45 protein-coding genes, 2 pseudogenes and 1 riboswitch are annotated in these 51491 nt (G+C 73.9%); of the genes and pseudogenes, 26 read left to right on the forward strand and 21 right to left on the reverse strand.

The features are described 5' to 3' along the window. Positions 1–271 precede the first annotated feature (271 nt). The 3 genes from ACWDNY_RS19140 to ACWDNY_RS19150 all read left to right on the forward strand — a co-directional run bounded on the left by ACWDNY_RS19140 (position 272) and on the right by ACWDNY_RS19150 (position 2700). A complete protein-coding gene (locus ACWDNY_RS19140) occupies positions 272–1297 on the forward strand; it encodes a 6-phosphofructokinase (protein ID WP_451646947.1) in 1026 nt (341 codons plus the stop codon). Positions 1298–1429: 132 nt separating this feature from the next. Beyond that, the gene (locus tag ACWDNY_RS19145) at positions 1430–2380 is read left to right on the forward strand and encodes a cytochrome c oxidase assembly protein (RefSeq protein ID WP_451646948.1); all 951 of its coding nucleotides are present in this window, start codon (positions 1430–1432) and stop codon (positions 2378–2380) included. A 149-nt stretch (positions 2381–2529) separates the two neighbouring features. Next, on the forward strand, positions 2530–2700 hold the full coding sequence (locus ACWDNY_RS19150; protein ID WP_451646949.1) for a hypothetical protein: 171 nt from the start codon (positions 2530–2532) through the stop codon (positions 2698–2700). 10 nt (positions 2701–2710) lie between these two features. On the opposite strand, the gene ACWDNY_RS19155 is transcribed toward ACWDNY_RS19150, so the two are convergent. Genes ACWDNY_RS19155 through ACWDNY_RS19170 form a run of 4 tightly spaced genes read right to left on the reverse strand, consistent with a single transcriptional unit; the run spans position 2711 to position 6753 of the window. Further along, positions 2711–3910 (reverse strand): sensor histidine kinase, encoded by a 1200-nt coding sequence (locus ACWDNY_RS19155; RefSeq protein ID WP_451646951.1) that lies wholly within the window; start codon positions 3908–3910, stop codon positions 2711–2713. Continuing rightward, positions 3907–5619, reverse strand: a complete 1713-nt coding sequence (locus ACWDNY_RS19160) for a sodium/solute symporter (RefSeq protein WP_451646952.1) — start codon at positions 5617–5619, stop codon at positions 3907–3909. The genes ACWDNY_RS19155 and ACWDNY_RS19160 overlap by 4 nt, the downstream gene beginning before the upstream one ends. A gap of 5 nt (positions 5620–5624) precedes the next feature. Next, positions 5625–5984 (reverse strand): hypothetical protein, encoded by a 360-nt coding sequence (locus ACWDNY_RS19165; protein ID WP_451646953.1) that lies wholly within the window; start codon positions 5982–5984, stop codon positions 5625–5627. A gap of 13 nt (positions 5985–5997) precedes the next feature. Beyond that, positions 5998–6753, reverse strand: coding sequence for a LytR/AlgR family response regulator transcription factor (locus tag ACWDNY_RS19170; RefSeq protein WP_451646954.1), 756 nt, complete (start codon positions 6751–6753; stop codon positions 5998–6000). A 77-nt stretch (positions 6754–6830) separates the two neighbouring features. Here ACWDNY_RS19170 and ACWDNY_RS19175 point away from each other — a divergent pair, with 77 nt between their 5' ends. The 3 genes from ACWDNY_RS19175 to rocD all read left to right on the forward strand — a co-directional run bounded on the left by ACWDNY_RS19175 (position 6831) and on the right by rocD (position 9517). Beyond that, on the forward strand, positions 6831–7337 hold the full coding sequence (locus ACWDNY_RS19175) for an Lrp/AsnC family transcriptional regulator (protein WP_451646955.1): 507 nt from the start codon (positions 6831–6833) through the stop codon (positions 7335–7337). Positions 7338–7460: 123 nt separating this feature from the next. Then, positions 7461–8273, forward strand: a complete 813-nt coding sequence (gene ddaH / locus ACWDNY_RS19180; protein WP_451646956.1) for a dimethylargininase — start codon at positions 7461–7463, stop codon at positions 8271–8273. Continuing rightward, the gene (rocD, locus tag ACWDNY_RS19185) at positions 8270–9517 is read left to right on the forward strand and encodes an ornithine--oxo-acid transaminase (protein ID WP_451646957.1); all 1248 of its coding nucleotides are present in this window, start codon (positions 8270–8272) and stop codon (positions 9515–9517) included. Before ddaH ends, rocD begins: the two co-directional genes overlap by 4 nt. Before the next feature lie 224 nt (positions 9518–9741). Here the strand turns inward: rocD and ACWDNY_RS19190 are convergent, their stop codons facing one another. Further along, the gene (locus ACWDNY_RS19190; protein WP_451646958.1) at positions 9742–10293 is read right to left on the reverse strand and encodes a DUF4396 domain-containing protein; all 552 of its coding nucleotides are present in this window, start codon (positions 10291–10293) and stop codon (positions 9742–9744) included. 345 nt (positions 10294–10638) lie between these two features. On the opposite strand from ACWDNY_RS19190, the gene ACWDNY_RS19195 reads away from it, so the two are divergent. Continuing rightward, positions 10639–11373 carry a lysophospholipid acyltransferase family protein gene (locus tag ACWDNY_RS19195; protein WP_451646959.1) on the forward strand — a complete coding sequence of 245 codons (735 nt, stop codon included), beginning with the start codon at positions 10639–10641 and terminating at the stop codon, positions 11371–11373. A 66-nt stretch (positions 11374–11439) separates the two neighbouring features. Here the strand turns inward: ACWDNY_RS19195 and ACWDNY_RS19200 are convergent, their stop codons facing one another. The 4 genes and pseudogenes from ACWDNY_RS19200 to ACWDNY_RS19215 form a co-directional block, all read right to left on the reverse strand. After that, positions 11440–13026 carry an alpha/beta hydrolase gene (locus tag ACWDNY_RS19200; protein WP_451646990.1) on the reverse strand — a complete coding sequence of 529 codons (1587 nt, stop codon included), beginning with the start codon at positions 13024–13026 and terminating at the stop codon, positions 11440–11442. A gap of 147 nt (positions 13027–13173) precedes the next feature. Then, a pseudogene (locus tag ACWDNY_RS19205) lies at positions 13174–13721 on the reverse strand (urease accessory protein UreD); the annotation flags it as partial. A 248-nt stretch (positions 13722–13969) separates the two neighbouring features. After that, on the reverse strand, positions 13970–14329 hold the full coding sequence (locus ACWDNY_RS19210; RefSeq protein WP_451646960.1) for an ANTAR domain-containing protein: 360 nt from the start codon (positions 14327–14329) through the stop codon (positions 13970–13972). A gap of 531 nt (positions 14330–14860) precedes the next feature. Beyond that, the gene (locus tag ACWDNY_RS19215) at positions 14861–16186 is read right to left on the reverse strand and encodes a DUF2243 domain-containing protein (RefSeq protein WP_451646961.1); all 1326 of its coding nucleotides are present in this window, start codon (positions 16184–16186) and stop codon (positions 14861–14863) included. 68 nt (positions 16187–16254) lie between these two features. Between ACWDNY_RS19215 and ACWDNY_RS19220 the strand changes: the two genes are divergently transcribed. After that, positions 16255–17322 carry an RICIN domain-containing protein gene (locus ACWDNY_RS19220; protein ID WP_451646962.1) on the forward strand — a complete coding sequence of 356 codons (1068 nt, stop codon included), beginning with the start codon at positions 16255–16257 and terminating at the stop codon, positions 17320–17322. On the opposite strand, the gene ACWDNY_RS19225 is transcribed toward ACWDNY_RS19220, so the two are convergent. The 5 genes from ACWDNY_RS19225 to ACWDNY_RS19245 all read right to left on the reverse strand — a co-directional run bounded on the left by ACWDNY_RS19225 (position 17205) and on the right by ACWDNY_RS19245 (position 21512). Next, positions 17205–17909, reverse strand: a complete 705-nt coding sequence (locus tag ACWDNY_RS19225) for a S26 family signal peptidase (RefSeq protein WP_451646963.1) — start codon at positions 17907–17909, stop codon at positions 17205–17207. The two genes, ACWDNY_RS19220 and ACWDNY_RS19225, sit on opposite strands and share 118 nt — an antisense overlap. Beyond that, positions 17906–19864, reverse strand: coding sequence for an ABC transporter ATP-binding protein (locus ACWDNY_RS19230; RefSeq protein WP_451646964.1), 1959 nt, complete (start codon positions 19862–19864; stop codon positions 17906–17908). Before ACWDNY_RS19230 ends, ACWDNY_RS19225 begins: the two co-directional genes overlap by 4 nt. A gap of 81 nt (positions 19865–19945) precedes the next feature. Next, positions 19946–20500 carry a hypothetical protein gene (locus tag ACWDNY_RS19235; protein ID WP_451646965.1) on the reverse strand — a complete coding sequence of 185 codons (555 nt, stop codon included), beginning with the start codon at positions 20498–20500 and terminating at the stop codon, positions 19946–19948. Between the two features lie 93 nt (positions 20501–20593). After that, positions 20594–21178: a MauE/DoxX family redox-associated membrane protein gene (locus ACWDNY_RS19240; protein ID WP_451646966.1), complete on the reverse strand. Its 585-nt coding sequence runs from the start codon at positions 21176–21178 to the stop codon at positions 20594–20596. A 148-nt stretch (positions 21179–21326) separates the two neighbouring features. Then, a complete protein-coding gene (locus tag ACWDNY_RS19245; protein ID WP_451646967.1) occupies positions 21327–21512 on the reverse strand; it encodes a hypothetical protein in 186 nt (61 codons plus the stop codon). A 1047-nt stretch (positions 21513–22559) separates the two neighbouring features. After that, positions 22560–22741: riboswitch (cyclic di-AMP (ydaO/yuaA leader) on the forward strand. Between the two features lie 3 nt (positions 22742–22744). On the opposite strand from ACWDNY_RS19245, the gene ACWDNY_RS19250 reads away from it, so the two are divergent. Continuing rightward, the gene (locus ACWDNY_RS19250; RefSeq protein ID WP_451646968.1) at positions 22745–23218 is read left to right on the forward strand and encodes a C40 family peptidase; all 474 of its coding nucleotides are present in this window, start codon (positions 22745–22747) and stop codon (positions 23216–23218) included. A gap of 556 nt (positions 23219–23774) precedes the next feature. Here ACWDNY_RS19250 and ACWDNY_RS19255 read toward each other — a convergent pair. Next, positions 23775–24233: an ATP-binding protein gene (locus tag ACWDNY_RS19255; protein WP_451646969.1), complete on the reverse strand. Its 459-nt coding sequence runs from the start codon at positions 24231–24233 to the stop codon at positions 23775–23777. Between the two features lie 212 nt (positions 24234–24445). Between ACWDNY_RS19255 and ACWDNY_RS19260 the strand changes: the two genes are divergently transcribed. Together ACWDNY_RS19260 and ACWDNY_RS19265 are read left to right on the forward strand one after the other, a co-directional pair. Then, the gene (locus ACWDNY_RS19260; protein WP_451646970.1) at positions 24446–25312 is read left to right on the forward strand and encodes a helix-turn-helix domain-containing protein; all 867 of its coding nucleotides are present in this window, start codon (positions 24446–24448) and stop codon (positions 25310–25312) included. Positions 25313–25321: 9 nt separating this feature from the next. Continuing rightward, the gene (locus tag ACWDNY_RS19265) at positions 25322–25549 is read left to right on the forward strand and encodes a DUF397 domain-containing protein (RefSeq protein ID WP_451646971.1); all 228 of its coding nucleotides are present in this window, start codon (positions 25322–25324) and stop codon (positions 25547–25549) included. A gap of 69 nt (positions 25550–25618) precedes the next feature. On the opposite strand, the gene ACWDNY_RS19270 is transcribed toward ACWDNY_RS19265, so the two are convergent. Further along, on the reverse strand, positions 25619–26746 hold the full coding sequence (locus ACWDNY_RS19270) for an 8-amino-7-oxononanoate synthase (RefSeq protein ID WP_451646972.1): 1128 nt from the start codon (positions 26744–26746) through the stop codon (positions 25619–25621). 147 nt (positions 26747–26893) lie between these two features. Between ACWDNY_RS19270 and bioB the strand changes: the two genes are divergently transcribed. The 9 genes and pseudogenes from bioB to ACWDNY_RS19315 all read left to right on the forward strand — a co-directional run bounded on the left by bioB (position 26894) and on the right by ACWDNY_RS19315 (position 39488). Continuing rightward, positions 26894–28108, forward strand: coding sequence for a biotin synthase BioB (bioB, locus tag ACWDNY_RS19275; protein WP_451646973.1), 1215 nt, complete (start codon positions 26894–26896; stop codon positions 28106–28108). After that, a complete protein-coding gene (locus tag ACWDNY_RS19280) occupies positions 28101–29390 on the forward strand; it encodes an adenosylmethionine--8-amino-7-oxononanoate transaminase (RefSeq protein ID WP_451646974.1) in 1290 nt (429 codons plus the stop codon). The genes bioB and ACWDNY_RS19280 overlap by 8 nt, the downstream gene beginning before the upstream one ends. A gap of 1 nt (position 29391) precedes the next feature. Beyond that, a complete protein-coding gene (gene bioD, locus ACWDNY_RS19285; RefSeq protein WP_451646975.1) occupies positions 29392–30132 on the forward strand; it encodes a dethiobiotin synthase in 741 nt (246 codons plus the stop codon). Between the two features lie 609 nt (positions 30133–30741). Next, complete coding sequence (locus ACWDNY_RS19290; protein WP_451646976.1) at positions 30742–31443, forward strand: class I SAM-dependent methyltransferase; 702 nt, start codon at positions 30742–30744, stop codon at positions 31441–31443. A gap of 607 nt (positions 31444–32050) precedes the next feature. Then, positions 32051–32818 (forward strand): annotated as a pseudogene (locus tag ACWDNY_RS19295) (ABC transporter ATP-binding protein); the annotation flags it as partial. Between the two features lie 295 nt (positions 32819–33113). Continuing rightward, positions 33114–35681, forward strand: coding sequence for an FtsX-like permease family protein (locus ACWDNY_RS19300; protein ID WP_451646977.1), 2568 nt, complete (start codon positions 33114–33116; stop codon positions 35679–35681). 259 nt (positions 35682–35940) lie between these two features. Beyond that, positions 35941–37503 (forward strand): hemolysin family protein, encoded by a 1563-nt coding sequence (locus ACWDNY_RS19305; protein ID WP_451646978.1) that lies wholly within the window; start codon positions 35941–35943, stop codon positions 37501–37503. Next, positions 37500–38513, forward strand: coding sequence for a hemolysin family protein (locus tag ACWDNY_RS19310; protein ID WP_451646979.1), 1014 nt, complete (start codon positions 37500–37502; stop codon positions 38511–38513). The genes ACWDNY_RS19305 and ACWDNY_RS19310 overlap by 4 nt, the downstream gene beginning before the upstream one ends. A gap of 135 nt (positions 38514–38648) precedes the next feature. Continuing rightward, the gene (locus ACWDNY_RS19315) at positions 38649–39488 is read left to right on the forward strand and encodes an SGNH/GDSL hydrolase family protein (RefSeq protein WP_451646980.1); all 840 of its coding nucleotides are present in this window, start codon (positions 38649–38651) and stop codon (positions 39486–39488) included. Positions 39489–39670: 182 nt separating this feature from the next. Here ACWDNY_RS19315 and ACWDNY_RS19320 read toward each other — a convergent pair whose 3' ends face one another. After that, a complete protein-coding gene (locus ACWDNY_RS19320) occupies positions 39671–40594 on the reverse strand; it encodes a TIGR03620 family F420-dependent LLM class oxidoreductase (RefSeq protein WP_451646981.1) in 924 nt (307 codons plus the stop codon). A gap of 49 nt (positions 40595–40643) precedes the next feature. Further along, entirely contained in the window at positions 40644–41081 is a 438-nt protein-coding gene (locus ACWDNY_RS19325; protein ID WP_451646982.1) for a TIGR03618 family F420-dependent PPOX class oxidoreductase, read from the reverse strand. Between the two features lie 502 nt (positions 41082–41583). Between ACWDNY_RS19325 and purB the strand changes: the two genes are divergently transcribed. Further along, entirely contained in the window at positions 41584–43026 is a 1443-nt protein-coding gene (purB, locus tag ACWDNY_RS19330) for an adenylosuccinate lyase (RefSeq protein WP_451646983.1), read from the forward strand. Next, the gene (gene mug, locus ACWDNY_RS19335; RefSeq protein ID WP_451646991.1) at positions 43023–43598 is read left to right on the forward strand and encodes a G/U mismatch-specific DNA glycosylase; all 576 of its coding nucleotides are present in this window, start codon (positions 43023–43025) and stop codon (positions 43596–43598) included. The genes purB and mug overlap by 4 nt, the downstream gene beginning before the upstream one ends. Here mug and ACWDNY_RS19340 read toward each other — a convergent pair. Continuing rightward, complete coding sequence (locus ACWDNY_RS19340; protein WP_451646984.1) at positions 43576–44022, reverse strand: hypothetical protein; 447 nt, start codon at positions 44020–44022, stop codon at positions 43576–43578. The two genes, mug and ACWDNY_RS19340, sit on opposite strands and share 23 nt — an antisense overlap. A gap of 524 nt (positions 44023–44546) precedes the next feature. On the opposite strand from ACWDNY_RS19340, the gene ACWDNY_RS19345 reads away from it, so the two are divergent. Further along, a complete protein-coding gene (locus tag ACWDNY_RS19345) occupies positions 44547–45704 on the forward strand; it encodes an ROK family transcriptional regulator (RefSeq protein WP_451646985.1) in 1158 nt (385 codons plus the stop codon). Between the two features lie 86 nt (positions 45705–45790). Here the strand turns inward: ACWDNY_RS19345 and ACWDNY_RS19350 are convergent, their stop codons facing one another. Further along, positions 45791–46549, reverse strand: a complete 759-nt coding sequence (locus tag ACWDNY_RS19350) for a GntR family transcriptional regulator (protein WP_451646986.1) — start codon at positions 46547–46549, stop codon at positions 45791–45793. Between the two features lie 943 nt (positions 46550–47492). Further along, positions 47493–48377: an RNA polymerase sigma-70 factor gene (locus ACWDNY_RS19355; RefSeq protein WP_451646987.1), complete on the reverse strand. Its 885-nt coding sequence runs from the start codon at positions 48375–48377 to the stop codon at positions 47493–47495. A gap of 154 nt (positions 48378–48531) precedes the next feature. On the opposite strand from ACWDNY_RS19355, the gene ACWDNY_RS19360 reads away from it, so the two are divergent. The 3 genes from ACWDNY_RS19360 to ACWDNY_RS19370 form a co-directional block, all read left to right on the forward strand. Continuing rightward, entirely contained in the window at positions 48532–49362 is an 831-nt protein-coding gene (locus tag ACWDNY_RS19360; protein WP_451646988.1) for an alpha/beta fold hydrolase, read from the forward strand. Between the two features lie 533 nt (positions 49363–49895). Beyond that, a complete protein-coding gene (locus ACWDNY_RS19365; RefSeq protein WP_451646989.1) occupies positions 49896–51356 on the forward strand; it encodes a GNAT family N-acetyltransferase in 1461 nt (486 codons plus the stop codon). 67 nt (positions 51357–51423) lie between these two features. Beyond that, positions 51424–51491 (forward strand): DUF5999 family protein (locus tag ACWDNY_RS19370; RefSeq protein ID WP_451646993.1); only part of this gene is annotated, 68 nt, incomplete at its 3' end.

The raw sequence follows: 51491 nt of genomic DNA on the forward strand, positions 1-51491 counted from the left end.
AGGCCGCCGACAGGGCCCGCCCGTAGGGGTGCCGGGCGTCCTCGTGGACCTGCCGCGCCGCTGGGTCGCCCGACTGCGCGACCGGCCGCCACCCGGACCGGCGGCCGCCCTTCGCCGGCCCGTCTGACGGTGCATCCGCACAGGTGAGCGGACTGGTCCAGTAGGCGGACGCACGGTGCGGCCACGCCCCCGGAAGCCGCTAGGGTGGCGGGGAACCGAGCCGGACAGCGCGGTCCGGTCCCGTGCCCACGTTGAGAAGGTTGTTCGGGCTATGCGCATTGGTGTCCTCACGTCCGGCGGCGACTGCCCCGGCCTGAACGCGGTCATCCGGTCCGTCGTGCACCGCGCGGTCGCCGACCACGGCGACGAGGTCATCGGTTTCCGGGACGGCTGGAAGGGCCTTCTGGAGTGCGACTACCTCAAGCTCGACCTCGACGCGGTCGGCGGCATCCTCGCCCGCGGCGGCACCATCCTCGGGTCCTCACGGGTGCGTCCCGAGCACCTGCGCGACGGTGTGGAGCGGGCCAGGGGCCACGTCGCGGAGCTCGGGCTCGACGCGGTCATCCCGATCGGCGGTGAGGGCACGCTCAAGGCGGCCTGCCTGCTGTCCGCGAGCGGCCTGCCGATCGTCGGCGTGCCGAAGACCATCGACAACGACATCGCGGTGACGGACGTCACCTTCGGCTTCGACACGGCCGTGACCGTCGCCACCGAGGCCCTGGACCGCCTCAAGACGACCGCCGAGTCCCACCAGCGCGTGCTGATCGTGGAGGTCATGGGCCGCCACACCGGCTGGATCGCGCTGCACTCCGGCCTCGCCGCGGGCGCCCACGCCGTCGTCGTCCCCGAACGCCCCTTCGACATCGAGGAGTTGGCGCGGAAGGTCGGCGAACGCTTCCAGGCGGGCAAGCGGTTCGCCATCGTCGTGGTCGCCGAGGGGGCCAAGCCGAAGGCGGGCACGATGGACTTCGACGAGGGCGGCAAGGACATCTACGGCCACGAGCGGTTCGCCGGTGTGGCCCGTCAGCTCTCGCTCGAACTGGAGCAGCGCCTCGGCAAGGAGGCCCGGCCGGTCATCCTCGGGCACGTCCAGCGCGGTGGCACGCCGACCGCGTACGATCGTGTGCTGGCCACCCGCTTCGGCTGGCACGCGGTGGAGGCCGTGCACCGCGGGGAGTTCGGCATGATGACGGCACTGCGCGGGACCGACATCGTGATGGTGTCGCTGGCCGAGGCGGTCGAGACGCTCAAGACGGTTCCGGCGGAGCGGTACGCCGAGGCGGAGTGCGTCCTGTAGGAACCCCCTGCCCGTCCGGCGCCCAGCCGGTACGGAACGGAGGAATCCGCCCCCGGTCCCGGACGTGACCGGGGGCGGTTCTACTCTGGTGCGGACAGACAGCGCACAACCGCACGAAACAGGAGCCGGCGGATGGATCACAGCGGCCACGGCATGACGACGGATCTGCCGCCGTTCACGCTGGGACAGGGGCTTCAGTGGTCCGCGGACCCCTTCTTCCTCGTCGGCTGCCTCCTGGGCCTCGCCCTGTACGGCTGGGGCGTGGTCCGGCTGCGGCGGCGCGGTGACGCCTGGCCGGCCGGCCGCACGGTCGCCTACGTCGTCGGCGTGCTGACCATCGGGCTGATGATGTGCACCAGGCTGAACGACTACGGCATGGTCATGTTCAGCGTGCACATGGTCCAGCACATGGTCATCAGCATGCTGTCGCCGATCCTGGTCCTGCTCGGCGCCCCGGTCACCCTGGCGCTGCGCGCGCTGCCGGTCGCCGGCCGGGGCCGCAAGGGGCCGCGCGAGCTGCTGCTGGCCCTGCTGCACAGCCGCTACCTGCGTGTGGTCACGCACCCGGCGTTCACCATCCCACTCTTCGTCGCGAGCCTGTACGCGCTGTACTTCACACCGCTGTTCGACACCCTGATGGGCTCCAGGGCGGGGCACGTGGCGATGATGGTGCACTTCCTGGCGGTCGGTGTGGTGTTCTTCTGGCCGATCATGGGCGTGGACCCGGGGCCGCACCGGCCGGGCCACCTCATGCGGATGCTGGAGCTGTTCGCGGGCATGCCGTTCCACGCGTTCTTCGGCATCGCCCTGATGATGGGGTCCACGCCCATGGTGCGGACCTTCCTGCACCCGCCCGCGTCGCTCGGCATCGATCCGCTGTCCGACCAGAGCGCGGCCGGCGGTATCGCGTGGGCGTTCAGCGAGATCCCGTCCGTCCTGGTGCTGCTCGCCCTGCTCTACCAGTGGTACCGCTCCGAGCAGCGGCAGGCCCGCCGCAAGGACCGCGCCGCCGACCGCGACGGCGACAAGGAGCTCGAGGCGTACAACGCCTACCTCGCCTCCCTCAACGCGCGCGGGAACTGACCTCCGGCGGCCGCCCCCGGTCCGCGCGCGGACCCCGGGCTCCGCCCCAGGCCCGAGCGGCGGGAATTCCCCGGGAGTCCGCCCGCACCGTGACTCCCCGTGTGAAACCGGGGCACCATGGGGGAACGAGCCATGAGGAGGGTGTCGCGATGCCCGGTTCCACGGACGGTTCCACGAAGACGATGGGGGTGCTCACCGTCGGCAGCCTCGTCGCGGTGACGGCGTACACGGTGGCGATCGGCGGCAACGGCTGGCTGTGGTTCGGCTGGGTCGTGCTGGGCCTGGTCACCCTCGGCATGGTGGTCACCCGCAGCACCTGACGGCCCCGGCTCACGCCGGACGTGCCGCGGAGTGCACGCCCGGCTGGTACTTCGGCAGCCGGGCGGTGATCTTCATACCCGCTCCCGGCGCGGTCTCGATGACGAGACCGTGGTCGTCGCCGTAGACCTGGCGCAGCCGGTCGTCGACGTTGGACAGCCCGATGCCGCCCGAGGGGCTCACCTCGCCCGCGAGGATGCGGCGCAACAGGGCGGGGTCCATGCCGGCGCCGTCGTCCTCGATGACGACCAGCGCCTCGGCGCCCGCGTCCTGGGCGCGGATCTGGATGTGGCAGGTGCCGCTCTTGCCTTCGAGCCCGTGCTTGACGGCGTTCTCGACCAGCGGCTGCAGGCACAGGAAGGGCAGCGCCACCGGAAGCACCTCGGGCGCGATCTGCAGGGTGACGGCCAGGCGGTCGCCGAACCGGGCCCGCACCAGGGCCAGGTAGTGCTCGATGGCGTGGAGCTCGTCGGCGAGGGTGGTGAAGTCGCCGTGCCGGCGGAACGAGTAGCGGGTGAAGTCGGCGAACTCCAGCAGCAGTTCGCGGGCGCGCTCCGGGTCGGTGCGGACGAAGGAGGCGATCACGGCGAGCGAGTTGAAGATGAAATGCGGGGAGATCTGCGCCCGCAGCGCCTTGATCTCGGCCTCTATGAGGCGGGTGCGGGAACGGTCCAGGTCGGCGAGTTCCAGCTGCACCGACACCCATCGGGCGACCTCGGCGGCGGCCCTGACCAGGACGGCGGACTCTCGGGGCGCGCAGGCGACCAGGGCGCCGTGCACCCGGTCGTCCACGGTGAGCGGGGTCAGGACGGCCCAGCGCACCGGGCAGTCGGCGACCGCGCAGGTGAGCCGGAAGGCCTCGCCGCGGCCGGTCTCCAGCGGCTGGGCGAGGCGCTCCGCGATCTCGGCGCGGTGGTGCGCGCCGACGCCGTCCCAGGCCAGAACGCGCTTGTCGTCGGTGAGGCACAACGCGTCCGTGCCGAGCAGCGAGCGCAGTCTGCGGGCCGATCTGCGGGCGGTCTCCTCCGTCAGCCCGGCGCGCAGCGGGGGCGCCGCGAGGGAGGCGGTGTGCAGGGTCTGGAAGGTGGCGTGCTCGACCGGGGTGCCGAGCCCGCCGAGGGTCCGCGGGCGGGCGGTGCGCCGGCCGAGCCAGAAGCCCGCGGCGAGCAGCGGCAGGACGGCCACGCACAGCCCGGCCAGGAAGCCGCTCATGCCTTCACCTCCGCCCGCAGCTGTTCGGGCAGGTGGAAGCGGGCCAGGATGGCCGCGGTCCCGGCCGGCACGCGCCCCGGCGTGGCCAGTGACACGGCCACCATGGTCAGGAAGCCCAGCGGGACCGACCACAGGGCGGGCCAGGCGAGCAGGGTGCGCAGGGGGCCCGCGTCCGGGTAGCCCGCCATGGTCGCGGCGACGGCGGCGAACGCGGAGCCGCCGCCCACCAGCATCCCGGCGGCCGCGCCGGGCGGGGTGAGCCGCCGCCACCAGATGCCGAGGACGAGCAGCGGGCAGAACGAGGACGCGGACACGGCGAAGGCGAGCCCGACGGCGTCGGCGACCGGCAGCCCGCCCACGAGGATGCTCGCGGCCAGCGGTGCGGCCATGGCGAGCGCGGTGCCGAGCCTGAAGTGCCGTACTCCCCGCGAGGGCAGGACGTCCTGCGTGAGCACTCCGGCCACCGCCATGGTCAGCCCCGATGCGGTCGACAGGAACGCGGCGAAGGCGCCGCCGGCCACCAGCGCGCCCAGCAGGTCGCCGCCGAGGCCGCCGATCATGCGGTCGGGCAGCAGCAGGACGGCCGCGTCCGCGTCCTCGGTGAGGGCCAGCTCGGGCGCGTACAGGCGGCCGAGGGCGCCGTACAGGGGCGGCAGGAGGTAGAAACCGCCGACCAGGCCGAGGACGGCGACGGTGGTGCGGCGGGCGGCGACCCCGTGCGGGCTGGTGTAGAAGCGGACGACGACGTGCGGCAGGCCCATGGTGCCGAGGAAGGTGGCGAGGATCAGCCCGTACGTGGCGTACAGCGGGCGTTCCTCGCGCCCCCCGGACGGCGACGCGGGCGGGGCGCCGTCGCCGCGGCGGGCCGCCGCAGGCACGGGGTCGCCCTCGGTGAAGGTCAGCCGCGTGCCGTGCTCGACGTGGTGGGTGCCGGCGTCCAGGCGGACGGGCCGGCCGTCGTGGACGTGCCCGTCGACGGTGCCGCTCACGGTGACGGTGAGCGGCCGGCCGAGGGTGAGGTCGAGGGTGTCCGCGACGCGTACCGTGCGCTGCTCGCGGAAGGCGGCGGGTTCGTCGAAGGCGTGGCGGGGTGCGCCGTCGCCCTGCCAGGCGAGCACCAGGAACAGGGCGGGGACCAGCAGCGCGGTCAGCTTCAGCCAGTACTGGAAGGCCTGGACGAAGGTGATGCTGCGCATCCCGCCGGCCGCGACGGTGGCGACCACGACGACGGCGACGATCACACCGCCGAGGGCGTCGGGGGCGCCGGTGAGCACCGCCAGTGTCAGGCCCGCGCCCTGCAGCTGCGGCAGCAGGTAGAGCCAGCCGATGCCGATCACGAAGGTTCCCGCGAGCCGCCGCACCGGGGGCGAGGCGAGCCGGGCCTCGGCGAAGTCGGGCAGGGTGTAGGCGCCGGACCGGCGCAGCGGGGCCGCGACGAACAGCAGCAGGACCAGGTAGCCGGCCGTGTAGCCGACCGGGTACCAGAGCATGTCCGGGCCCTGGACGAGGACCAGGCCCGCGATGCCGAGGAAGGACGCGGCGGACAGGTACTCGCCGCTGATGGCGGCCGCGTTCAGGCGCGGGCCGACGGTGCGGGAGGCGACGTAGAAGTCGGAGGTGGTGCGGGAGATGCGCAGGCCGAAGGCGCCGACGAGGACGGTGGCCACCACGACGAGGGCGACGGCGGGGACGGTGTAGCCGGAGTTCACGGGCGTCAGCGGTCCTCCACCAGGCGCACGAAGTCGCGTTCGTTGTGTTCGGCGCGCCGCACGTACCAGCGGGCGAGCAGTACCAGCGGGGCGTACAGGCAGAAGCCGAGCACCACCCATCTCAGGCGGCGGGCGTCCGGTGCCGCCGCGAACACCAGGGGCAGCGGCCCGACGAGGAGCACGAGCACGGCGGACACCGCGAGGGCGGCGCGCAGCTGGCTGCGCATGAGGGAGCGGACGTAGGTGTGCCCGAGGGTGGTCTGCTCGTCGATCTCCGTGCGGGGGTGGTAGCGGGCCGGGGCCCGGCGGGTGCGGCGGGGCGGGCCGGTGACGACGACGCGGCGTTCGGTGGGGTCCTGCGGCATCCTCGGACACCCCCTACCGCGCGGTCCGGCGCATCAGCAGCTCTCGCAGTTCACGGGCGTGGCGGCGGCTGACCTGGAGTTCGTCGGCGCCGACCAGCACGCTGACGGTGCCGGCGTCCAGGCGGAGCTCGCCGATGTGGCGCAGGGCGACCAGGTGGCGGCGGTGGATGCGGACGAAGCCGCGGGAGCGCCAGCGTTCCTCCAGGGTGGACAGTGGGATGCGGACGAGGTGGCTGCCCTGCGGGGTGTGCAGACGGGCGTAGTCGCCGCGGGCTTCGACGTGGGTGATGTCGTCGACGGCGACGAACCGGGTCACGCCGCCCAGCTCGACGGGTATGTGGTCGGGGTCTGGTTCGGAGACGGGAATGCGCGGGGCGGTGTCCCTGAGCTGTGCGGCGCGGCGGACGGCCTCGGCCAGCCGCTCCTTGCGCACGGGTTTGAGGACGTAGTCGACGGCCTTGAGGTCGAAGGCCTGCACGGCGAAGTCCTCGTGCGCGGTGACGAAGACGACCAGCGGCGGGGAGGCGAAGCCGGACAGCAGCCGGGCCAGGTCGAGGCCGTCCAGGCCGGGCATGTGGATGTCGAGGAACACCACGTCGATGGCGTCCGGCCCGGCCGGGCCCGACTGCAGGGCGCGGTTGATGCGGCGCAGCGCCTCGGTCGCGTCGCCGGCGCCCTCGACGCTGCCGATCCGCGGGTCCGCGTTCAGCAGGTAGAGCAGTTCCTCCAGCGAGGGGCGTTCGTCGTCGACGGCCAGGGCGCGCAGCATGAAGTCGGAGTGTATGAGCAATCCGGCCGGTTGGGCACGGTCCCGGCGTGCCCGTCCCGGGTGGATACAGTGCCGTCATGAGCAGCAGGCCGGCGCCGTTCGACGAGCTCGACCGGAAGATCCTCACCGCGCTGATGGCGAACGCCCGCACCAGTTTCGCCGAGATCGGGGCGGTGATCGGGCTGTCGGCCACGGCGGTGAAGCGCCGGGTGGACCGGTTGCGGGACACGGGTGTGATCACCGGGTTCACAGCCACGGTGAAGCCGTCGGCGCTGGGCTGGCGCACGGAGGCGTACGTCGAGGTGTACTGCGAGGGCGCGGCTCCGCCCCGCCGCCTCGCCGAGGTGGTCCGCAACCATCCGGAGATCACGGCGGCGATGACGGTGACCGGTGGCGCGGACGCGCTGCTGCACGTGCGGGCGCGGGACGTGGAGCACTTCGAGGAGGTGCTGGAGCGGATCAGGACGGAGCCGTTCATCCGGAAGACGATCAGCGTGATGGTCCTCTCCCACCTGCTGCCGGAGAGCCCGGAGGCGGGCGCCAGCCACGCCGCACCCGGGACAGACGCAGCGGACGTGCGCTGAGCAGGGGCAAAACGCAGCGTTCCTGCTCCGGCACGCAGCTCCCGTGGCTTGTCGCCCGTCTCCGCACGTTTCTACTCTCGTGTCATCCCCAGTCGACACGCCAGGAAGCGGAGGAACCCCTTCGTGCCCGACAGCCGTGTGCCGCGCCGCCGGCGCTTCCTCGTCTGCGAACCCAGACACTTCGCCGTGCAGTACGCCATCAACCCCTGGATGCATCCCGACGCACCCGTCGACGTCGGACGCGCCCAGGCGCAGTGGCAGGACCTGGTCCGCGCCTACCGCGCCCACGGACACACCGTCGAGACCGTGGAGCCGGTGCCCGGCCTGCCCGACATGGTCTTCGCCGCCAACGCGGCGGTCGTCCTCGACGGCCGCGTCTTCGGCTCCCTCTTCCACGCGCCCCAGCGGCGCCCGGAGTCCCTCCCCTACGACACGTGGTTCAAGGCGGCCGGTTTCGAGGTCTACCGTCCGGAGTCGGTGTGCGAGGGCGAGGGCGACCTGGTGCCGGCGGGCCGCTGGATCCTGGCCGGCACCGGTTTCCGCACGACCCTGCGGGCCCACCGGGAGGTGCAGGAGTTCTTCGGCGCCCCGGTGATCGGCCTGACGCTGGTGGACCCGTACTTCTACCACCTCGACACGGCGCTGTTCGTGCTCGGCGACGACAATGTCGCCTACTACCCCGAGGCCTTCTCGCCGGGCAGCCGCGAGGTGCTGGCCCGGCTGTACCCGGACGCCGTGCTCGCCACCCGCGAGGACGCGATGGCGTTCGGGCTGAACTCCGTCTGCGACGGGCGCCACGTCTTCATCGCGCCCGGGGCGACGGCCCTCGCCGGCCGGCTCGCCCGCCGCGGTTACGTCCCCGTCCCCGTCGACCTGTCCGAGTTCCACAAGGCCGGCGGCGGCATAAAGTGCTGCACCCAGGAGATCCGCTCATGACGGCACCCGCCCGTTCGTCCGCCGCCGCCCGTTCCTCCGCGGAGCTGATCCGCGCGGAGGAGCCCGTCCTCGCGCACAACTACCACCCGCTGCCCGTGGTGGTGGCCCGGGCCGAGGGCACCTGGCTGGAGGACGTCGAGGGCAACCGGTACCTGGACATGCTGGCCGGCTACTCGGCCCTCAACTTCGGCCACCGTCACCCCGCGCTGATCGAGGCGGCGCACCGGCAGCTCGACCGGCTGACGCTGACCTCGCGGGCCTTCCACAACGACCGGCTCGCCGGGTTCGCCGAGCGGCTCGCGGCGCTGACCGGCCAGGACATGGTGCTGCCGATGAACACCGGCGCCGAGGCGGTGGAGAGCGGCATCAAGGTGGCCCGCAAGTGGGCCTACGACGTCAAGGGGGTGCCGGCCGACCGGGCGACGATCGTCGTCGCCGCGGACAACTTCCACGGCCGGACGACGACGATCGTCAGCTTCTCCACGGACGAGACGGCGCGGTCCGGCTTCGGCCCGTTCACCCCGGGCTTCCGTGTCGTGCCCTACGGCGACCTGGACGCGATGGAGGCGGCCGTCGACGAGACGACGGCGGCCGTGCTGATCGAGCCGATCCAGGGCGAGGCGGGTGTCGTCATCCCGCCGGACGGCTACCTGGCGGGCGTGCGGGACCTGACCCGCCGCGCGGGCTGCCTGTTCGTGGCGGACGAGATCCAGTCGGGCCTCGGCCGCACGGGGCGCACCCTGGCGGTCGAGCACGAAGGGGTGGTTCCGGACGTGGTGCTGCTCGGCAAGGCGCTGGGCGGCGGCATCGTGCCGGTGTCGGCGGTCGTCGGAAGCCGCGAGGTGCTGGGTGTGCTGCGGCCGGGCGAGCACGGCTCGACCTTCGGCGGCAACCCGCTGGCGGCCGCGGTGGGCACGGCCGTGGTCGAACTGCTGGAGACGGGCGAGTTCCAGCGCCGGGCGGCCGAGTTGGGCGCCGTCCTGCGGGACGGGCTGACCCAGCTGGTCGGCGCGGGCGTGGTCGGCTTCCGCTCCCGCGGACTGTGGGCGGGCGTGGACGTCGACCCGGCCATCGGCACCGGCCGTGAGATCAGCGAACGGCTCATGCGGGAGGGCGTCCTGGCGAAGGACACCCACGGCTCCACGATCCGGCTGGCGCCGCCGCTGACCATCACCGACGACGAACTGCGGTCGGCGCTCGGATCCCTGGCGAAGGTGCTGGCGCAGGGCCCCGGCCCGGTCTGACCCCGGCGGGAGGCGTGTGCGGGGGCGCCGGTGCGAGGCCCGCGCGCCCGGGGGCTGTCCGGCGGGTCAGGCCGGTGGCGCGTGGCTGCAAGGCGCCGCGGGGCTGCAGGCGCCGTGTCCGCCCCTCCGCACCGCCGCCTCCCCGCTGAGCGGGCCCCCGCGGGGGCGGGGACGCGTCCGGTCGCGGGCGTCCCCGGCGCCGCGGGGGCACGCGGCACCGGGCGTCAGTGGTAGGCGTGCACGACGGCGTGCCCCCTGCCGCGGCCGATCATCCAGCGGTTGACCGGGGTGGTCAGGACGAAGGCCAGAGCGAGGGAGCCGGCCAGGGCGATCCAGAACAGCGGGTCGGGCAGGCCGGCTTCCATGGCACCGGGCACGCCGACCATGACGGTGTTGTCGATCAGTTCCATCACCGCGATGGACACGGTGTCGGCGGCCAGGGCGACCTTCAGTGCCTGCCGCAGGGGCACCCCGGCCCGCAGCACACCGCGCATCGTGAGCGCGTAGCCGAAGACGAAGGCCAGGGCGACGGAGAGGACGACAGTGGCCGCGTTGTGCAGGCCGGCGGCGGTGCCGACGACCATGCCGAGGACCTCACCGACGGCGCAGCCGGTGAGGCAGTGCAGGGTGGCCTGGGCGGCCGTGCGCCAGGACGTGCCCGCGGCGTGGCCGTGGCCGGCGTGACCGGCGGGCGCGTGGTCCTGGTGCCCGTGCCGTTCGTGCTCCTGGTCCGCTTGCGGTGGTTCCGGACGGTGTGCGTGTGCCGCGTGGTCCATCGTCGCCTCCCGTGCTGATCGGCTGTCCCATTGCACGGAACCATATACCCCCTAGGGGTATTCCCATGCCCGGTGTCTCCCGTCGCACGGGCCGGCCGCGGGCATGCGGCCGCAACGGCGACCGGCCACCTCCCGCACTCCCCCGCCGCTGTGGCGTCGCCGTCCTCCGTCCGGCCCCCGGCCTGCCGCCGCCACCTGTCGCCGGGGCCTGCTCCGGGGCAGCATGGAGGCGACGGACCCGTTCCCCGGGACGGTGCCTGCCCCTAGACTGGCACCTCACCACACGTGGGTTGACCTGCGAGAACGCGGCAGTTGAGCCGATCCGGACGAGTGAGGAGCGACCCCTTGTTCTACTACCTGCTCAAGTTCGTACTGCTGGGTCCGCTGTTGAGACTGCTGTTCCGGCCGCGCATCGAGGGACTCGACCACGTGCCGGCGTCGGGGCCCGCCATCATCGCCGGCAACCACCTGTCGTTCTCCGACCACTTCCTGATGCCCGCGATCCTCAAGCGTCGCATCACCTTCCTGGCGAAGGCCGAGTACTTCACCGGTCCCGGCATCAAGGGCCGGCTGACCGCCGCCTTCTTCCGCAGCGCCGGACAGATCCCGGTCGACCGCTCGGGGAAGGAGGCAGGCCAGGCCGCGATCCGCGAGGGCATCGGGGTGCTGCGCAGGGGGGAGCTCCTCGGCATCTACCCCGAGGGCACCCGTTCGCACGACGGCCGGCTCTACAAGGGCAAGGTCGGGGTCGCTGCCATGGCGCTGAAGGCACAGGTTCCCGTCGTCCCGTGCGCCATGATCGGCACCTTCGAGGCGCAGCCGCCGGGCAAGGTCGTCCCGAGCATCCGCCCCGTCGTCATCCGCTTCGGCGAACCACTGGACTTCTCCCGGTTCGCGGGCCTGGAGAACGAGAAGACGGTCCTGCGGGCCGTGACCGACGAGATCATGTACGCCATCCTGTCGCTGTCCGAGCAGGAGTACGTCGACGAGTACGCGGCCGTGGCCAAGGCCGGGCAGGCCGCGGCGAAGAGGGGCCGGCGGGAGAGGGAGCGCAGACTCCCCCGTGCTCCGCTGAGTTGACGCCCGGACACGACGAAGGGGCGGCCGGTCGACCCGGCCGCCCCTCGTCGTGTGACGCAGGTGCGCCTACGGCTTCGGCGTGGCGTGCGGAGCGCAGGTCACGTCCGCGGCGTCCACCTTGCCGGTGAGCAGGTAGGTGTCGACCCGCTGGTTGATGCACGGGTTGACCAGGCTGGTCACGCCGTGCGAGCCCGCGTCCTTCTCGGTGATCAGGCGGGAGCCCGTGAAGCGCTTGTGCAGCTCGACGGCGCCCTGGTACGGGGTGGCCGCGTCACGCTCGGACTGCACGATCAGCACCGGCGGAAGACCCTTGCCGGTCGTGACGTTCACCGGGGTCTGCTGCTTGACCGGCCACGTGGCGCAGGGCAGGTTCATCCAGGCGTTGGCCCAGGTCATGAACGGGTAGTCCTTGTTGAGCCGGGTGTTGTCCCGGTCCCACTTCTGCCAGCTGGTGGGCCACTTGGCGTCGGTGCACTCCACGGCCGTGTAGACGGCGTTGCCGTTCTCCGCGGAGATGTTGCCCGCGGTGTCCGACATGTCGGGGGCGGCCGCGTCCACCAGCGCCTGCGTGTCACCGGCGACGTACTTGCTGAACACCGTGGCGACCGGCACCCACGCGGAGTCGTAGTACGGGGCGCTCTGGAAGAAGGAGATCAGCTCGGCCGGGCCGACGACCCCGCCGATCGGGCTCTTCTTGGCGGTGGCGCGCAGCTGGAGCCACTTGGCCTGGACGGCGGCGCGGGTGGTGCCCAGGTGGAAGGTCGCGTCGTTGGCGGCCACCCAGTCCTGCCAGTCCTTCCAGCGGCCCTCGAAGGCGATGTCCTGGTTCAGGTTGGCCTGGTACCAGATGTTGTCGCGGTCCGGGTCGACGACGCTGTCGACGACCAGGCGCCGGACGTGGCCCGGGAAGAGGGTGCCGTAGACGGCGCCGAGGTAGGTGCCGTAGGAGACACCCAGATAGTTGATCTTCTGCTCGCCGAGCGCGGCACGGATGACGTCCAGGTCGCGCGCGGTGTTCGGCGTGGTCATGTGCGGCAGCATCGCGCCGCTGCGCTCGTAGCAGCCGTCGGCGTACTCGCGGGCCAGCTTGCGCTGGGCGCGCTTGTCGGCCTCGGAGTCGGGCACCGGGTCGGCCTTCGGCGCCTTGACGAACTCCTGCGGGTCGACGCAGGAGATGGGCGCCGAGTGGCCGACGCCGCGCGGGTCGAAGCCCACGAAGTCGTAGGCCTTCGCCGCGTTCGCCCACACCGCGCTCTTGTTGGTGACCCGCGTCGGGAAACGCAGGCCGGAGCCGCCCGGGCCGCCGGGGTTGTAGATGAGCGCGCCCTGGCGCTCCTGCGGAGTACCGGTGCTCTTCACGCGGTCGACGGCGAGCTTGATCTGCTTGCCGTCAGGCTTCGCGTAGTCCATCGGCACGGTGACCCAGCCGCACTGGATGGGCTTGGCGAGCCCCCAGTCGGCCGCACAGTCCTGCCAGTCGATGCCGGCCTTCGCGGCGCGCGCGGCGGCGATCGCGGCGCCGCGGGCCTCACGGTCGTAGCCGTGACCGGCGGCGGCGTTCGCCGCGGGCGCCGACACGGCGCCGGCTATCAGGGTCGCCGTGACGAGTGCGCCGGCCGAACCGAGCGCCATGGCCCGGCTCTTCGGTCTCATGTCCCTCAAGTGGGACCCTCCCGTACATTGTTGCGAATGGGTACGGGGGATCCTCGCCGCTGAGGGGTCTCCGGGAACAGGGTTCGTTGACCTTCTTTGCCAATCCGATAAGCGATGTGCGGTGTTCCGCTCAGCGGAGAGGCAACCCAGGGCGCTCAGAGCGCAGTCGAGCACCCGGCGCGGCAGCAGCGGGCCGGGAGCCACCGCGGTCGCCGGCGCCGCCGGACCGGCGAGCGGTACGGGGCGGCGCTTCCCCCACCGTGCGGGGTGCGACGGGCGCCTCGGCGACCTCCGGCCGGACGACCAGGAGTTGCTCCACGGCCCGGTGCCGGGACAGGACGGCGAGACCGTCGCAGCCGCCGGATACGCCCGGCCCGCACGCCGGTTACCGGCCGAGGACGGTCCGGCCCCCGGCTCCGGACGGCGAGGCGGCTGCCGAGCCTGCGGCGGCCGAGCCGGCCCGCAGCCGGGCACCCTCCGCGGCGTCCGCCTCGACGGTGGAGTGGTCGCCGCCGAGCGGCCCGCTCACCGCGCCGACGAGGACGACCCGCGCCTCGCCCCCCGCTCCCCCGGGTCCGCCGCGTCCGCCGCGGTGCGAGCGGCCCCTCGCCGTCCGGGACGGGCAGGGCCGTGCCGCCCCGCCCGTCGTCCCCGACGGCGATCCGCGCGGTGGCCCGGACACCGGTCGCCGTCATGCCGTCCACGCGGCCGGCCGCACCCGCGCCGAGGCGGCGACGCCGGACACGCCGGCTCGCCGCGCAGCGACTGTCGGAGATTCGGCGACGTTAGGCCGACCGGGCTCGGACCGCGTCCGGCCCGGCCTGATCGGCTCCGCACCTTCGCTTGCGCGGCCTGTCCGGCGGACGCCCGGCGGTTCGTCCCCGTGGCGTGCGCCCGGGGACGGGGCCCGGGGCGGGGGCGGGCTTCGCGCGGGGCCGGCGGCTCAGGGCTGGGCCCGGTCGACGGAGAGGCGCACCGCGTGCCGGTCGAGCGCCCGCCGGAGCTCCTCCAGCTCGGTGTCGGACAGGGCGCCGCCCTGAGCGAACTTCAGGACGTGCTCGGCTACCGTTCGCAGCTTGGTGTTCGTGCGCTGGGAGACGTCCCGCAGCACCAGCCAGGCGTCGTCGGGCGGGATGCGCCCGACGACCACCACCGCGCCGATCGCCTGGTCGATCACGGCATGGGACGTCAGGGCGCGCTGCAGCTGGTCGATCTCCTCGTGCAGCCGCTCGTGCTCCACCACCAGATCGGTGACGGACAGCGGCTGGAGGGGATGCCGCTCGGATATCGCGAAGAACGCCATGGGGACCACCTCGGTCGTCGCGCGGCCGGAGCACCAGCTTCTCTCAGGACCGCCGCCTCCACGACCCGACGCCCCGGGCACGGGCCACCCGGCCCGCCGAAGCTCGCACAGTCCGTACGTACATTGTTGACGAAGAGGCCGATTCCCGCTGCCGACGGCATGCGCACGCGCGAGGCCGCCGGTGGTGCGGGACGTGCCGGGCGTGGGCGCCGGGTGCTGCGGCGCATGCCCGGACTGGGCGGCCTTTGCCGCTCGGCGAGCCGGTGCGGGGCGGCCTCCTCGGCGCCGGCACGGCGTGGACGGGCACGGCAGGCGGCGACGTGCCGCGCCGGATCTCCGGCCCGCACGATCGTGTGACAGACCCGGGAGGGGCGGTGTCCGGGCCTCTCGGGACCCGGCCGCCTCCCTGGTGACGGCGCGCTGCCCCAGGTCCGCGGCTGCCCGGGCTGCCCGGGCTGCCGCATCCAGGCACGGCCCGTGGCCGCGTACCAGGAGGCGGCCGGGACCACGGCGAGCGCGGCTTCGACCAGATCACCGCCGTAGTACATGACCTGGCCGCCGGGGGCGAAGGCGGTGCCGGGCGGTGCCGCCGCGTACGAGGACTTGGCCGGCACGGCGTGCGCGGCCCCGGCGAGGAGCAGGCTCGTCCCGCGCACGGTCAGGCTCCAGCGGCGGCGCACCGGGTCCAGCAGGCGGACGGCGAAGGTGAACAGCAGCCCGGCGATCAGGACGGCGCGTGGACCACGGCGTGCAGCCACGGCTCGTCCTGCATCGTGGCGAACATCCCGGTGCGCTACAGCAGCCCCGACGTCCGGCAGCGCCGCCATCGGCGGAATGACCAGCCGGCCCACGGCACGGGAATGCGCGATGACCAGCAGCCCACGACGCGCGGCACCGGGGGGCCAGGCTGCGCAGGACCGGCGTGGGAGGGCGGGCGAGGACGCACAGCACGGGGGCCGCCATGCCGATGACCAGGTGCTGGGCCATGTGGGCGGTGAAGGGACCGCCCGGCGGCGAGCTCGTCGCCGCCCAGGCCAGACCCGCTCTCCCGGCGGTGAAGGAGGCGTCCCACCACCGGGGCCCGGCGTCCCCGCGGCGCCGCAGGCGGGCGGCGGCCGGGCAGTGGCCGGCGGCCGCCGGCAGCGCGGCTGCCGCGGTGGCAAGCTCGGCGGGGCCGGGGCCGGGGCCCGCGACCGTGCCGGGGTGGACGTGCGCGAGGATCACGACGACGCCCCGGCCCGGCTGCGGCGCGGCATGCGTCCCGCCCGCCCCGGTGCCGCCGCGGCGGGATGCGCGGACGGCCGGCACCGCCCCGATCAGCAGCAGCACCAGGCCACCGAGGTTCCGCATCCCGTCGTAGGGGGTGACGTCCACGCCGTACGGGACCTGGTGCAGGCGCAGCAGCTTGTGATCCACGATCCCGTCGAGCAACGGGAAGATCCCCAGGCCCGGGAAGAAACCGGCCCAGGCATGGGCCGGGGCCGGAGCACGGCGGCGCCGCAGGCCGGACTGCGCGGACCGCTCGCCTCGGCGAAGTTCGCCGTCGTGCGCCTCACCGACGACCAGGTCCCCGAGAACGCCACCGGAGTCGGCGCCCCCGCCCTCGACCTGGCCCCGCAGGGAGCTCGTCGTCGACGTGCTGCACAGGGCCGTCCACGCCTTCGCCACCGGCGCCGTCGCCGACGCCCCCGCCGCGCGGGGCGGCCCCGGGCCCGGCCCACGCCACGCCGCCCTCCGCCCCGGCGTCGGCCCCCTGCCCCGTGAAGCGGCCTGCGGCAGGTGGGTCCCGGCGTTCGCACCCCTGCCGAGCCCCCCGTCCCCGACGGGGCGCGCGCCCGCGGCCCGGTTCGGTGGCACCGTCGAATTCGCCAAATGGCAAATACCGTCGTTGCCGCCGGACCTGACGGACCGACAGGATGTTGCGCATGGGCCATCCGGAAAACTGTCCCCCCGGGAAGATCCAGGACCTGTCCACCTTCATGCAGGGGCTGCGCGACCTCAAGAGATGCTCGGGACTCTCCTACCGGCAACTCGAGGAGCGGGCGGCAGCCGCCGGGGACGCCCTGCCACGCAGTTCGGTCTCCACCATGCTGAGCAGGGACGTGCCGCCCCGGCCCGAGCTCCTGATCGCGTTCGTGAGGGCGTGCGGCGAAGGCGACCGGGCCGCGGAGTGGGCCGAGGCCAGGGAACGGGTCGCCGTCGCGTACGGGAGGAAACCGCCGCCCGAGCGGGCCGCACCGGACGCAGCCGTCACGACGACCGTGCCGCGGCGTGAGCCGGCGAGCCCGGACGCGGCACGCCCTTCGGCGTGGCGGCGGCGTGCGAGGCCGGCCGCCGTCGTCACCGTGGTGGCCGTGGCCGCCCTCGTGGTCGCGGCAGCGGTGCGGACCACGTCCGACGGCGAGGAGGGCCGCACGGGTTCCGCCGGTGCGAGCGTCCCGCCCGCCGCCGGCACCACCCCGCCGCGCGGCTGGGTGACCATCCGCGTCGCGGCCGACCCCGCCCTGTGCCTGACCGACGGGCGCGTACCGGGCTGGCGGTACACACCCCTGGTCGCCGTGCAGCGGCCCTGCGACGAGGTCTCACCCCAGGGCACCCTGCTGGAACCCCTCGGCCACGGGCTCTACCGCATCCAGTGGCGCCACCCCGACTACGGCAAGGGCTGCCTCAAGGCGCTGACCGGTGGCAGCGGCAAGGGCCTGCTCGAGCCCATGGACGACTGCGCGCAGGGCAGTCCGTTCTCCGTCGAACCCTCGGGGCGGCTCGGCCGCGGCGCGTTCGTGCTGCGTGTCGAGGGAGAGGGCTGTGTGGGCATCGCCGGTTCCGGGGCCGTCCCGGGTACGGAGGCCGTCATGCAGCCCTGCGACGGAGAGGATCACCAGGTGTTCCTCATCCGTGCCGTGGACGGGGGCGGTGGTACGGGCCGGCCGGACTCCTCGACGGAGCCCAGCACACGCGCCGCCGGGAAGTATCCGACGGAGCGCGAGTCGTAGCTGTCGCCCCGGTTGTCACCGAGCAGTACGAGCATGCCCTCCGGCACGGTGTCCTCCGCCACCCCTGCCAGGGCCGGGACCTCCGCGCGCGGCACCGGGTCGCCGGCGACCGCCGCCACCCGCTTGATGAACCAGTGCCGTGCGTAGATCACGTGGGCGGGCGCGTCACGGGCCACGGGGGCGTCCGGCCAGGGCGCCCGGTACGGCGGCCGTTCCACGACGACCACCGCGCCCCGTGCGGGAAGCGACCGGCGCCGCACCACGACGCGGTCCCCCTCCCGGTAGGCCGGCTCCATGCTGTTGCCGGACACGGTCACCGCCACCCACCGCAGTCCGGCGGCCCGGGCGAGCGCCAGCCCCACGCAGACCAGGAGCGCGGGCAGGCCGCACACCGCCGCCCAGGCCGGGCTGCCGGACGTCACGGCCACCACGCCGGCGTTCACCCAGAGCAGGGCGCCGGCCGTGTACCAGGCGACGCGGACGGTCCGCGCCCGGCTCGCGCGGGCGCGCGCCCGCGCGGGGGCCGTCTCGGCCCGGGCACGCCGCTCGGCTGCGGACGAGGCGCCGGGACGGCTGACTGCGCTCATGTGCCTTCTCCTGAACCGGTACGGGTGAGGGGCTGCGGCGGGTCGGCGGCCGGCGGGGCCGCGGGCGTGCCGTAGCCGGCGGCCTGGAGTGCGTACAGGCGGGCGTACTGGGCGCGCCGCGCCACGAGTTCGTCGTGGGTGCCCTGCTCGACCACCCGTCCCCGCTCCAGCACGACGATCATGTCGGCGTCGCGCACGGCGCCCAGACGGTGCGAGATGAGCAGGCTGGTGCCGCCCTTGCGGTGGGCGCGCAGCGAGGTGTGGATCTCGTGCTCGGCGGCCGCGTCGAGCCCCGCCGACGGTTCGTCGAGGATCATCAGGTCCCGCCGGTCGCGGACGAACGCCCTTGCCAGGGCCAGCCGTTGGCTCTGCCCGCCGGACAGCATGACGCCGGTCGCCGGGTCCTCCTTGTCCGACTCGGTGAAGAACATGCGGGACAGCAGCGTGTCGTAGCCCTGCGGCAGCGCACTCAGTGTGGCGTGCACTCCGGCGCGCGTCGCCGCCTCCCGGATGCGCTCGGGCGTGTCGAGCGCGCCGAGATCACCCTGCGCGATGCTCTCCGCGGCCGTCATGTCGTACTCCATGTAGTCCTGGAACACGGCGCTGACACGGGCGCGCAACTCGGCGGGACGGACGTCCCGCAGGTCGACCCCGTCCCACAGGATCTGGCCGTGCGTCGGGTCGTAGAACCGGCACAGCAGCTTGACCAGCGTGGACTTCCCGGAGCCGTTGAGCCCCACGAGGGCGGCCGACGCCCCGGCCGGCAGTCGGAGGCTGACTCCGCGCAGCGCCCAGGGGTGGTCGGGTGAGTAGCGGAACCACACGTCGCGCAGTTCCACGCAGCCGCGCAGTGGCGGCAGTTCGCGCGGCTCGGCGGTCTGGGGCAGGTCCGGCCCGGCCCGGACGACGGCCTGGTAGTGGCCGAGGAGCAGAAGGGCATGGTGGGTTCCGGCGAGGTCACCGGTGAGCGTGGTCAGAGCCGCCTGGACCCCGGCCACGGCCGCCAGGAACACCGCCACGTCACCCGGGGTCAGACTTCCTGCCCGGGCCGTCCCGACCGTCCAGAGCAGCCCGGCGCCCGCCACCACGGCCGCGAGCAGGCCGAGCCCGCAGCGCAGGCCGGCCTCCCGGCGGTCGACGGCCCGGCGAGCGGCGTCCGCGCTGCGCCTGCTGCCGATCATGCGGCCGCGCAGGAAGGCGCCGGTGCCGAAGAGGCGGATCTCCTTCGCAGCCTCGGCATTGGCGAGCAGCCCCATGTAGAAGAACTGACGTCGTTCGTCGGGCCCGATGGACCAGGCCGTCGCGGCACGCCGTCGGGACAGCAGCGTTTCGGCGACCAGGGTGGGCGCGGCGGCGAGCAGGACCAGTGCCATGGTCGGCGGGCTGACGACCAGCAGGGCGCCGAGGAATCCGACGACCGTGAACGCGGCTCGCACGGCTCCGAGGACCCCGTCGACGGCCTGCACCGCGACGGGCGGGCCGACGACCGTCTGCTGGGCGAGACGCAGCCGGTCCAGGAAGCCGGGGTTCTCGAACCGCTCCAGTCCGGGGAAGCCCTCCACGGAGGCGAACAGCCGGTCCTGCGCGAACAGACCGACCCGGCGATCGAGTTCGGTCCGCAGATACCGCGCCAGGTGCGGCACGGCCCCGGTGGCGATGCCGGTGGCCACCAGCACCAGTGCCGGGGCGAGGAGTTCCCGTACGGTCGCCCCGGCGGCGAGCCGGTCGACGATGAGTTTTACCGACCATGCGGTGACGACCGGGAAGAACCCGGTGACCAGGGCGGGCGCGGTGTAGAGCAGGAGAGTCCCGGCCGCCGCCCGGGCCACCAGCCGCAGGGCGTCCAGCACCCCGCAGCGGTGCGAGCGGTCGTCGGACGGCTCCCGCGCCGGCGCGGGAGCCGTCCGTCGGGAGCCGCCCCCCGTGTCCCGGCTCCGACTCGACTCGGGCGGCATGTTCTTCCTTCCCCGTGCGGTGGACCGGCAGGAGACAGAGACAGACGACAGGCAGGGACAGGGGCGGGGAACGGGCCGGCGTCAGTACGAGGCGACGGCGGGACGCTCCACGTCGACGTCGTCGGTCATGACGAGGAGCCGGCCGTCCGTGCTGCGGTTGACCTTGAGCACCACGGGGAACCCGCGGACCCTGCACGCTTCCGCGAGGGCCTCGGCGTCCTGTCCGGTGAGCACCCGGGCCACGGGTGTCAGCGCCGTCACCATGGGGGCGGCGGCCTCGGTGTCGCGCGGGTCGTCGGCCGCCACCACGGCGAGCACCTGCTCACGGCCCCGCGGGACACCGCGCGCGTACTCCACGAACTTCGGCAGCTTCTCCCTGCACGGCCCGCAGGTCGGGGAGAAGAAGGCGACCACCGTCTCGCTCTCGATCATCGCGTCGTGCACGGGTTCGCCGTCCACGGAGGCGACGGAGAAGTCCCCGACCTCGTCGCCGGGTCCGAGCGACATCCGGCCGCCGCCCCGCTCGGACAGCAACTCGGTGTGCTCCCGCAGACGTCTGACGACGCCGACGGTGAGCACCAGGTCGAGGGTGCACAACAGGCCGACCACAACGACGGCGGCAACGAGGACGGGCACGGACGTCTCCCTTCGGAGTGACGGGACGGGACGAGCCGACGAACAAGCGCGGATTGCTGGGTGCACGGTGCGGGGTGCGCGGTGCGGGCCCTCCTAGCGGCCCGGTTGCGGGGACTTGCCGGAAGGCGGCGAGTACGCGGGCCCGACGGGACGGAACAGTTCCACGATCACGTCGAACGCGGCCACACAGCCGCCGGCGAGCAGCCCCGCCAGCGCGGACAGGGCGAGCGCCCACGGCTCGGCAGGGGCGGCGGCCTCCCGCGGCAGCGACATCCCCGCCGCGCAGGCGGCGAGCCCGGCGAGCAGCACGTTGCGCACGACGTGCCGGACACCGAGCGGGTCCCTCGATCGGCTGCCGAAGCATCGGCAGACCGCGCGAGTGCCCCGGGAGACGACGCAGGCGATGGCGATCGCGAACACGACGAGCAGCGCGGCGGCGAGTGCCAGTCCGGCGCCGGCGAGGCGGGTCCACGGCATCAGGACCAGCGCGCAGACCAGCCACTCCGCCGCCACCACGGCGACGGCCGCCGCCCGGGTCACCGCACGGGGCAGCACGTTCAACTCGCGCACGGACGCGGTGAACGCGGCGAAGGAGTGTCTGCTTCTCACCTTGCCGACGGCAGCGGCGAGGAAGACGGTGGCGATGAGCACGCGCACCGCGGACTCCGCGTAGGGCACGGGTGACACCTCCTGCGGGTCGGGCCGGGAACCGGCCCCGGAACAGGGGCCGGGGACGCCGGACGGTCGTCGGACGGCCGGCGTGTGCGGCGGTCCCGCCGCACACGACACCGGTGTCCCCGGCCGCACTGCAGGTCAGGTCAGCGCCTCAGCAGCTCGGACAGCTGCGCCAGCAGTTGATGGAGCCGCAGTAGGTGTTGACGCAGCACGCGCTGCGCGCGCACTGCCAGCACTCGTTGAAGCACTGACAGGCCTGGGCCGACGCCGCGGCCTCCACCTTGGGGACGAACAGACCGAGAAGCCTGCTGCTGAGGGATTCCAGTGCCTTGGACATGCAGTCCTCCTTCTGGAAGGCGGTAGGGAGGACGACGTGAAGCCGCAGAGCGAGCACCCGCCTGGTGCCCGACGCACGAACGCCCCGGAGTTCCGTGGGGAGTTGCCTCACATCGCCCGGCCAGGAGCCTAGGGACGCAGGGTGCGGCGGGGCCAGCGTCCGGCCGTCCAGGACACCGTCCGGGATGACGCGCCTGTCCGGGACGGTGTCCGGGCCAGGTCCGGGGACGTCGTGCGACCTCTGTCCCGGACGCGGCCACAGATCCGGGACAGGGCGGTTCCGGTCCCCGGAGTGCCAGGACGGGCTCCGCGGCGTGGCGCGGGGGCGGAAGGCCGGGCGGGAGGCCCGCCGTCCCGTGTGCGCCGGCTGCGGCACCAGGTCACCCGCGAACGGTGGAAGGCGGTCGAGCCCGCCGGTGGGACACGCCTCCCGGAACCCATCCGGCGCTCGCGCCACGCCGGCACGGAGCGAGCCGCACCGCCGGACGGCAGGACGGGGCGGGTGCCGGGCACGGGCTTCAGGGCCGCCCGAACGGGTCCGGGCGGGAGGCCGGCGCCACCCGGCTCTCCCGCTTCCGGTCACTGCCGCAGACCGCGCCCCTGGCGCGGGCGCCACGGTGCGCCGGACGGCGAGCGGCTCACGACGCGGGCCACCGTGCGGCCCTGGCAACCCGCTTGACGTCGTGTCATCGACGCGCTCCCCGGGTGTCGGGGGCGAAAGGGCAGGGGTCCGACGCGAAACGAAGCCGAACGGCCTACGCCCTTCCGGTCGACATACGTCGCGGCACGGGGGCTGTCCGAGTTGCGCGCCACGCCTGGCCGACCGACGCAATGAAACGTTCCGCCGCAGGTCCGGGACTCGCGGCGAGCCGTGACGGGTGTTCGATCCGGGGGTGTCCACCCGAACGGGTGAGTGGTGAGTAACAACACAAATCCTCGGTTCAGTTGGGTTTTTCGGACATCCGTGAGCCAAGATCCCTGTCTGACGACAAGCCCCCGCCACAGCGGCGGGGCGGTCCGGGCGGACGCCGAGTCCTGCCGCCGCCCGGATGACCGGTCGACGGAAGTGGATCGGCAGGAGTGGAGGACCCAAGCACGACGGGTCGCCGGAACGGTCATGCCATGGCCGGGCCGAGCAGCCCTTGGGGTGAAGCCGCGGTAACGCGGCCGGGCTACTTCGCCAGCCCGAATCCGACAGGTCATCCTTCACAGGCGGCTGACGAAGGGTTGCGCATGACTGCGCTGAATCGTGTCCCGTCGCTGATGGCCCGGGCCGGCACGGCCTCGGCCCTGACCATCGCCGCCGTGGGTGGCTCGATCGTGGTTCCGGGTGTCGCGTCCGAGGCCGCGGCCGCCACGTCGGCGACGAAGGCGCTGCAGATCGCGGCGTCCAAGAAGGGCTCCCCGTACAAGTGGGGGGCCGTGGGCCCGCGGCGCTTCGACTGCTCCGGGCTCACGCTGTACTCGTTCAAGAAGGCGGGCAAGAAGCTCCCCCGTACGGCGGCCCAGCAGTACAACAGGAGCCGCCACATCTCCGCGAGGAGCCGTCGGGCCGGGGACCTGGTGTTCTTCCACTCGGGCTCGAACGTCTACCACGTGGGCATCTACGCGGGTAAGGGCAAGATCTGGCACGCCCCGAAGACGGGAGACGTGGTGCGGCTGCAGAAGATCTGGACGAAGAGCGTCTGGTACGGGCGGGTCAGCTGACCCGGCCGACAGGGGCGACGGGACGCTTGGTCCGGCCGGACCGGGCGGCGGTGCCCTGGCCGCCGTCCCCACGTCCGGCCGAAGGTGCCGTGCGGACCCCGAGCGCCGGCCGCCGGACGTAGAGCGGTACGCGCCGCCCGGCGCCTCCCGGGCGGCGCGCCACCCCTGAAACGGCCTTGGGTGACCCCGCCACGACTGCCACGGGTCTCGCCCCGGCTGCCGCGGCCCGCCACGGCTTCCGCGGTCCCGGGCGGTGCACTGCGGCCGACACGCTGGGCGGCCGACGCGCCCCCGGGCGGCCGTTGCGACGGGCGCGGGCCCCTGAACGGCGCTTCCGGCTCACGCCGGCCGGCCAGGGGCCCGCGTCCCGCGGCTGCCGCGCCGGGCCTGGCTCACCGCGGCGCCTACGGCCCACCCGGCCGGCGGGCCGCGCCTCGCGGCTCCGGCCGCCCGCGGCCGGTGTCACGGCCGGCCCCGCCCCGGCACCAGGTGCCACGGGCTCGGCGCCGCGAGGGGCCGCCGGCCCGCCGGCGGCGGCGAGCCCACCGCAATCAGCCTAGGGTTCCGGCTGCCCCGCCGCCGTGACCGGAGGGGTGAGCACCGGCCAGGGCAGCGCGATGCAGACCGTCTTGCCGCCCTCGCGGGTGGGTCTGACGCTGAGCCGGCCCCCGTACTCGGCCGTCAGCCACCGGATGATCACCATGCCCCGCCCGTTGTCCTGCTGGACGGCGGCCGGCAGTCGTTTCGGGAACCGGGGGTGGCTGTCGGTGACGCCGATGCGCAGTTGCTCGTCCCGGTCCAGCAGGAGGTCGACCGTGAAGGTCGGCGACTGACCGAGCGTGTGCTGGACGGCGTTGGTGGCCAGCTCCGAGATGATGAGCCGGATCGTGTCGGCGGTGTCCGCCTCAGCCGGCAGGCCCCACTCCGTCAGGGTGTCCGCGACGAAGCTGCGGGCCGCCGACACCGAGACCGGTTCGCTCGGCAGAGTGACGGATGCTTCCAGATGGTCTGCCATGGCGACGTCGTCCCTTTCCCACGCGACCGCAGACCGACACGGAGCGGCTGGTTCGAGTACGGTCCCGGACTGGTGCTTCGCCGTCAGACTGCCACCACCGCGTCGCCCGCGACGGCGATCCACCAAGATCTGCATATATCTGTCGCTCGAAGCGGTGAACTCTGCGACGGCAGACCGTATTCGGGCGGCGCGGAGGGGATAGGGAGTAGCCCATGCAGTACGGTCCCGCGGTACGCCGCCGGAAGCTGGGCGCCGAACTTCGCGCCCTCCGCACCGCCGCCGGCCTGACGAGCGGCGAGGCGGCCGGCCTGGTGGGCTGGCACCAGTCGAAGGTCAGCCGGATCGAGACCGGCGCGAGCGGCGTCAAACCGGCCGACGTGCGCCTGCTCCTGGACGCCTACGCGGTCGAGGACGCCCAGTTGCGTGAGCTGCTGATGGTGCTGGCGGGCTCGCACGACGGCGCCGGCCGGCACCACTGGTGGCATGCCTACCGAGGTGTCCTGCCGCCGACCTACCGGGACTTCATCAGCCTGGAGTCCCAGGCCGGCGGCATGCGCACGCTGGAGACCTCGGTCGTGCCCGGTCTGCTGCAGACGCCCGGGTACGCCCGCGCCGTGACCCGTGCCGCGGTGGAGGGCCTCGACGAGGATCAGCTGGACGCGCTGGTGGAGGTGCGGCTGGCCCGGCAGGACGTACTGCGGGCGCGGCCGCCGCTGGAGCTGAGCGCGGTGCTCGACGAGGCGGTGCTGCGGCGGCAGGTCGGCGGGCCGGGCGTCATGGCGCGACAGCTGGAACGGTTGGTGGAGGCGGCCCGTCTGCCCCAGGTGACGCTTCAGGTGCTGCCGTTCTCGGCCGGAGCCCACATCGGCGTCACCGGCCCTTTTGTCATCTTTTCATTTCTGAGCACTTCTGATCTCGACGTGGTGGTTCTCGACCACTTGACGAGTAGCGCGCATCTCGACCGGAAAGAAGACGTAGAGGCTTACTCGGAAGCCTTCAACTCCCTTCAGGAGCACGCTCTTTCCCCCGAGGAATCGTTGGATTTCATCGCCGCGACAGCCCACGAGGCATCCGCGTAAGGAGGCACCATGTCCGCTGCTCTGCCTCGCACCGTACCTTCCAGTGACGATCTGCACGGCGTGCGATGGCTGCGCAGCAGCTACAGCACAGGAGCCAACAACTGCGTCGAGACGGCCGCACCGCTCTCCGGTCCCGCGGCCGGCCGGCTCGCCGTGCGCGACTCCAAGGACCCGGCCGGGCCCGTGCTGCTCTTCTCCCCCGGCAGCTGGGCGGGGTTCCTCACCTCGTTCCGGTGACGCTCCCGGCCGGGACCGGGCCCGCTGCCCCGTTCGCCGTCGAGCGGGACCCGGCCATGGCAACCGGGCTCATGGCCGTGTCCCGCCGATCACCGCGACGGCGCGTTCGATCTGCGCCCCGGAGAGGTCGGCCCGTGCGGTCAGCCTGAGCCGTGACACACCGTCGGGCACGGAAGGAGGACGGAAACAACCCACGGCCAGCCCGGCCGACCGGCAGTCGGCCGCCCACCGTACGGCCCCCTCCGGGGACGGCGCACGCACGGAGACGACCGCGGCGTCCGGACGCACCGCGTCCAGACCCGCGGCGGTGAGGCGTTCGTGCAGGTCGCCCGCCACCGCGCGGGACCGCGCCGCGCGCTCCGGCTCCCGGCGCAGCAGGCGCAGCGCGGCGAGGGCGGCGCCCACCGCCGCAGGGGCCAGGCCCGTGTCGAAGATGAACGTCCGGGCCGCGTTCACCAGATGGTCGATCACCCGGGCGGGCCCGAGCACGGCGCCGCCCTGACTGCCCAGCGACTTGGACAGGGTGACCGTCACGACCACGTCCTCGGCGCCGGCGAGCCCCGCCGCGTGCGGCGCGCCGCGGCCGCCGTCGCCGAGGACGCCCAGACCGTGGGCGTCGTCGACGACCAGTCCCGCGCCGTGCTCCCGGCAGGCCGCCGCGAGCGCGGTGAGCCGGGCGGCGTCGCCGTCGACCGAGAAGACCGTGTCGGACACGACGACCGCGGGCCCGCCGTGGCCCGCCAGGGCCTTGCGCACGGCCTCGGGATCGGCGTGCCCGACCACCTGCGTCGTGCCGCGAGCCAGCCGGCACCCGTCGATGAGCGAGGCGTGGTTGCCCGCGTCGGACACGACCAGGGAGCCGTGCGGCGCGAGCGCGGTGACCGCGGCGAGGTTCGCCGCGTACCCGGAGGAGAACACCAGTGCGGCCTCGAACCCGCAGAATCCGGCCAGTTCGCGTTCCAGCTCGGCGTGCAGTTCCGTGGTGCCGGTGACCAGCCGGGAGCCGGTGGCGCCGCCGCCCCAGGCGCGGGCCGCGGCCGCGGCGCCCTCCGTGACCTCGGGGTGGCGGGCCAGCCCCAGGTAGTCGTTGCTCGCCAGATCCAGCAGCGGCGTGTCGGCGGGACGCGGGCGCAGGGTCCGTACCAGTCCCGCGCCGCGACGCGCCCGGGCCTGTTCGTCGATCCAGCCGAACGCCATCGCTCCTCCAGGGCTTTTGTAGGCAGTCCACAGACATTAGCCGGACGGCCGACGGGCCAGGATGTGGCAATACCCACACGTCGAACCGCCCTTGTTGTGCGAAGTCACCTTGGCCTGGGGCCACCCCGTAGGACAGGATCGGCTCTCATGGACCTGCTGAACACGCTGGTGGACAAGGGGCTTCGGCGCGAGCTGCCGACCCGTGAGGAAGCGCTGGCCGTGCTGGCCACCTCCGACGACGACGCGCTCGATGTGGTGGCCGCGGCCGGCAGGGTGCGCCGGCACTGGTTCGGCCGGCGGGTGAAACTCAACTATCTCGTCAACCTCAAGTCGGGCCTGTGCCCCGAGGACTGCTCCTACTGCTCCCAGCGGCTGGGCTCCCGGGCCGACATCCTGAAGTACACCTGGCTCAAACCCGACGATGCCTCCCGTGCCGCCGCGGCCGGGCTGGCCGGCGGTGCCAAGCGGGTCTGCCTGGTGGCCAGCGGGCGCGGTCCGACGGACCGGGACGTGGACCGGGTCTCCGAGACCATCAAGGCCATCAAGGACCAGAACGAGGGCGTCGAGGTGTGCGCCTGTCTCGGGCTGCTGTCCGACGGCCAGGCGGAGCGGCTGCGCGAAGCCGGCGCCGACGCCTACAACCACAACCTCAACACCTCCGAAGCGACGTACGGAGACATCACCAGCACCCACACCTACGCCGACCGGGTCGACACCGTGCAGAAGGCGCACGCGGCCGGGCTGTCGGCCTGCTCCGGCCTGATCGCCGGCATGGGCGAGAGCGACGAGGACCTCGTCGACGTGGTCTTCTCGCTGCGCGAACTGGACCCGGACTCGGTGCCGGTGAACTTCCTGATCCCCTTCGAGGGGACACCGCTCGGCAAGGAGTGGAACCTGACCCCGCAGCGGTGCCTGCGGATCCTCGCGATGGTGCGGTTCGTCTGCCCCGACGTGGAGGTGCGGATCGCGGGCGGCCGCGAGGTGCATCTGCGCAGCATGCAGCCCCTCGCGCTGCACCTCGCCAACTCCATCTTCCTGGGCGACTACCTCACCAGCGAGGGACAGGCCGGCAAGGCCGACCTGGAGATGATCGCGGACGCCGGGTTCGAGGTCGAGGGCGCCGAGCAGGTGACGCTGCCGGAGCACCGGGCGGCGGCCGGCGGCTGCGGCACGCACGAGACCGCCGGGTGCGGGTCGCACGAGGCGGCCGGGTGCGGGTCCCAGGAGGCCCCGGGGTGCGGGTCGCACGAGGGCGGCGGGGTCTGCGGACCGGCGGCCGTACCGGCGGCCGAGACGCCGCGCACGGATCTCGTCGCCGTACGCCGGCGGGGCGCCGGAACGGATCTCGCGCCCAATGCCTGAGCCGTCCGGCCCGACCCTGCCCGAACTGCTCGACCTGGACCGGCGGCACGTGTGGCACCCGTACGGTCCGATGCCCGGCCGGCAGGACCCGCTCGTCGTGGAGTCGGCGAGCGGGGTCCGGCTGCGGCTCGCCGGCGGCGCGGGCGAGCTGGTCGACGGCATGTCCTCGTGGTGGTCGGCGATCCACGGCTACAACCACCCGGTGCTCAACGAGGCCGCCCGCGAACAGCTGGCGCGCATGAGCCACGTCATGTTCGGCGGGCTCACGCACGAGCCCGCCGTACGCCTGGCGAAGCTCCTCGTCGACCTGTCGCCCGAGGGGCTGGAGCACGTGTTCCTGGCCGACTCCGGATCGGTGTCGGTCGAGGTGGCGGCCAAGATGTGCCTGCAGTACTGGCGCTCCCTCGGCCGTCCGGCCAAGCGGAGGCTGATGACCTGGCGCGGCGGGTACCACGGCGACACCTGGCAGCCGATGTCCGTGTGCGACCCCGAGGGCGGGATGCACGAGCTGTGGACCGGGGTGCTGCCGAAGCAGGTCTTCGCGGACGCGCCGCCCGCGGACTACGACGAGGAGTACGCCGCGCATCTGCGCACGACGATCGAACGGCATGCCGACGAGCTCGCCGCGGTGATCGTCGAGCCGGTGGTGCAGGGGGCGGGTGGGATGCGGTTCCACTCCCCCGCGTACCTGCGCGTGCTGCGGGAGGCGTGCGACGAGCACGACGTACTACTGGTGTTCGACGAGATCGCCACCGGATTCGGCCGCACCGGCGCGCTGTTCGCGGCGGAGCACGCGTCGGTCGCGCCGGACGTGATGTGCGTGGGCAAGGCGCTGACCGGCGGCTACCTGACGCTGGCGGCCACATTGTGCAGCGCGCGGGTGGCCGAGGGCATCTCCCGGGGCGAGGTGCCGGTGCTCGCGCACGGCCCGACCTTCATGGGCAACCCCCTCGCGGCGGCCGTGGCCTGTGCCTCGATCGGGCTGCTGCTGGGCCAGGACTGGGGCGCGGAGGTCGCCCGCATCGAGACGGGGCTGCGGGACGGGCTGGCCCCCGCGGCCGGCCTGCCGGGCGTGAAGGACGTACGGGTGCTCGGTGCGGTCGGGGTCGTACAGCTGGACCACGAGGTGGACATGACGGCGGCCACACGGGCCGCCGTGCGGGAGGGCGTCTGGCTGCGCCCGTTCCGCGACCTGGTGTACACGATGCCGCCGTACGTGACGGACGACGCGGACGTGGCGCGGATCGCCCGTGCGGTGTGCGCCGCGGCGCGGGAGGGATGACATGCCGGTACTGGTGATCACGGGCACGGGCACGGAGGTCGGCAAGACGGTGGCGACCGCCGCCGTCGCCGCGGCCGCGGTCGGGGCCGGCCGGACGGTGGCCGTGCTGAAACCCGCGCAGACGGGGGTCGCCCCCGGCGAGCGCGGGGACGCCGACGAGGTGGCACGGCTCGCCGGTACGGTGACCGCGCGCGAACTGGCCCGCTTCCCGGAGCCGTTGGCGCCCGCCACGGCCGCGCGGCGGGCCGGTCTCGCGGCCGTCCACCCGCACGAGGTGGCCGAGGCGGCCGCGAAACTGGCCACCGAGCACGACCTCGTCCTGGTGGAGGGAGCGGGCGGTCTGCTCGTCCACTTCGACGCCGCCGGCGGGACGCTCGCGGACGCGGCCCGGCTGCTGCGGGCGCCGGTGCTCGTGGTCGCCTCCGCGGGGCTCGGCACGCTCAACACGACGGAACTGACGGCCCGTGAACTGCGCGTCCGCGGGCTGGATCTGCTCGGCGTCGTGATCGGCAGCTGGCCCGAGCGGGCCGACCTCGCCTCCCGCTGCAACGTGGCGGACCTGCCGCTCGTGGCCGGCGCGCCGCTGCTCGGCGCGCTGCCCGCCGGAGCCGGGGCGCTGGCGCCCGCCGCCTTCCGGGCGGCGGCGCCCCAGTGGCTGGCACCGCGCCTGAACGGCCGGTGGGACGCGGAGGCCTTCGCAGTCCAGGAGGCACCGGAGCCGTTCGCGAGGACCACGGGCTGACGCCCGGGCCGTACGGCCGATGCCGGACGGGCCGGTGCCGAGCGGGCAGCCGGGTGCCCGGCCGGCCCGATACCGGCCGGCCCGATACCGGCCGGCCCGATACCGGCCGGCCGACCCGGTGCCGGACGGGCGGCCCCACACCGAGCGGACCGGTGCCGGACAAGTGGCCCGATACCGAGCGGGCCGGTGTCGAGGGGGCGGGCCGGTGTCGAGGGGGCGGCCCGATACCGAGCGCCTGTGCGGAGCGGGCGGGCCGGTGTCGAGCGCCCGTGTAGAGCGGGCGGGCCGGTGTCGGGGGGGCGGTCCAGGACCGGTTTGCGCTGCCTGCACCGGCCGGTGCGCCTAGAAGACAGCGGGCAGGCGCCCGCGGCCGAGGCCCCGGGCGGGTCCGTCTTCAGGTAGCGGGCACCACATGGCCTGCTCGCCCGGGCGGCGCGATGGGGAGCGAGCAGCGGGCTCCGACGGCAGGCAGGCGCGCGGGCCGGGCGCCGACCCGGGGGCCGGCTCAGCGGGCGTGGGCCGACCCGGGCGAATTCCACGCCGGCGAGCGTGGGGGGCGCCGGCGCGGGGCAGCATTGCCATAGGTCCCGTTCCGCCCGGGAGGTCGCCATGCCGTTTCGGTCCGCCGGCTCCGGCAGTGCGGCACGCGGTCCCGTCCACCATCCCCTGTTCGCGCGGTACTACGCGCGGGTCAGCGTGCGCGCGGAGACCGGGCTCGGGATGGCGGGGATCCGCGAGAGGCTGCTCGCCGGGCTGACCGGACGGGTCATCGAGATCGGCGCGGGCAACGGCCTGAACTTCGCGCACTACCCGGGCACGGTCTCGGAGGTCGTCGCGATCGAACCGGAGCGACTGCTGCGGCAGCGGGCCGTGGAGGCGGCGCTGCGCTGCGAGGTACCGGTGGACGTGGCGCCCGGCGTGGCGGAGGCGCTGCCGGTCAAGAGCGAGGCCTTCGACGCGGCGGTGCTCGCGCTGGTGCTGTGCAGCGTACGCGACGTGGCGCGCACCCTCACCGAGGTGCGGCGCGTGCTGCGGCCGGGCGGCGAGGTGCGGTACTTCGAGCACGGCAGGGGCGGCGGCCGGGCGATGACGCTCACCCAGCGTGCCCTGGACCGCACGGTGTGGCCGCCCCTGGCCGGCGGCTGCCATCTGGCCCGCGATCCAGTCGCGGGCCTGCGGGACGCCGGCTTCCGGCTCGGCCCGTACCGGCGGCTGCTGCTCCCGGAGAAGGGGCCGAAGCTGCCCACGTCCTACTGCGTGCTCGGCACGGCCTGGACGCCGGCGACCGGCGATCACGTCACGGCCGACTGATCACCAGCCGGATCCGGCACCCCTGCGGCCTGCTGATCACCGGCGGCCGGGGTGCGCCGCGACACCCCGGCAGCCAGCGCGCCCCCGGCGCGCGGCCAACGGGCTCACCCAACTCACGGCCTCACCGGCTCCGGCTCCCCCGGCTCCCGGCTCCGAGTTCCGGCGACCGACGACCGGCGCTGAGCGCCTGCCGCATGACGCCTCGCCCCCGGCTTCCCGTTTCCGGCTCCCCAGCGACGCCCTGCGCGGACGCGCGCCGCCCCCGGTCTGCGGAACCCGTCCGGGCACCTGCCCGCCCGACCCGCCCGCAGAGCGCCCGGGCCGGGCGGGCCGGGCGGCGGCGGAGCGACCGGCTGTCGCAGGGCGCTGACGCCTGACAGGCCCGGCCGGCAGGCCGTCGGCGGGCCTGTCACCGGCCGCGGACACCGGCCGGACGCCGCCCGGACCGGTGGGCGGGCTTTCCGCAGCCCGCGGGTGTGCCTCCGCACCGCCACGGAGTCCGCCTCGGCCCAATGGGGGGATACCTGGTGTGCGGCGGGCCACACTGGGTTCATCCTGGGACGAGGGAAATCGGGACGTTGCGGATGAAGACCACAGGGAGGCCCTCTTGTCGACACCTGCTGCGGCACCGGGCCCGGTGCCGGCCGGCGGCGTCGCGGCTCGCGCCCGCGGCCTCACCAAGGCGTACGGCTCGGGCGAGACCGCGGTGCTCGCGCTGGACGCGGTGGACGTGGACATCGCCCGCGGCCGGTTCACCGCCGTGATGGGCCCCTCGGGTTCCGGCAAGTCCACCCTCATGCACTGTCTGGCCGGACTCGACACCGTCTCGGCGGGGCGGGTCTGGCTCGGCGACACGGAGATCACGGCACTCAAGGAGCGCGAGCTGACCCGGCTGCGGCGGGACCGGATCGGTTTCATGTTCCAGTCGTTCAATCTCGTCCCGACGCTCAACGCGCTCGAGAACATCACCCTGCCGATGGACATCGCGGGCAGGCAACCCGACGAGGCGTGGCTGAACCAGGTCGTCGACACCCTCCGCCTGAGGGACCGGCTCAGGCATCTGCCGTCCCAGCTCTCCGGCGGGCAGCAGCAGCGCGTCGCCTGCGCGCGGGCGCTCGCCTCCCGGCCCGAGCTGATCTTCGCGGACGAGCCGACCGGCAATCTCGACTCGCGCTCGGGCCTTGAGGTGCTCGGCTTCCTCCGTGAGGCCGTCGACGACCTCGGGCAGACGGTGGTCATGGTCACCCACGACCCGAGTGCCGCGGCCCACTCGGACCTGGTGCTGTTCCTGGCGGACGGGCGGATCGTGGACCGCACGGAGCGGCCGACCGCCGAGGCGGTGCTGGAACGCATGAAGCGGTTTGACGCGAGCCGCGTGGACGGGACGGTGGTGTCCCCCGGCCGCGGGGCCGGCGTCCCCTCGGCCGGCGGGACCGCCCCTTCCTCCCGCCGGGCGGACGCCGTCTCCCCGCACGGCGGGGACATGGCCCCGGCGGACGGGGGCGCCGTCTCCTCGGGTGCCGGCGGGACCGCCTCCGCCCGCGAGGGGAGCGGCGCCTCGGCCCCGCACGGGGACGCCGCCCGCGGCGGGAACCGTCTCCGCCGCCCCGAAAGGGATCGTTTCTTCCCCGTGGACGGGCGGGGCGCCGCTCCCGAGGAGAGCTGATCCCGTGCTCAAGGCGACCCTGCGCAGCTTCCTCGCCCACAAGGGGCGGCTGCTGCTGTCGGCGCTGGCCGTCGTGCTGTCCGTGGCCTTCGTCGCGGGCAGCCTGATCTTCTCCGACACCGTCGGCCGCACGTTCAACCGGCTCTTCGCCACCACGTCGGCCGACGTCACCGTCCAGCCGCTGCGGGGTCTGCGGTCCTCCGTGCCCACGGGGGTGGTCCAGACGGTGCCCGCCTCACTCGCCGGCCGCGTGGCGCGGGTGCCCGGAGCCGCGGCCGTCCGGCTGGTCGTGTCCGTCCCGAACGTCGTGGTGGTCGACCGCCGGAACCAGCCCGTGGGCCCGACCACGGGAGCCCCGACCATCGCCCGGAACTGGCAGGGCACCGACCGCAGTCCGGTGGAACTGACCTCGGGCCGCACACCGCGCGGCGGCGGCGAGGCCGTCCTGGACGCCGACACGGCCCGGCACGCGAAGGTGCGCATCGGTGACAGGCTCACGGTGCGGGCGCAGCCGGGCTCGTTCCGGGTGCGGGTCGTCGGCATCGCCACCTTCACCACCACCAACCCGGGCTCGGCCCTGTTGTACCTCGACACCGCCACCGCACAGACCCGGCTGCTCGGTTCCACGGAGCGGGCCACCGGCATCGCGGTCGACGCGGCGAAGGGAGTCACGGACACCGGGCTGAAGCGCCGCGTCGGCCAGGCGGTGGGCACAAACGCCTACGACGTGCGCACGGCGGGCGAGCAGGCCAAGTCGGCCGCCGCCGACCTCGGCAGCTTCCTCGACGTCATCAAGTACGTGATGGTCGGCTTCGCCGGTGTCGCGGTGCTCGTCGGCATCTTCCTGATCGTCAACACCTTCTCGATGCTGATCGCCCAGCGCACTCGTGAGCTGGGGCTGCTGCGCGCCCTGGGCGCCGACCGGCGGCAGGTGCGGCGGTCGGTGCTGACCGAGGCGGTGCTGCTCGGCCTGGTCGGTTCCACCCTGGGCCTGGCGGCCGGGGTCGGGCTCGCCGCCGGACTGATCCGGATCTTGAGCGCGTTCGGCATGAACCTGAAGACCACCGAGATGAACATCAAGTGGCCGACTCCGGTCGCCGCGTACGCCGTCGGCATCGGCGTCACCTTCGTGGCGGCCTATCTGCCCGCCCGACGGGCCGCCGCGGTGTCCCCGATGGCGGCCCTGGCGGATGCCGAGGTCGCCGGCGTGGGACGGCCCCTGAGGGCGCGGGCCGTCGTGGGCTCCGCGGTCGGCGCGGCCGGTCTGGCCGCGCTGGGCGGCTGCGCCTGGGCGACCAGGACGGCCACCGCCGCCTCCCTCCTCGGACTCGGGGTCGCCCTGACGCTGATCGCCACCGTGGTCGCGGGCCCGCTGCTGGTGCGTCCGGTCATCCGGGTGCTCGGCGGTGCCTTCCCGGCGGTGTTCGGGCCGATCGGCCGGATGAGCCAGCGCAACGCGCTGCGCAATCCGCGCCGGACGGGAGCCACCGCGGCGGCGCTCATGGTGGGGCTGGCACTGGTGGGCGGGTTGTCGGTGGCGAGCGCGTCCATCACCCGCTCCCTGGACCACCAGATCGACACGACACTCGGCGCCGACTTCGTCGTGCAGAGCCGTGGCTACCAGCCGTTCTCGCAGGAGATGACGGACGTGGTGCGCCGGACGCCGGGCGCCGCCCTGGCAGTGCGGCAGCGGTTCGCGGCGGTGGCGGTACGGCTGCCGGACGGCAAGCGCGTGCAGACGACCGCGGCCGGGTACGACCGGGAACTCGACGACGTCGCCCACATCAACTACGCGGCGGGCGACACCGCCGCCGCCCTGGCCGACGGGCACATCGCCATGGACGTCGACTTCGCCCGGCAGCACCGCGTCCGGCCGGGCAGTGTGCTGCCGGTCGAGTTCCAGAACAGGCGCCGCGCGCAGCTGACGGTGGGCGCTCTCACCGACCAGGACGCCGCCGAGGGCTTCGGCGTGGAGGGCGGCCTGTACTTCGGCATCGCGACCGTCGAGCGGTACGTGCCCGGCACGCCGGACTCGGCGCTGTATGTGAACGGGACCCCCGGCACGGCCCCCGACCGGCTGCGCTCGGCGCTGGAGCGGAGCCTCACGCCGTACCCGCAGATGGAGGTGCGCAACCAGGCCGACTACAAGAAGCTGGTGCACGACCAGATCGCGGTGCTGCTCTACCTCGTCTACGCCCTGCTCGGGCTGGCCATCGTGATCGCGGTGCTCGGAGTCGTCAACACACTCGCCCTGTCGGTGGTGGAGCGGACGCGGGAGATCGGACTGCTGCGGGCCATCGGGCTCGCGCGGCGGCAGCTGCGCCGGATGATCCGGCTGGAGTCGGTCGTGATCGCGGTCTTCGGCGCGGTGCTGGGGCTGGCGCTGGGACTGGTGTGGGGTGTGTGCATGCAGCGGGTGCTGGCCCTGCAGGGCATGACGGCGCTCGCGATCCCCTGGAGCACGGTCGTCTCGGTGGTGGTCGGCTCGGTGGTCGTGGGAATCGTGGCGGCCCTCCTGCCCGCGCTGCGTGCCTCGCGCATGAACGTGCTGGCGGCGATCGCGCACGAGTGAGCGGGGCGCTGCGCGGCCAGTGGGCGGACCGGCCGGCGCGCTGACCGCGGGGACCGGGGTTCGACGGCCCGAGGGGCACCGGCGGGGCCGGGTCGGACTCTACCGGGATGGACGCTCGGCTTCTTTGCCGGTCCTTTACCCTGGGAGGACACTCGGTCTCCATGAAAGGTTGTGAGCGTCCGCCCATGGGCGAACCTCCCGGTGCGCGGCACCGCGCGATACCCGTTTCTCCGCGCGACCATGGAAGGGGGGTGACCCGATGACCGAAGTCCTGCTGCTGCTGGTGGCGGTCCTGCTGTCCGTCGCCTGCGGCGTCTTCGTCGCAGCCGAGTTCTCGCTGACCACCGTGGAGCGCGGCGCGCTGGAACGAGCGGCCGAACGAGGTGAGCGCGGCGCCGCGGGTGCCCTCAAGGCGGTACGGAATCTGACGTTCCAGCTTTCCGGGGCGCAGCTCGGCATCACCGTCACCAACCTGGTGGTCGGCATGCTCGCCGAGCCGTCGATCGCCGCGCTGATCAGGGGACCGCTCACGGCCCTCGGCATCCCGGAGTCCGCGGCGGCCTCGGTGGCCCTGGTGCTGGGTACGGCCCTGTCCACGGTGTTCCTGATGGTCGTCGGCGAGCTGGTGCCCAAGAACTGGGCGATCTCCTCACCCCTTGAGGTGGCCAAACGGGTGGCCACCCCGCAGCGCTGGTTCAGCGCCGCCTTCCGCCCCTTCATCGCCCATCTGAACGGCACGGCGAACCGCCTGGTGCGCCGCCTGGGCGTGGAGCCCGCGGAGGAGCTGGCCTCGGCGCGCGGCCCGCAGGAACTGGCGGCCCTCGCCCGGCACTCCGCCAAGAAGGGCGCCCTGGAGCCGGACACCGCGGAACTGTTCGTGCGGACGCTCAACCTCGCCGACCTCACGGCGGAGAACGTCATGACGCCGCGCGTCCAGGTCGTCGCCCTCGACGCCCAGGCCACCTGTGAGGACGTGGCGAACGCGACCCGGGCGACCGGGCTGTCGCGCTTCCCCGTCTTCCGCGGCAGCCTCGACACGGTCGTCGGGACCGCCCACATCAAGGACGTGCTCGCGGTGCCCGCCGAGCGGCGCCCTCGCGTGTCCGTCGCCGAGATCATGCGCGCGCCCCTGCTCGTCCCCGAGTCGCTGACCGTCGACCGGCTGCTGGACCGCCTGAGCGGCAAGCGGACGATGGCGGTGGTCATCGACGAGTACGGCGGCACGGCGGGCGTCGTGACGCTGGAGGACATCGTCGAGGAGGTCGTCGGCGAGGTACGGGACGAGCACGACCCGCACGAGACACCCGACATCGCCCCGGCCGGAGCCGACGAGGCGGGCCGTGCCCTGTACTCGGCCGACGGCTCGGCCCGGATCGACCATCTCGCGCGCATCGGCCTGCGGGCGCCGGAGGGGCCGTACGAGACCCTCGCCGGACTCGTGGCCGCAGGGCTCGGCCGGATCCCCCGGGCCGGCGACACGCTGGAGGTCGCCGGCTGGCGGCTGGACGTGGCCGACGCGAGCGGGCGCCGGGCCTCGCGCGTGATCCTGCACGCCCCGCTCGACGACGAAGGGCCGGTGCCGCCGGAACGGGACGGCGCGCGGGGCACGGGGCGCGACGCGCGCGACGGCGACGCGGGGCACGACCGCGGCGCGGGCGGCGAGCGGGACGGTGCACGGAGTGAGGGGCACGCCGCACCGGGCGAGGGACATCCCGCCCGCAGTGAGGAGCGCGACGGCCGCGCACCGCTCGAACGGACTGCGCACGGCTCGACGGACACGCGGAGCGACCACGCCGACGACACCAGGGGGGACGGCCGGTGACCGTCGTACAGATACTGATCGGCCTGGCGAGCCTGGTCGTCAACGCCTTCTTCGTGGGCGCCGAGTTCGCCCTGATCTCGGTCCGCCGCAGCCAGGTCGAGCCGCACGCCGAGGCGGGTGACCGGCGGGCGAAGAGCGTGCTGTGGGGCCTGGAGCACGTGTCCGCGCTGCTCGCCACGGCGCAGCTCGGCATCACCCTGTGCACGCTGGTCCTCGGTGTGGTCGCCGAGCCCGCCATCGCGCACCTGCTGGAACCGGTGTTCCATGCGGTCGGCGTGCCGGCCGGCGCCGGGCACGCGGTGTCGTTCGTCATCGCGCTGGGCCTGGCGACGTACCTCCACATGCTGCTCGGCGAGATGGTGCCGAAGAACGTGGCCCTGGCGGAGCCGGTGCGCAGCGCCCTGCTGCTCGGCCCTCCCCTGGTCGCGCTGTCCCGGGCGCTGCGTCCGGTCATCTTCATGGTCAACGCCTTCGCGAACGCCCTGCTGAAACTGCTGCGGGTGGAGGCCAGAGACGAGGTCTCGGCGACCTTCACGGACGCCGAGCTGGCGGACATCGTCAAGGACGCCAGCGAGGCGGGACTGATCGACGACCGGGCGCAGGAGCGGCTGCACGACGCGCTGGAGCTGGGCAGCCGGCCGGTGCGCGACGTCGTGCTCCCGCTGGAGCGCGTCGTCTACGCGCAGCTCGGGGTGACGCCGGAGCAGCTCGAGCGGCTGTCGGCGCAGTGCGGTTTCTCCCGCTTCCCCGTGGTCGACGAGGGGCGCCGGATCATCGGCTACCTGCATGTGAAGGACGCGCTGGACGCCTCGCCGCGCACCGTGCCGTTCCGGCTGCGCGACATGCGGCCCATCGCCCGGGTCCGCGAGACCACGCCGCTGGACGACGTGCTCACCGCGATGCGGGGCAGCCGCACCCATCTAGCGGCCGTGCTGGGCGCGGACGGGCGGCTCGCGGGGCTGGTGACCATGGAGGACGTGCTGCGGGAGCTGTTCGGGCAGCCCGCCTGAGCACCGCGCGCCATGGCCGGTCCGCCGCCGGCGACCGGAGGCGGACCGGCCGCGGGCGGTGGCGGGCGCCCCTGCATGCCGAGGGACCGACCGCTTGGTATGCCGGCGTGCCCACGGGATACCATCGCTCACGCCATGCAGACGAATCCCCGGTACACCAGCCTGGTCGCGGTCGGCGACTCCTTCACCGAAGGCATGTCGGACCTGCTGCCGGACGGCTCCTACCGGGGCTGGGCCGACCTCCTCGCAGCGCGGATGGCCGTCCACAGCCCCGGCTTCCGCTATGCCAACCTCGCCGTCCGCGGCAAGCTCATCGGCCAGATCGTCGAGGAGCAGGTGGACGTGGCGGCGGCCATGGGGGCCGACGTCATCACGCTGGTGGGCGGCCTCAACGACACGCTGCGGCCCAAGTGCGACATGGGCCGGGTACGGGGGCTGCTGGCGGAGGCCGTGGAGCGGCTGGCGCCCGCGTGCAAGCAGCTCGTCCTGATGCGCAGCCCCGGCCGGCAGGGCCCCGTGCTGGAGCGTTTCCGGCCGCGCATGGAGGAGCTGTTCGCCTGCGTCGACGAGCTGGCCGCCCGGCACGGGGCCCTGGTCGTGGACCTGTACGGGGCGCCCTCGCTCGCCGACCCGCGGCTGTGGGACGTGGACCGGCTGCATCTGACGGCCGAGGGCCACCGCCGGGTCGCGGAGGCGGTGTGGCAGGGGCTGGGCTACGAGGCCGAGGACCCTCAGTGGCACACGCCGATGCCGCGGGCCGCCCCGCCCGGCTGGGTCGCGCGGCGGGTCGCAGACGTCCGCTTCACCCGGCAGCACCTGCTGCCGTGGATAGGCCGCCGGCTGACCGGGCGGTCGTCCGGGGACGGCCGGACAGGCGCCCAGGTGAGCGCTGAGCTGGGCGAAGCCTTCTGGGTCACCCCTGCAGACCACACAAACCCCGGCCCTGTGCCGGGCTGGCGACGGGTGATGCCCTGACCCGGAGCCCCACACGTCACGACTTGCAGGTCGATCACAAGTCGTTCTGGAGGTGTGGGCCGGTGGCGCCGGGCCGTCAGGGCAGCGTCGGCTGAGGTCGTCCCGCTCGATCAGAGCGGGCACGGCGTGCGGGAGAGGAGTTCCCCTCGCCGGTGAAGAAGGCGGGCGCTGGCGGCGGCTCGTCAGACCAGGAGGACCGGGGCCAGCCGGCGCAGGTCCTCCAGCTGCTGGTCGAGTGTCCGCGCGAGGGGTTGTACGCAGACGTGGTCGGCGCCGGCCGCGTAGTGCGCCCGGATGTGCTCACCCAGCTTCTCCGGGTCGCCCCAGGGGACGACCGCGTCGATGAGCTCGTCGCTGCCTCCGTTCTTGAAGTCGGAGTCCGAGAAGCCCAGCTCGCGCAGGTTGTTCAGATAGTTGGGCAGGGTGAGATACAAGGACGCGTACGCGCGGGCGGTGGCCCGGGCCCGCTCGGGGTCGGTGTCGACCACCACGGCCTGCTCGGGGGCGAGGAGGGGATCGGGGCCCAGGGTCTCCCGGGCCCTGCGGGTGTGTTCGGGCGTGACGAAGTAGGTGTGGGCGCCCTGGGCCCGCGTGGCGGCGAGCTTCAGCATGTTGGTGCGCAGCGCCGCGAGCACACGCGGCACCTGCTCGGGCAACGGAGCGTCGTAGGGCGTGGCGTCCATGGCGTCGAGGTAGGCCCGCATGGTGGCCACCGGCTTGCTGTAGTCGTGTCCGCGGCTGGTCACCAACGGGCTGTGGCTGACACCGAGGCCCAACACGAAACGGCTCTGCCATGCCTCGGCGAGTGTGTTGGCGCCGTTGGCCGCGGCGGTGGCGTCACGGCCATAGATGTTGGTGATGCCGGTTGCGATCATCATCTGCCGGCTTGCGGAGAGCAGGAGCGCCGCATGGGTCAGCGACTCCTTTCCGTTGGGGAACTCCACGAACCACAGGGTCCGGTAGCCGAGGTCCTCGATCGCGGCGGCGGCGCGCCGCTCCTCGTCCGCCGCCGCCGTGGACAGCGAGGCGAGCCATACGCCCGTGCGGCCCAGGCGCCGTTTGAGGGCGGGCCGGTCCACGGGCGCGGGTGCGGGGCGTTCAGCCATGCCAGTGCTCCTCCGTGTGCTCGATCTGTCCTGTCGGTGGCCCCCGGTGTCAGTTGCCATACACACGCTCGGGGTGGACGAAGACGGCGGCACGGCGCTCTTCGGCCATCGCGCGGTCATAGGCCCCCCAGTCGTCGTGGGTGCCGCCCGCGGCGGTGAAGATCTCACGCAGCAGCAGCCGCAGGCGCTCGCCGTCGATGCCGTCGTATGGGTCGTCGGGGCCCGCGATCTCGGCCCGGCCCTCGACGGTGGCCCAGTTCCACCCGGCGCGGAAGGTGAGGGCGGTACGCGGTCGTGCCCGCAGGTGGGCGAGTTTGGTGGGGCCGTAGGTGACGAAGGCGACCACCGGTTCGTCGGTCACGGGATGGTCGATGATCCCGGCATTGACCACCGACGCCTGGATCGAGCCGTCGGCACGGGTGGTGGCCACGCTCGCCAGGTTGTGATCGGCGGCGGCGATCCGGGCCACGTCCTTGAGATCGGTCATCGGTTGCCTTTCTCCGCGGACCGGGTGTTTCCACGATGGCTCCCGTCCGCACAGGTCACAACCGCGGTGTCAGCCCGCCGCCCCGGTTCAGGCTCGTGCCGGCGTCGTCGTACACGGCCGCCGCTCGGCGCCGGCCCCGGCGAGGAGCGCGTCGCGGGCGCGAGTCGGCGACTCAGCCGTTCGAGTTGCGCGCCGACCCGGGGAACGGCACCACCAAATGGTGGGAATCGTGCCGATGAGAGGCTTGACCGCCATCGGGGTGGTGCTCCCTCAGTGCTCGGATTGCGCCGCCCCCCTTGCCGCACCCACCGCCTACCCTACGTGCAGGGGGACCTAGGCGGGTGTCACACCGTCCGGCGACGGCCGTCCCGCCGAGCGGCCCGAGCTGCTGCCCTGGGAGGAGCCCTCGACCCGGTGCCGTGACACGACCAGCCCCCTCGTAGGATCCGACGAACACCCCCATGGCGCCGACCTGCACGAACCGCCAGTAGAATCCGTACACGTGACTTCTGCGCCCGCCAAGCCCCGTATCCCGAACGTCCTCGCCGGACGCTACGCCTCCACCGAGCTCGCCACGCTCTGGTCCCCCGAGCAGAAGGTGAAGCTGGAGCGCCAGCTCTGGCTCGCCGTGCTGCGGGCCCAGCGGGACCTCGGCATCGAGGTCCCGGAGGAGGCGATCGCCGACTACGAGCGCGTGCTCGACCAGGTCGACCTCGTTTCCGTCGCGGAGCGCGAGAAGGTCACCCGGCACGACGTCAAGGCGCGGATCGAGGAGTTCAACGACCTCGCCGGGCACCAGCACGTGCACAAGGGCATGACCTCCCGTGACCTGACGGAGAACGTGGAGCAGCTGCAGATCCGGCTCTCGCTGGAACTCGTGCGCGACCGCACGGTGGCCGTCCTGGCGCGCCTCGGGAAGCTGGCCGGCGAGTACGGCGAGCTGGTCATGGCCGGCCGCTCCCACAACGTCGCCGCGCAGGCCACCACCCTGGGCAAGCGATTCGCCACCGCCGCCGACGAACTGCTCGTGGCGTACGGCCGCGTCGAGGAGCTGCTGGGCCGCTACCCGCTGCGCGGCATCAAGGGCCCGGTGGGCACCGCGCAGGACATGCTGGACCTGCTGGGCGGTGACGCCGCGAAGCTGGCCGAGCTGGAGCGCCGTATCGCCGGGCACCTCGGCTTCTCGCAGGCGTTCACGTCCGTCGGGCAGGTCTACCCGCGGTCCCTGGACTACGAGGTCGTCACCGCGCTGGTGCAGCTGGCGGCCGCCCCGTCCTCCCTGGCGAAGACGATCCGGCTGATGGCCGGGCACGAGCTGGTGACCGAGGGCTTCAAGCCGGGCCAGGTCGGCTCCTCCGCGATGCCGCACAAGATGAACACCCGATCCTGTGAGCGCGTCAACGGCCTGATGGTGATCCTGCGCGGCTACGCCTCGATGACCGGCGAGCTGGCGGGCGACCAGTGGAACGAGGGCGACGTCTCCTGCTCCGTGGTGCGCCGCGTCGCGCTGCCGGACGCGTTCTTCGCGCTGGACGGGCTGCTGGAGACGTTCCTGACGGTGCTCGACGAATTCGGCGCGTTCCCGGCCGTGGTCGCCCGCGAGCTGGACCGCTACCTGCCGTTCCTCGCGACCACCAAGGTCCTGATGGGCGCCGTGCGGGCCGGTGTCGGCCGGGAGGTCGCCCACGAGGCGATCAAGGAGAACGCCGTCGCCACGGCTCTCGCGATGCGCGAGCAGGGCGCCGAGCGCAACGACCTGCTGGACAAGCTCGCCGCCGACGAGCGCCTGCCGCTGGACCGCGCGCAGCTGGACGAGCTGATGGCGGACAAGCTGTCCTTCACCGGCGCGGCGGCCGACCAGGTCGCCGCGGTCGTCGGCCGTGTCGAGGAGATCGTCAAGCAGCACCCGGCGGCGGCCGGCTACACCCCGGGGGCGATCCTCTGACCCGCTTCACACCGGCGGACCTCGAGGCCGCCCGCGACCGTCTCGTCCCGGACGTGGTCGCGGACGGCCTCAAGGTGCTGTTCTGCGGTATCAATCCCGGTCTGATGACGGCGGCGACCGGCCACCACTTCGCCCGGCCCGGTAACCGGTTCTGGCCGGTGCTGCACCGCTCCGGCTTCACGCCGAGGCTGCTGAAGCCGTCCGAGCAGGCGGAGTTGCTGTCGTACGGCCTCGGCATCACGAACGTCGTGGCACGGCCGACGGCCCGGGCCGACGAGCTGTCAGCGGAGGAGTACCGCGAGGGCGGGCGTCTGCTGGCGCGGAAGGTGGCCGGACTGCGGCCGCGATGGCTGGCCGTAGTGGGCGTGACCGCCTACCGGGCCGCCTTCGACGACCGCAGGGCACAGGTGGGGCCCCAGGACCGGACGTTCGGCGACACGCGCGTGTGGGTGCTGCCCAACCCGAGCGGGCTGAACGCGCACTGGACCGCGGAGACCATGGCGCACGAGTTCGCGCGGCTGAGGGAGACTGCGGAGGGAACGCCCCGGGTCACGGCGGATCCGTCTCGGTGACGACGGCCAGGAGCTGTATCCCGTCGTCCTCGTCCCGGTCGGCCACCCCGACTCCGACCCAGCGTCCGGAGGCGTCCGGTTCCCACAGGTCGACCTCGTCCGTCCGTACGCTCACCGTGGACCACGGCTCGGGTATCTCCTCGCCGCGCTCGGCCCGCACACGCAGGGTCAGCATGCTCCAGGGCGGCTGGTGCCGTCCGCGCCGGACGTCCAGCACCTGGGAGACGGCCTCCTTCAGGGCGTGCGCGTCCTCCACGGCCTGTCCGCACGGTGCGGCCTCGTCGGCCCCCCGGCCGTGCCGCGTCGCCAACTCGGCTATGAAGTAGCCGGGTCCGGCCGACCCCAGATCGGACCGGCCCTGCGCGACCGGGAAGTCCCGCGCGCACAGCCGCTCGATCACGGCGAGATACTCGGCGATGTCCATGTGGTCCAGTAAACCGGTCGCCACTGACAACTGGCGGGGCGTCAGTCGTCCGGCGGGTTCGGCGGACTCGGGACGTGTGCGCAGCGGGTGCGGGCCGTCGGGCGCCTCGGCGTGCGGGGGCAGGCGGGGACGCTCCGGGTGACCGGCCGGTGAGCACATGCTGGTTGACGGTCCCTCTGATCGGCGCCGGGCGTGGGCGATCGTGGGTGACGGCCCCTCGGTCGGGGCGCCGGGCGTGGGCGGTCGTGGGTGGGGCGGGGCCTCGCCGGGGGCGCCCGTCCCCGGACCGCCGCGTGGGCCGCCGCTCACCGGCTCACCGGCGTCGACGCGCCGGCCGCTGCGTGCGGGCACCCCCGGCACGTCCCCCTCGGTCCGCACACGGCCGCGCCCGCGCGGTGGTGCGCTCGGTCCGTCGCAAGACGCCCGTGGCCCCGGTGGCCGGGCGGGATGTGCCCGGGCCTCGCTGCCACGGACGGCGCCGAGTACGATCCGCCCCACACGCGCACGAGCTGGGAGGACGGACGGTGGGGCGGCTGACCGGCGGGGATCCCTCGCTGCTGCGGCGGATCAACTCCGCGGTGGTGCTGCACGCGTTGCGTGCCACGGACTGCGCGACGCTCACGGAGATCACCCGGGTGACCGGGCTGTCCCGGCCGACGGTCGAGGGCGTCGTCGAGGGACTCATCGAGGCCGGTCTCGTCGTCGAGAAGGCCGCCGAGGAGGGGGCCGCCCGGCGTCAGGGACGACCCGCGCGGCGGTTCCGGTTCCGGGCCGAGGCCGGGCATCTGCTCGGGCTGGAGATCGGCGCGCACCGCGTCGCCGCGCTGCTGGCCGACCTCGACGGGCGCGTGCTCGGCGCCCAGGTCAGGGACGTGGACGAGACGGCGGGCGCCGACGAGCGTCTGGAGCGGCTGCGCGGCGCGGTGGCGGAGCTGCTGCGCCGGGCCGGCGTACCGCGCAGTTCGCTGCGGGCCGTCGGGGTGGGCACGCCCGGCATCGTGGAGGCCGACGGTGTCGTCCGGCTGGGCACCGCGCTGCCGGACTGGACCGGCCTGCACCTGGGAGAGCGGCTGAGCCGTTCGTTCAGGTGCCCCGTCCTGGTCGAGAACGACGCCAACGCCGCCGTGGTCGCCGAGCACTGGAAGGGCGCCGCCACCGAGTCCGACGACGTGGTCTTCGTGCTGGCCGGACTGAGCCCGGGAGCCGGATCACTCATCGGCGGACGGCTGCACCGCGGGTACGGCGGAGCCGCCGGTGAGATCGGCGCGCTGCACCTGCTGGGCCGGGAGGCCACCCCCGAGACGCTGCTGTCGACCACCGGCCGCCCGCTGCACCCGCTGGACGAGCAGGCCGTGGCCGAGGTCTTCGCACTGGCCCGTGAGGGTGACGGGCGGGCCCGCGCGGCCGTGGACCGCTTCATCCGGCGGCTGGTCCACGACGTGGCGGCGCTCGTGCTGGCCCTCGACCCGGAACTCGTCGTGATCGGCGGCTGGGCGACCGGCCTGGACGGGGTGCTGGAGCCGCTGCGGCGGGAGCTGAACCGTTACTGCCTGCGGCCGCCGAAGGTGGCCCTGTCCCGGCTGGGCGAGGCGGTCGTGGCGACGGGCGCCTTGCGGCTGGCCCTCGCCCACGTCGAGGAGCAGTTGTTCGCGGTCGAGGGCACGATCACGGCCCGCCGCTGAGTCACGGAAGGCCAGGGGCGGAGGGTTCCCGGCCCGGAAGGTTCCCGGCCGGCCCGGTCAGCTGCCGGCGTACTCCCCGGCCGCCCTCACGATGCCTGGCGCTCGGGGCCGTGGTGGATCTCCACGCGGCCCGAGTCGCCGAAGGTCAGCCGGCAGGTGTCCGCGCGGTAGGTGGCCACGGAGAGCGCCGCGGTGCGGCCCTCGGCGAAGAAACGGGTGGTGACGACGAGGACGGGCGCACCGGGCAGCCGGTCCAGCTCCCTGGCGTCGTCGGCGCGGGCCGAGCCGAGCTCGACGGCACGGTCCTGGCCCGCCAGCTCCAGGCGCTGCAGCTCGCGCAGCACCGCCCGGGCGCGCGCCGCACCGGAGGGGGCGTCGATGGCCGTCAGGTCGGGCACCGACGACGCCGGGATGTACAGCAGCTCCGCGGCGACCGGCTGGCCGTGGCTCACGCGGGAGCGGCGCACCGTCTGTACCGGCTCGTCACCGGTGTTCAGAGCGGCGGCGACGGCGGCGGGCGGGACGGTCCGGGCGCAGTCCACCGGCTGCCAGGCGTCGCCGGCCGCGCCGGGCCAGGCGTCCCGCTCGGTGCCGACGGCGACGCCGACGCGCGGCGGGGCGACGGTCGTCCCGACGCCGCGGCGGCGCTGCAGCCTCCCCTCGAGTTCGAGCTGCTCCAGTGCCTGGCGGAGCGTGGCACGGGCCACGCCGAAGCGGGCGGCGAGCTCGCGCTCGTTGGGCAGGACCTCGCCGACCGAGAACTCCGAGTCCAGTGCCTCGCTGAGCACGGTCTTCAGGTGCCAGTACTTGGGCTCCGGCACCGATTCCAGCTGCGTCGTCCCCACCCTGTCCTCCGCGATCGCCGTGGTCCGGCGGCGTTTTCAGCGCCTTGTTTATTAAAGGTTGTTTTACTTGTCTGCGACCATAGGACGGCCCTCATCCTTGGTCAAGACCAATCCTCCTCCTCGCGGACCGGGACCGCGCGCGGTCCGCACAGCGTTCACGTGGCGTTCGTTTAGGGCCACGCACCGCCTGGGGCTGCCCGGCGTCCGCCCGCCCCGCCCGGTGCCGGGCGACCACGAGGGCCCTCGTCGCGCGGCGGGTGGCCGACGGACGTCGGGGGACGCGGACGGGGCCGCCCGCCGTCCGTGACGAGCGGCCCCGTTCGGGGTCGGTGTGTCCTCTCGGGTGCCGGGGCTCAGCCGGCCGGCGCCGCGGGACCGCTGTCCGTGGCCGGCGGGGACGCCCCCCGGCCGCTGCGCCGGTGCGGTGGCGTCGGCCGCCGGGGCGCGCGACTCCTGGGCGAGCCGCTCCATGCCGCTGGTCGTCTTGAGCGGCTTCTCCTTCAGGAGGACCACCGCCACCGGCGCGAGCAGGGCGAAGGGCGTGGCCGCGGGGAACAGGTCGTCCGTGGCGGCGCCGTAGGCGTGCTCGACGACGCCACGGACGGGGGCGGGCAGTGTGTGCACGTCGGGCACGCGGCTCTCGCCGCCCGCAGCGCCGCCGACCGCCGCGGGGATGCCCGCATCCTTCAGTCCCCCGGTCATCTCACCGGTCACCCGGTGGGCGCGGATGGCGCCGAGGTCGCGCCGGCGTGCGGCACGGGGCGGGATCGGCCGTTGCAGGCTCTCCGGGCGCGGCAGCTTCCCGTCGTGGCACGGCGGGTCGGGCGCGGAGGACGTTCGGGGGCGGCCGGGCGCGGGACGGGTCTTCGGCCAGCGCGGGGCGGGCCGGCCGGATGCCCGCAGGCCCGCCGTCACCCCGGTCGCCGCTCCGTCGACCCGTCACTCAGATGCCGGCCAAGGGCGCCAACTTGTCCGGGTTGCGGAGGACGTAGACGGTCTGGACCCGCCCCTCCGCCACGTCCAGCTGGAAGACGGTGTCCGGCCTGCCACCGGACAGGAGCAGCACGGCAGGACCCCCGTTGAGCTCCACGAGTCGAATGGCCAGGTCCGCGATGCCCTTTCCGGCCACGCCGACGAGGAAGCGGCCCACCTTGTCGGCGGTCCGCAGGACCCGCAGCGGGGCCTTGGACTTGCCGCCGCTGTCGCCCACCAGGCGGGCGTCCGGCGCCAGCAGCGCCATCAGCCCCTCCAGGTCGCCGTCCACGGCGGCGGCCAGGAACCGTTCCGTCAGGTCGCGCCGCTGGGCCGGGTCGACCTCGTAGCGCGGCCGCCCCTCGTCGATGTGCCGGCGGGCCCGTGCTCCCAGCTGACGCACCGCGCTCTCGCTCCGGTCGAGCATGGCGGCGATGTCCGCGTACGGGTAACCGAACGCCTCCCTCAGGACGAACACCGCGCGTTCGAGCGGCGACAGCGACTCCAGGACGACCAGCACGGCCAGCGACACGGAGTCGGCCAGCACGGCCTGTTCCGAGGCGTCCGGCACCGAGTCCGCGAAGTCGGTGACGAACGGCTCCGGCAGCCAGGGCCCGACGTAGGCCTCGCCCAGCGCCTTGATCTGACGGAGCCGGTCGATGGCGAGACGCGTGGTGACGCGCACCAGGAAGCCACGCGGCTCGCGCACGTCGCTCCGGTCGGCGCCGGCCCAGCGCAGCCAGGCCTCCTGGACCACGTCCTCGGCGTCGGCCACCCGGCCGAGCATGCGGTAGGCGACCCCCATGAGGACGGGGCGGTGCTCTTCGAAGACGTCGGTCCCGGTTTCGGTCGTCACGCCTCCCATCCCAGCGGAGTCCCAGCGGCCGTGTCCAGGCGACGCCGCAGCGGACGGGCGGTCCCTCAACCGGCACCACGGGGGCTACCCGTCGGTAGCGATTGCTGACAAGCTGTCTACCCGCCGTTCGTCACGATCCCGACGAGGAGCACCCATGTCCGCCACCGTCTCCGTCAAGGTCCCCTCCGCCCAGGGCCGGCAGACCGTGACCCTCTCCTACGCGCGCGTGGGCAGCGGCGAGCCGCTGCTCCTGCTGCACGGCATCGGGCACCACCGCCAGGCGTGGGACCCGGTGGTGCACCTCCTCGCCGCCGAGCGCGACGTGATCGCCGTGGACCTGCCCGGATTCGGCACCTCCCCCGCCCTGCCGGGCGGGCTCCGGCACGACCTGCCCACGATGAACGCCGCACTCGGCGCGCTGTGCCGGGAACTGGACGCCGAGCGGCCCCATGTGGCGGGCAACTCCCTCGGCGGCCTGCTGGCCCTGGAGATGGGACGCGAAGGCATCGCACGGTCCGTCACCGCCTTGTCCCCCGCCGGATTCTGGACGCAGACCGAGCGGCGCTACGCCTTCTCCGTGCTGCTCGGGATGCGGCGGATCGCACGGCGTCTGCCGTTGCCGCTCGTGCAGCGGCTGTCCCGCACGGCGGCCGGCCGCACCGCCCTGACGAGCACCATCTACGCCCGGCCAGCGCGCCGTTCACCGGAGGCCGTGGTCGCCGAGACGCTCGCCCTGGCGCACGCCACCGGGTTCGAGGAGACGCTCCGGGCGGGGATCACGGTCCAGTTCACCGACGACGTCGTCGGCGTACCCGTCACCGTGGCCTGGGGCACCCGGGACCGGCTGCTGCTGCGCCGACAGGGCATCCGGGCCAAGCAGGTCATCCCGCGGGCCCGGCTCGTCCGGCTGCCGGGCTGCGGACACGTCCCGATGAACGACGACCCCGCGCTGGTCGCCCGCGTCATCCTCGACGGCAGCCGCTGACCCGCACCGCCGCGGGGCTCACCGACTCTTCGGCGAACTCGACGGGGCGGCGCCGGCGAGGAGCTGACGGCCCGGCGGCGCGCGCGGGGGCGGCGCCGGGCCCTTCTCCAGGCGCCGCGGACGGGCCGGATCTGCGCCGGCTCCCGTACCCTCTGTCTCGTTGCCGCGCACCAGCGTCATCCCCTGGTGCGCGGCACGCCCCCGCCCTCTTCCCGCGGGGACGCGTCGTCGCGGGCCGGAGGGGCGGCCGGTGACCGGCTCCACGGCCGTCCATGTCGCGGGCGTATCCCCGGTCTTCGTCGCCGCGCGGCGACCCGCCCCATGTCGCGGAACGGCGGACGGACGCGGAACCTCCCGGCCGGTGGCCCCGGAACGCGGCGCGCGCGGCGCATGCGCCGCAGCAGGCCGACCGGGACCGCCTCACCGGCGCCGTGTTCACCGGAGGAGGGGCGCCAAAAAGACACAGAACGCCCTTTACCCGTCGGACACAAGGCGTTCGTGATCACGCAACACCGTTCCTTCACAGTTGGTGCATGACGCGAACGAACTTCGATGTGACCCGGGCCAGGCACGGACGCCCGGTACACCACTGGCGGCGGGACGTGGTCGAACTCGCCGCCCTGTTCACGGCCGTCGCGGTGGCCGACGCGGTGGCTAACCTCGTCGGACACGGCCCCGACGGTCCGGCCCTGCTGGGGATCTCGGCGGTCGCGCTGATCGCGACGGCGGTGTTCCACACCTGGTGGGCACGACGCCACGGTCACGCACCGCCCGCGGACGATACCGGCGCCCGGCCGCTACCGGGGCAGCGGGGGCGGACCGGGCCGTCCGCTCCGTCCCCGGCGCCGCCCGGCGAGATGGCGCGAACGGGCGTCCTGTGGCGGGTGCGGACCACGGTGAAGGACGAGCCCGGATCGCTGGCCGCGCTGTGCACGGCCCTGGCCACGCACCAGGTCGACATCCTCAGTCTGCAGACGCACCCGCTGGCCGCGGGCACGGTGGACGAGTTCCTGCTGCGCGCGCCCGGCGAGGTGGAGGCGGCCGACATCACCCGGTCGGTGTCGGGGGCCGGGGGCGCCGGCACGTGGATCGAGCGGGCCGACGCCCACGACCTCGTCGACGCGCCCACACGGGTGCTGGGCCTGGCCGCGCGCACCGCCCTGGACGCGGCGGAGCTCCCGCTCGTGCTACGGCAGTTGCTCGGCCGGTGCACCATCCGCTCGCTGCCCGCGAAGCCCGTGGGCGGCGGCCCCGGCCCGCAGCAGGTCCCGGTCGAGGGGGTGCTCGAGGACACGGTCATGCGGCTGCGGGCACCGGAGGGCGGAGTGATCACCGTCGAGCGGCCGTACCTGCCGTTCACGCCCACCGAGTTCGCCCGGGCGCGGGCGCTGGTCGAACTGGACGCGCGGCTCGGGCCGCGCATCCCGCCCAGCCAGGACGTGCTGACGCTCCCCGCGGGCAACCCGATCTCCGTGCGGCGGGCGGACACGGGCGACCTCGACGCGGCGAGGGCCATGCACGAGCGGTGCTCGTCGCGGACGCTGGCCATGCGCTACCACGGGCCGGTCGGTGATGCGGACCGCTACCTCAGGCACCTGCTCAGCCCGCGTTTCGGACGGACGCTGGCGGTGCGTACCGCGTCGGGGCGGATCGTCGGCCTGGGCCACCTGCTGTGGGACGGTGACGAGACGGAGGTCGCACTGCTCGTCGAGGACGAGTGGCAGCGGCGCGGCATCGGCGCGGAACTGCTGCGCCGGCTGGTGGCGATGGCCGTCCAGGCGGGCTGCGAGAGCGTGTACGCGGTGACGCAGGCGTCGAACACCGGCATGGTCGCCGCGATGCGCGGCCTCGGTCTTCCGCTCGACTACCAGATCGAGGAGGGCGTCCTCGTCATCACGGCCCGGCTGGAGGCCACCCCCGTGACCTCGCGTCTGCCGTACGACGGCGGGCGGGAGGCGCACCACGGGGGCCCCGGCGTGCGCAGGGAAGCGTGAGCGGACCCCCGAGGACACGGTGGGCGTCCCGGCCGTTTCCGAGACCACACAGCGAGAGATCCGACCCATGTGCCAGCACCAGCCGCCGTGCCCCTCCGCCGCCTCCGCCGACCGGGAGTCCGCCCGTCTCGTGGC

Source organism: Streptomyces sp. NPDC003697, from assembly GCF_053587115.1.

Bases quoted from the DNA above. Each gene is read 5' to 3' on its own strand.
- ACWDNY_RS19140 (WP_451646947.1), top strand. From the start codon at position 272: ATGCGCATTGGTGTCCTCACGTCCGGCGGCGACTGCCCCGGCCTGAAC.
- ACWDNY_RS19145 (WP_451646948.1), top strand. From the start codon at position 1,430: ATGGATCACAGCGGCCACGGCATGACGACGGATCTGCCGCCGTTCACG.
- ACWDNY_RS19150 (WP_451646949.1), top strand. From the start codon at position 2,530: ATGCCCGGTTCCACGGACGGTTCCACGAAGACGATGGGGGTGCTCACC.
- ACWDNY_RS19155 (WP_451646951.1), bottom strand. From the start codon at position 3,910: ATGAGCGGCTTCCTGGCCGGGCTGTGCGTGGCCGTCCTGCCGCTGCTC.
- ACWDNY_RS19165 (WP_451646953.1), bottom strand. From the start codon at position 5,984: ATGCCGCAGGACCCCACCGAACGCCGCGTCGTCGTCACCGGCCCGCCC.
- ACWDNY_RS19170 (WP_451646954.1), bottom strand. From the start codon at position 6,753: ATGCTGCGCGCCCTGGCCGTCGACGACGAACGCCCCTCGCTGGAGGAA.
- ACWDNY_RS19175 (WP_451646955.1), top strand. From the start codon at position 6,831: ATGAGCAGCAGGCCGGCGCCGTTCGACGAGCTCGACCGGAAGATCCTC.
- rocD (WP_451646957.1), top strand. From the start codon at position 8,270: ATGACGGCACCCGCCCGTTCGTCCGCCGCCGCCCGTTCCTCCGCGGAG.
- ACWDNY_RS19190 (WP_451646958.1), bottom strand. From the start codon at position 10,293: ATGGACCACGCGGCACACGCACACCGTCCGGAACCACCGCAAGCGGAC.
- ACWDNY_RS19200 (WP_451646990.1), bottom strand. From the start codon at position 13,026: ATGAGACCGAAGAGCCGGGCCATGGCGCTCGGTTCGGCCGGCGCACTC.
- ACWDNY_RS19210 (WP_451646960.1), bottom strand. From the start codon at position 14,329: ATGGCGTTCTTCGCGATATCCGAGCGGCATCCCCTCCAGCCGCTGTCC.
- ACWDNY_RS19220 (WP_451646962.1), top strand. From the start codon at position 16,255: ATGGGCCATCCGGAAAACTGTCCCCCCGGGAAGATCCAGGACCTGTCC.
- ACWDNY_RS19225 (WP_451646963.1), bottom strand. From the start codon at position 17,909: ATGAGCGCAGTCAGCCGTCCCGGCGCCTCGTCCGCAGCCGAGCGGCGT.
- ACWDNY_RS19230 (WP_451646964.1), bottom strand. From the start codon at position 19,864: ATGCCGCCCGAGTCGAGTCGGAGCCGGGACACGGGGGGCGGCTCCCGA.
- ACWDNY_RS19245 (WP_451646967.1), bottom strand. From the start codon at position 21,512: ATGTCCAAGGCACTGGAATCCCTCAGCAGCAGGCTTCTCGGTCTGTTC.
- ACWDNY_RS19250 (WP_451646968.1), top strand. From the start codon at position 22,745: ATGACTGCGCTGAATCGTGTCCCGTCGCTGATGGCCCGGGCCGGCACG.
- ACWDNY_RS19255 (WP_451646969.1), bottom strand. From the start codon at position 24,233: ATGGCAGACCATCTGGAAGCATCCGTCACTCTGCCGAGCGAACCGGTC.
- ACWDNY_RS19260 (WP_451646970.1), top strand. From the start codon at position 24,446: ATGCAGTACGGTCCCGCGGTACGCCGCCGGAAGCTGGGCGCCGAACTT.
- ACWDNY_RS19265 (WP_451646971.1), top strand. From the start codon at position 25,322: ATGTCCGCTGCTCTGCCTCGCACCGTACCTTCCAGTGACGATCTGCAC.
- ACWDNY_RS19270 (WP_451646972.1), bottom strand. From the start codon at position 26,746: ATGGCGTTCGGCTGGATCGACGAACAGGCCCGGGCGCGTCGCGGCGCG.
- bioB (WP_451646973.1), top strand. From the start codon at position 26,894: ATGGACCTGCTGAACACGCTGGTGGACAAGGGGCTTCGGCGCGAGCTG.
- ACWDNY_RS19280 (WP_451646974.1), top strand. From the start codon at position 28,101: ATGCCTGAGCCGTCCGGCCCGACCCTGCCCGAACTGCTCGACCTGGAC.
- bioD (WP_451646975.1), top strand. From the start codon at position 29,392: ATGCCGGTACTGGTGATCACGGGCACGGGCACGGAGGTCGGCAAGACG.
- ACWDNY_RS19290 (WP_451646976.1), top strand. From the start codon at position 30,742: ATGCCGTTTCGGTCCGCCGGCTCCGGCAGTGCGGCACGCGGTCCCGTC.
- ACWDNY_RS19305 (WP_451646978.1), top strand. From the start codon at position 35,941: ATGACCGAAGTCCTGCTGCTGCTGGTGGCGGTCCTGCTGTCCGTCGCC.
- ACWDNY_RS19315 (WP_451646980.1), top strand. From the start codon at position 38,649: ATGCAGACGAATCCCCGGTACACCAGCCTGGTCGCGGTCGGCGACTCC.
- ACWDNY_RS19320 (WP_451646981.1), bottom strand. From the start codon at position 40,594: ATGGCTGAACGCCCCGCACCCGCGCCCGTGGACCGGCCCGCCCTCAAA.
- ACWDNY_RS19325 (WP_451646982.1), bottom strand. From the start codon at position 41,081: ATGACCGATCTCAAGGACGTGGCCCGGATCGCCGCCGCCGATCACAAC.
- ACWDNY_RS19340 (WP_451646984.1), bottom strand. From the start codon at position 44,022: ATGGACATCGCCGAGTATCTCGCCGTGATCGAGCGGCTGTGCGCGCGG.
- ACWDNY_RS19360 (WP_451646988.1), top strand. From the start codon at position 48,532: ATGTCCGCCACCGTCTCCGTCAAGGTCCCCTCCGCCCAGGGCCGGCAG.
- ACWDNY_RS19365 (WP_451646989.1), top strand. From the start codon at position 49,896: ATGACGCGAACGAACTTCGATGTGACCCGGGCCAGGCACGGACGCCCG.